46 protein-coding genes (1 of these 46 running past the window's edge) are annotated in these 45,755 nt (G+C 64.8%); 20 read left to right on the forward strand and 26 right to left on the reverse strand.

Going from position 1 to position 45,755, the window contains the following annotated elements:
• The 5 genes from HNQ08_RS22170 to HNQ08_RS22190 all read right to left on the reverse strand — a co-directional run.
• Positions 1 to 322: the beginning of a (Fe-S)-binding protein gene (locus HNQ08_RS22170; RefSeq protein ID WP_184136966.1), read on the reverse strand. The gene continues 422 nt to the left of window position 1, outside the view; only the first 322 of its 744 coding nucleotides appear in the window; its start codon is at positions 320 to 322; its stop codon lies off the left edge, out of view.
• Positions 319 to 1,782: a rhamnulokinase gene (locus tag HNQ08_RS22175; protein WP_184136968.1), complete on the reverse strand. Its 1,464-nt coding sequence runs from the start codon at positions 1,780 to 1,782 to the stop codon at positions 319 to 321. The genes HNQ08_RS22170 and HNQ08_RS22175 overlap by 4 nt, the downstream gene beginning before the upstream one ends.
• 12 nt (positions 1,783 to 1,794) lie before the next feature.
• The gene (locus HNQ08_RS22180; RefSeq protein ID WP_184136970.1) at positions 1,795 to 3,897 is read right to left on the reverse strand and encodes a bifunctional aldolase/short-chain dehydrogenase; all 2,103 of its coding nucleotides are present in this window, start codon (positions 3,895 to 3,897) and stop codon (positions 1,795 to 1,797) included.
• 63 nt (positions 3,898 to 3,960) lie between these two features.
• Positions 3,961 to 5,160 carry an L-rhamnose isomerase gene (gene rhaI / locus HNQ08_RS22185; protein ID WP_184136972.1) on the reverse strand — a complete coding sequence of 400 codons (1,200 nt, stop codon included), beginning with the start codon at positions 5,158 to 5,160 and terminating at the stop codon, positions 3,961 to 3,963.
• 23 nt (positions 5,161 to 5,183) lie between these two features.
• The gene (locus HNQ08_RS22190) at positions 5,184 to 5,960 is read right to left on the reverse strand and encodes a DeoR/GlpR family DNA-binding transcription regulator (protein ID WP_184136974.1); all 777 of its coding nucleotides are present in this window, start codon (positions 5,958 to 5,960) and stop codon (positions 5,184 to 5,186) included.
• 130 nt (positions 5,961 to 6,090) lie between these two features.
• On the opposite strand from HNQ08_RS22190, the gene HNQ08_RS22195 reads away from it, so the two are divergent.
• The 6 genes from HNQ08_RS22195 to HNQ08_RS22220 all read left to right on the forward strand — a co-directional run bounded on the left by HNQ08_RS22195 (position 6,091) and on the right by HNQ08_RS22220 (position 12,530).
• Entirely contained in the window at positions 6,091 to 6,426 is a 336-nt protein-coding gene (locus tag HNQ08_RS22195; RefSeq protein ID WP_184136976.1) for an L-rhamnose mutarotase, read from the forward strand.
• Complete coding sequence (locus tag HNQ08_RS22200; protein ID WP_184136977.1) at positions 6,419 to 7,966, forward strand: sugar ABC transporter ATP-binding protein; 1,548 nt, start codon at positions 6,419 to 6,421, stop codon at positions 7,964 to 7,966. Before HNQ08_RS22195 ends, HNQ08_RS22200 begins: the two co-directional genes overlap by 8 nt.
• Positions 7,963 to 8,985 carry an ABC transporter permease gene (locus tag HNQ08_RS22205; protein WP_184136979.1) on the forward strand — a complete coding sequence of 341 codons (1,023 nt, stop codon included), beginning with the start codon at positions 7,963 to 7,965 and terminating at the stop codon, positions 8,983 to 8,985. Before HNQ08_RS22200 ends, HNQ08_RS22205 begins: the two co-directional genes overlap by 4 nt.
• Positions 8,982 to 9,971, forward strand: coding sequence for an ABC transporter permease (locus HNQ08_RS22210; RefSeq protein ID WP_229790203.1), 990 nt, complete (start codon positions 8,982 to 8,984; stop codon positions 9,969 to 9,971). Before HNQ08_RS22205 ends, HNQ08_RS22210 begins: the two co-directional genes overlap by 4 nt.
• Before the next feature lie 56 nt (positions 9,972 to 10,027).
• The gene (gene rhaS / locus HNQ08_RS22215; protein WP_184136981.1) at positions 10,028 to 11,029 is read left to right on the forward strand and encodes a rhamnose ABC transporter substrate-binding protein; all 1,002 of its coding nucleotides are present in this window, start codon (positions 10,028 to 10,030) and stop codon (positions 11,027 to 11,029) included.
• Between the two features lie 73 nt (positions 11,030 to 11,102).
• Positions 11,103 to 12,530, forward strand: coding sequence for an arabinose isomerase (locus HNQ08_RS22220; protein ID WP_184136983.1), 1,428 nt, complete (start codon positions 11,103 to 11,105; stop codon positions 12,528 to 12,530).
• Between the two features lie 25 nt (positions 12,531 to 12,555).
• Here HNQ08_RS22220 and HNQ08_RS22225 read toward each other — a convergent pair whose 3' ends face one another.
• Entirely contained in the window at positions 12,556 to 13,560 is a 1,005-nt protein-coding gene (locus HNQ08_RS22225) for an alpha/beta fold hydrolase (RefSeq protein ID WP_184136985.1), read from the reverse strand.
• Positions 13,557 to 14,900 (reverse strand): O-acetylhomoserine aminocarboxypropyltransferase/cysteine synthase family protein, encoded by a 1,344-nt coding sequence (locus HNQ08_RS22230; protein WP_184136987.1) that lies wholly within the window; start codon positions 14,898 to 14,900, stop codon positions 13,557 to 13,559. The genes HNQ08_RS22225 and HNQ08_RS22230 overlap by 4 nt, the downstream gene beginning before the upstream one ends.
• Positions 14,901 to 15,416: 516 nt before the next feature.
• Between HNQ08_RS22230 and HNQ08_RS22235 the strand changes: the two genes are divergently transcribed.
• Positions 15,417 to 17,474, forward strand: coding sequence for a zinc metalloprotease (locus HNQ08_RS22235; RefSeq protein WP_184136989.1), 2,058 nt, complete (start codon positions 15,417 to 15,419; stop codon positions 17,472 to 17,474).
• Positions 17,475 to 17,703: 229 nt separating this feature from the next.
• A complete protein-coding gene (locus HNQ08_RS22240) occupies positions 17,704 to 18,165 on the forward strand; it encodes a hypothetical protein (RefSeq protein WP_184136991.1) in 462 nt (153 codons plus the stop codon).
• A 23-nt stretch (positions 18,166 to 18,188) separates the two neighbouring features.
• On the opposite strand, the gene HNQ08_RS22245 is transcribed toward HNQ08_RS22240, so the two are convergent.
• The 3 genes from HNQ08_RS22245 to HNQ08_RS22255 all read right to left on the reverse strand — a co-directional run bounded on the left by HNQ08_RS22245 (position 18,189) and on the right by HNQ08_RS22255 (position 20,366).
• On the reverse strand, positions 18,189 to 18,581 hold the full coding sequence (locus HNQ08_RS22245; protein WP_184136993.1) for a Fur family transcriptional regulator: 393 nt from the start codon (positions 18,579 to 18,581) through the stop codon (positions 18,189 to 18,191).
• A gap of 82 nt (positions 18,582 to 18,663) precedes the next feature.
• A complete protein-coding gene (locus HNQ08_RS22250) occupies positions 18,664 to 19,407 on the reverse strand; it encodes a hypothetical protein (protein WP_184136995.1) in 744 nt (247 codons plus the stop codon).
• Positions 19,407 to 20,366 (reverse strand): phage holin family protein, encoded by a 960-nt coding sequence (locus HNQ08_RS22255; RefSeq protein ID WP_184136997.1) that lies wholly within the window; start codon positions 20,364 to 20,366, stop codon positions 19,407 to 19,409. The genes HNQ08_RS22250 and HNQ08_RS22255 overlap by 1 nt, the downstream gene beginning before the upstream one ends.
• Positions 20,367 to 20,434: 68 nt before the next feature.
• On the opposite strand from HNQ08_RS22255, the gene HNQ08_RS22260 reads away from it, so the two are divergent.
• Positions 20,435 to 21,169, forward strand: coding sequence for a class I SAM-dependent methyltransferase (locus tag HNQ08_RS22260; protein ID WP_184137000.1), 735 nt, complete (start codon positions 20,435 to 20,437; stop codon positions 21,167 to 21,169).
• A gap of 111 nt (positions 21,170 to 21,280) precedes the next feature.
• Positions 21,281 to 22,180 carry a phytoene/squalene synthase family protein gene (locus tag HNQ08_RS22265; protein WP_184137002.1) on the forward strand — a complete coding sequence of 300 codons (900 nt, stop codon included), beginning with the start codon at positions 21,281 to 21,283 and terminating at the stop codon, positions 22,178 to 22,180.
• A gap of 70 nt (positions 22,181 to 22,250) precedes the next feature.
• On the opposite strand, the gene HNQ08_RS22270 is transcribed toward HNQ08_RS22265, so the two are convergent.
• On the reverse strand, positions 22,251 to 23,813 hold the full coding sequence (locus tag HNQ08_RS22270) for a bifunctional metallophosphatase/5'-nucleotidase (RefSeq protein ID WP_184137005.1): 1,563 nt from the start codon (positions 23,811 to 23,813) through the stop codon (positions 22,251 to 22,253).
• Between the two features lie 136 nt (positions 23,814 to 23,949).
• Positions 23,950 to 24,333 carry an Hsp20/alpha crystallin family protein gene (locus HNQ08_RS22275; protein ID WP_184137007.1) on the reverse strand — a complete coding sequence of 128 codons (384 nt, stop codon included), beginning with the start codon at positions 24,331 to 24,333 and terminating at the stop codon, positions 23,950 to 23,952.
• Positions 24,334 to 24,387: 54 nt separating this feature from the next.
• Between HNQ08_RS22275 and miaA the strand changes: the two genes are divergently transcribed.
• Both miaA and glgC read left to right on the forward strand, forming a co-directional pair.
• On the forward strand, positions 24,388 to 25,335 hold the full coding sequence (gene miaA, locus HNQ08_RS22280) for a tRNA (adenosine(37)-N6)-dimethylallyltransferase MiaA (RefSeq protein WP_184137009.1): 948 nt from the start codon (positions 24,388 to 24,390) through the stop codon (positions 25,333 to 25,335).
• Positions 25,336 to 25,466: 131 nt separating this feature from the next.
• Positions 25,467 to 26,708, forward strand: a complete 1,242-nt coding sequence (gene glgC, locus HNQ08_RS22285; RefSeq protein ID WP_184137011.1) for a glucose-1-phosphate adenylyltransferase — start codon at positions 25,467 to 25,469, stop codon at positions 26,706 to 26,708.
• Positions 26,709 to 26,773: 65 nt separating this feature from the next.
• Here the strand turns inward: glgC and HNQ08_RS22290 are convergent, their stop codons facing one another.
• From HNQ08_RS22290 to HNQ08_RS22300, 3 genes are all read right to left on the reverse strand, one after another.
• Positions 26,774 to 27,448 carry a thymidine kinase gene (locus tag HNQ08_RS22290; RefSeq protein ID WP_184137013.1) on the reverse strand — a complete coding sequence of 225 codons (675 nt, stop codon included), beginning with the start codon at positions 27,446 to 27,448 and terminating at the stop codon, positions 26,774 to 26,776.
• 91 nt (positions 27,449 to 27,539) lie between these two features.
• Positions 27,540 to 27,758 carry a 50S ribosomal protein L31 gene (rpmE, locus tag HNQ08_RS22295; protein ID WP_029483090.1) on the reverse strand — a complete coding sequence of 73 codons (219 nt, stop codon included), beginning with the start codon at positions 27,756 to 27,758 and terminating at the stop codon, positions 27,540 to 27,542.
• Positions 27,759 to 27,921: 163 nt separating this feature from the next.
• On the reverse strand, positions 27,922 to 29,331 hold the full coding sequence (locus tag HNQ08_RS22300; protein ID WP_184137015.1) for a TrkH family potassium uptake protein: 1,410 nt from the start codon (positions 29,329 to 29,331) through the stop codon (positions 27,922 to 27,924).
• A gap of 121 nt (positions 29,332 to 29,452) precedes the next feature.
• Here HNQ08_RS22300 and HNQ08_RS22305 point away from each other — a divergent pair, with 121 nt between their 5' ends.
• Both HNQ08_RS22305 and HNQ08_RS22310 read left to right on the forward strand, forming a co-directional pair.
• Positions 29,453 to 30,547, forward strand: coding sequence for a methyltransferase domain-containing protein (locus tag HNQ08_RS22305; RefSeq protein ID WP_184137018.1), 1,095 nt, complete (start codon positions 29,453 to 29,455; stop codon positions 30,545 to 30,547).
• Between the two features lie 43 nt (positions 30,548 to 30,590).
• Positions 30,591 to 31,604 carry a Gfo/Idh/MocA family protein gene (locus tag HNQ08_RS22310; RefSeq protein WP_184137020.1) on the forward strand — a complete coding sequence of 338 codons (1,014 nt, stop codon included), beginning with the start codon at positions 30,591 to 30,593 and terminating at the stop codon, positions 31,602 to 31,604.
• Here HNQ08_RS22310 and HNQ08_RS22315 read toward each other — a convergent pair.
• From HNQ08_RS22315 to uraD, 6 genes are all read right to left on the reverse strand, one after another.
• The gene (locus HNQ08_RS22315; protein WP_184137022.1) at positions 31,601 to 31,966 is read right to left on the reverse strand and encodes a hypothetical protein; all 366 of its coding nucleotides are present in this window, start codon (positions 31,964 to 31,966) and stop codon (positions 31,601 to 31,603) included. The two genes, HNQ08_RS22310 and HNQ08_RS22315, sit on opposite strands and share 4 nt — an antisense overlap.
• Before the next feature lie 118 nt (positions 31,967 to 32,084).
• Entirely contained in the window at positions 32,085 to 34,238 is a 2,154-nt protein-coding gene (locus HNQ08_RS22320) for a DNA internalization-related competence protein ComEC/Rec2 (RefSeq protein ID WP_184137024.1), read from the reverse strand.
• 77 nt (positions 34,239 to 34,315) lie between these two features.
• Positions 34,316 to 34,714: a ComEA family DNA-binding protein gene (locus HNQ08_RS22325; RefSeq protein WP_184137026.1), complete on the reverse strand. Its 399-nt coding sequence runs from the start codon at positions 34,712 to 34,714 to the stop codon at positions 34,316 to 34,318.
• A 137-nt stretch (positions 34,715 to 34,851) separates the two neighbouring features.
• Positions 34,852 to 35,223, reverse strand: coding sequence for a hydroxyisourate hydrolase (gene uraH, locus HNQ08_RS22330; RefSeq protein ID WP_184137028.1), 372 nt, complete (start codon positions 35,221 to 35,223; stop codon positions 34,852 to 34,854).
• Positions 35,223 to 36,101 carry a factor-independent urate hydroxylase gene (gene pucL, locus HNQ08_RS27620; RefSeq protein WP_229790204.1) on the reverse strand — a complete coding sequence of 293 codons (879 nt, stop codon included), beginning with the start codon at positions 36,099 to 36,101 and terminating at the stop codon, positions 35,223 to 35,225. Before pucL ends, uraH begins: the two co-directional genes overlap by 1 nt.
• 12 nt (positions 36,102 to 36,113) lie before the next feature.
• Positions 36,114 to 36,662, reverse strand: coding sequence for a 2-oxo-4-hydroxy-4-carboxy-5-ureidoimidazoline decarboxylase (uraD, locus tag HNQ08_RS27625; RefSeq protein ID WP_229790205.1), 549 nt, complete (start codon positions 36,660 to 36,662; stop codon positions 36,114 to 36,116).
• Positions 36,663 to 36,953: 291 nt separating this feature from the next.
• On the opposite strand from uraD, the gene dnaJ reads away from it, so the two are divergent.
• Positions 36,954 to 38,075, forward strand: a complete 1,122-nt coding sequence (dnaJ, locus tag HNQ08_RS22340) for a molecular chaperone DnaJ (RefSeq protein ID WP_184137030.1) — start codon at positions 36,954 to 36,956, stop codon at positions 38,073 to 38,075.
• 87 nt (positions 38,076 to 38,162) lie between these two features.
• The gene (locus HNQ08_RS22345) at positions 38,163 to 38,330 is read left to right on the forward strand and encodes a hypothetical protein (protein ID WP_184137032.1); all 168 of its coding nucleotides are present in this window, start codon (positions 38,163 to 38,165) and stop codon (positions 38,328 to 38,330) included.
• A 145-nt stretch (positions 38,331 to 38,475) separates the two neighbouring features.
• On the opposite strand, the gene HNQ08_RS22350 is transcribed toward HNQ08_RS22345, so the two are convergent.
• The 4 genes from HNQ08_RS22350 to HNQ08_RS22365 form a co-directional block, all read right to left on the reverse strand.
• Entirely contained in the window at positions 38,476 to 39,492 is a 1,017-nt protein-coding gene (locus tag HNQ08_RS22350) for a Gfo/Idh/MocA family protein (RefSeq protein WP_184137034.1), read from the reverse strand.
• Positions 39,489 to 40,223, reverse strand: coding sequence for a ThuA domain-containing protein (locus tag HNQ08_RS22355; RefSeq protein ID WP_184137036.1), 735 nt, complete (start codon positions 40,221 to 40,223; stop codon positions 39,489 to 39,491). The genes HNQ08_RS22350 and HNQ08_RS22355 overlap by 4 nt, the downstream gene beginning before the upstream one ends.
• Positions 40,224 to 40,305: 82 nt before the next feature.
• The gene (locus HNQ08_RS22360) at positions 40,306 to 41,406 is read right to left on the reverse strand and encodes an aldose epimerase family protein (RefSeq protein WP_229790206.1); all 1,101 of its coding nucleotides are present in this window, start codon (positions 41,404 to 41,406) and stop codon (positions 40,306 to 40,308) included.
• Positions 41,406 to 41,765: an ArsC/Spx/MgsR family protein gene (locus HNQ08_RS22365; RefSeq protein ID WP_184137040.1), complete on the reverse strand. Its 360-nt coding sequence runs from the start codon at positions 41,763 to 41,765 to the stop codon at positions 41,406 to 41,408. Before HNQ08_RS22365 ends, HNQ08_RS22360 begins: the two co-directional genes overlap by 1 nt.
• A 62-nt stretch (positions 41,766 to 41,827) precedes the next feature.
• Between HNQ08_RS22365 and HNQ08_RS22370 the strand changes: the two genes are divergently transcribed.
• Together HNQ08_RS22370 and HNQ08_RS22375 are read left to right on the forward strand one after the other, a co-directional pair.
• On the forward strand, positions 41,828 to 42,145 hold the full coding sequence (locus tag HNQ08_RS22370; protein WP_184137042.1) for a hypothetical protein: 318 nt from the start codon (positions 41,828 to 41,830) through the stop codon (positions 42,143 to 42,145).
• A gap of 203 nt (positions 42,146 to 42,348) precedes the next feature.
• Positions 42,349 to 42,489, forward strand: a complete 141-nt coding sequence (locus HNQ08_RS22375; protein ID WP_184137044.1) for a hypothetical protein — start codon at positions 42,349 to 42,351, stop codon at positions 42,487 to 42,489.
• Positions 42,490 to 42,507: 18 nt separating this feature from the next.
• On the opposite strand, the gene ruvB is transcribed toward HNQ08_RS22375, so the two are convergent.
• A complete protein-coding gene (gene ruvB, locus HNQ08_RS22380) occupies positions 42,508 to 43,503 on the reverse strand; it encodes a Holliday junction branch migration DNA helicase RuvB (RefSeq protein WP_184137046.1) in 996 nt (331 codons plus the stop codon).
• Between the two features lie 243 nt (positions 43,504 to 43,746).
• Between ruvB and HNQ08_RS22385 the strand changes: the two genes are divergently transcribed.
• Complete coding sequence (locus HNQ08_RS22385) at positions 43,747 to 44,445, forward strand: S4 domain-containing protein (protein ID WP_184137048.1); 699 nt, start codon at positions 43,747 to 43,749, stop codon at positions 44,443 to 44,445.
• A gap of 104 nt (positions 44,446 to 44,549) precedes the next feature.
• Positions 44,550 to 45,563: a cell division protein ZapE gene (gene zapE / locus HNQ08_RS22390; RefSeq protein WP_184137050.1), complete on the forward strand. Its 1,014-nt coding sequence runs from the start codon at positions 44,550 to 44,552 to the stop codon at positions 45,561 to 45,563.
• Positions 45,564 to 45,755: the final 192 nt, after the last annotated feature.

Below are 45,755 nucleotides of genomic sequence, written 5' to 3' on the forward strand. Positions count from 1 at the left end.
GGGCCAGGTCCTCCACCTCGCGTAGCAGCTCCGTGTCGCCGCCCCACCGCGCCGCTTCCGGATACAGTTCGCGCACCATTGCGGCGCAGGAGCCGCTGGGCATCACCACCACCTCGGCGTCGCGGTAATCGTCCACGAATTTGCGGATCAGTTTCAGGGCGCCCTCGCGGTAGCCGGTGTTTAGGTGCATCTGGCCGCAGCAGGTCTGGTTGGCGTTGAAGCGCACCTCATGACCCAGCCGCTCCAGCAGCCGCACGGTGGCCTGCCCGGTGCGCGGAAACATGGCGTCATTAACGCAGGTGATGAAGAGATCGACGTTCAAGCAGACACCTCGGCCTCATTGTGCGTCCTGGTAAGGCTCTGGAAGTGTTGCCGCAGGACGCTCAGGTCTGCTCCGCCCGGTTTGAAGGTCAGCAATTCCACCGAGGCCCGCACCACGCCGCGCAAATCATCCCCGGGCAGATGGCCGCCGGCCCGCGCCTGCACCAGCAGATTGCCCATCAAGGTGGCCTCGACTGGTCCTGCGATCACGGTTTTGCCACTGGCATCGGCAATCAGTTGATTGAGCAGCCCGATCTGCGATCCACCCCCCACCACATGGACCGTGGTGATCGGCTGGCGGCTGACCTCTGCCAGCACGTCCAGAATCTGCGCGGTTTTCAGCGCCAGGCTGTCCAGCACGCAGCGGGTGAGTTCTGCAGGCGTCTGTGGCGGAGTTTGCCCGGTTTCGCGGCAGAAGGCCTGGATGCGCCCGGGCATGTCCGCACCCGGCGGCGAAAAGCGGGCGTCGTCCGGATCGATCAGCGTGCCCCCTGCCTCCCCGGCGGCCCGTGCGTAAAGATCGCCGTAGTCCAGGCCCCAGCCCTCGTTGCACTGCTGGATGATCCACAGGCCCATCACGTTCTTCAGAAGGCGGGTGGTGCCGTCAAGGCCCGCCTCGTTGGTCAGGTTCTCGGCCAGCGTGCGGGGCGTGATAACCGGCTGGGGCGCCTCGATGCCCACCAGACTCCAGGTGCCGCTGGAGACGTAGGCCCACCCCTCGCCCCTGGCCGGCACGGCGGCAACGGCAGAGGCGGTGTCGTGCGTCGCGGGCGCGATCACCTGAAGGCCCTGGAGTCCTGTTTCCTGGGCGACGTCTGTCGACAGTTCGCCCAGAACGGTGCCGGGTTCGACGATGTGCGGTAGCACCCTGCCCGGAAGGTCCAGGGCGTCCAGCAACTCCGTGGCCCACTCCCCGGTCTGGGGATCGAGAAACTGCGTGCTACTGGCGTTTGTCCGCTCCGTGACCGCCTGGCCGCACAGCCAGAAATGCAGCAGGTCGGGCACCATCAGCATCGTCTGCGCGCGGGCCAGCTCTCCGGGCACCTCGGCGGCGAGTTGATACAGCGTGTTGAAGGGCAGGAACTGAATGCCGGTGGCGTCGTAGATCCGCTCGCCCGACAGCTGCGCCCTTACGCGTTCCATGACCCCGTTCAGACGTGGGCTGCGGTAGTGGTGGACCTGCCCCATCAGGTGGCCCTGCGGATCGATCAGGCCGTAGTCGACCGCCCACGAGTTGACGCCCACGCTGGCGATGTCTCCCTGTCGCGCCGCCAGTTTCAGGCCGTGCAGGACCTCGCGCCACAGGCCCAGGATGTCCCAGTACAGGCCGCCGCGCACCGGGACGCCGCCGTTGGGAAAACGGTGGAGGACTTCGACATGCAGTTTGCCGTTCTCCAGCGTGCCCAGGGCGACGCGCCCACTGGACGCTCCAAGATCAACTGCGATGTGGCGGGAGGTCACGAGGGGTCCGTCCTACCGCACATACGCCGTCGGCACCCCGCCGTCCACCGTGATCACGCCGCCCGTCGTCTTTGCGGCGGCAGGGGAGGTCAGCCAGTACGTCGCCTCGGCGATGTCCTCGGGGAAGACGTTGACCTTGAGGGTGGTGCGGTTGCGGTAGAACTCCTCGAGCTGATTGGGTTCCAGCCCGTAGGTGGCGGCGCGTTCGGCCCGCCACTTGCCGTCCCAGATGCTGCTGCCGGCCAGGATGCCGTCGGGCAGCACCGAGTTGACGCGGATGCCCGCCGCGCCCCCCTCCTCGGCCAGGCAGCGGGCCAGGTGCAGTTCCGCCGCTTTCGCCGCGCTGTAGGCCGCCGCGTTCTTGCCCGCCGCCACGCTGTTCTTGCTGCCGATAAAGACGAGGTTGCCGCCCGTGCCCTGCGCCCGCATCAGCTTGAAGGCCTCGCGCGCCACCAGGAAATAGCCGGTGGAGAGGATGCTCTGGTTGCGGTTCCACATCTCCAGGCTGGTGTTCTCAATGGGAGCACTGGACGCAATACCGGCGTTGTTGACGGCAATGTCCACGCCGCCGTAGGTCAGCACGGCGTGCTGATAAGCGCCGGTTACCTGCTCCTCCTCGGTCACGTTCATGGGAACGGCCGTGGCCCGGCGGTGGCCGCGCCCTTTCGTAACTTCCTCGGCCACCGTCTGCCCGCCGTCCGCGTTCAGATCAGCGATGACGATGTGCGCGCCGTCCGCCGCCAGACGGTGGGCAATGGCCCGCCCAATACCACTGGCCGCGCCCGTCACCAGTGCCACATGGCCTTCCAGCGCCCTGGGCGCGGGCTTGAGACTCAGCTTGTACAGCTCCAGCGGCCAGTATTCGATGGCGTAACTCTCGGCGGCGCTCAGGCTCACGAAGCCGCCCAGGCTGCTGGCCGATTTCATGACCTGAATGGCGCGGGTGTACAGCTGGCGCGACACGTCGGCACCCTGCGCGTCCGGGCCGCTGCTGACCATGCCCAGCCCCGGAATCAGCACGACGCGCGGCGCGGGGGTGAACATAGTGTCGCCCTCACTCCTGTTCTCCTCGAAATAGGCCGCGTACTCGTCCTTGAAGCGGGTCACGCCCTCCTGCGCGGCGGCCTTCAGAGCGTCCAGACCCTGGTCCGGCGTCCAGTCCAGGTACAGCGGCGTCCGCTTGGTATGCACCAGATGATCCGGGCAGGCCGCGCCCACCTGCGACAGTTCGGCGGCGGCGTTGGAGTTGACGAACTCCATGACATCCGGCGAACGGTCCACTTCCAGAATCACGGGCCGCGCTCCCTTCATCGCGCCGCGCAGGATCGGCAGCACGGCCGTGAGCAGGGTGTCGCGCTCCCCGTCCGGAACGCTGCTCACCCGGGCGCCCCCAAAAGGCTCGGCCTCGGCGTGGGCGTCCAGATACGCCTGCGCTTCGCCGATGATCCTGAGGGTGGACTCGTAACTTTCCTTAGACGTCTCGCCCCAGGTCACCAGCCCGTGTTTGCCCATCACCACGGCCTCCAGCTTCGGATTGTCCCGTACCGCCGCGCCGATCTGCTGGCTCAGCGTGAAGCCGGGGCGGATGTAGTCGACCCATGCGGCCCGCTCCCCGTAGATCTCGCGCATGATGTCCGGGCCGTTCGGGGTGCAGGCAATCGCGATAATGGCGTCTGGATGCGTGTGATCCACGTGCTTGGCGGGAACGAAAGCGTGAAGCAGCGTCTCGATGCTCTGGCGTGGGCGGCCCACCTCAAAGGCCGTGCGGTCCAGGTAAGCCGTCATTTCCTCGTCGCTCATCTCGTGCCGGTCGAACAGCGGCAAGACCTCGTCGAGCTTGAGGCCCGCAAACCCCTTCTCGGTGATGCTGGCAATGTCCGATCCCGAACCCTTGACCCACAACACCGTCACGTCGCGGCCCAGGTGGTCTTTTTCCACGCTCTTGGTACTCGTGTTGCCGCCGTAGATATTGACCAGCGTACGGTCCGCGCCCAGCAGGTTGGAGCGGTAGGTCAGCGAGGCGAGGCCGTCGGAGTTCGGTGCGTCGGCGTCGTTCCAGCGGTTCTTGGGCAGGTCAGTGTGGGTGGAGGCGGTGCGGGTCTGGGTGTCGGTCATAAAGCTCCTTGCGGTCGCGCGGATGGCGTGTGGCCCGTGGCTTCTGAAGGGGACGAGGAAGGACTAGCTTCTGACTTTCTCCCGGACCGGGTAGCCGCCGCCGCCCGTCTGGGTGCCACGTTCGCGGGCCACCTTTTCCTCATAGGCGCTCTCCCGGTGTGCCCGAATCGGGTCCAGGGGCAGGCCCAGCTCGCCGCGCAGTTCACGCAGCAGCGGACGCACGTCGGTTTTGAAGGCCTCGGTCAGCACGCGGTGGGCCGCGAGCACATCGCCCCTCTCCTGCGCCTCGCGCAGCAGGTCGCGGTCAACCAGCAGCGCGGCGGCGTACGCTTCCTGGCAATTCAGCACCGACTGCAGCATGGCCTCCACCTTCGGCTCGATGTTGTGGCTCTGATCGATCATGTAGGCGACGTTCTGCGCCGTGCGGCGGGTCAGGTCGTCCGCCGAGTTCGCGCCGGACACCAGTTCGGCGTAGATGCAGAACAGCTCGAAGGGGTTGGTGGTGCCCACGATCAGATCGTCGTCGGCGTAGCGGCGGGCGTTGAAGTGAAAGCCGCCCAGCCGTCCCTCATCCAGCAAGAAGGCCACGATCTGCTCGATGTTTACACCCTGGGCGTGGTGGCCCAGGTCCACCAGCACCTGCGCCTTTTCCCCAACCGCCAGGCAATGTGAGTACGCCGCGCCCCAGTCGAACAGATCGGTGGCGTAGAAGGCGGGCTCGAACAGCTTGTACTCCACCAGCATCCTGGAACCGTCAGGCAGGGCGCCGTGCACACGCTTCAGGGCCGCGCGCATCCGCCGTTTGCGGGCCCGCAGATCGTCCTGCCCGGCGTAGTTGGTGCCGTCGGCAAACCACAGTGAGAGGTCACGGCTGCCGGTCTGCCGCATGATCTCCACGCAGTCCAGCAGGTGCGCCGTGGCCTGTTCCCGCACGTCCTCGTCCGGGTGGGTGACACTGCCCAGCCGGTACTCCTCGTCCTGAAACACGTTCGGATTGATGGCCCCGATGTGCAGGCCCCGTTCGGAGGCGTATTTTTTCAGCTCCGCGTAGTCTTCGACCTCGTCCCAGGGAATGTGCAGCGCCACGCCAGGGGCGATCCCGGTCAGGCGCTGCACCTCGGCGGCGTCGTCCAGCTTCTCCCAGATGTCGCGTGCCGCGCCGGGAGCAGCGAAGGTCTTGAAGCGTGTGCCGGAGTTGCCGTAGCCCCACGACGGCGTTTCGATTCGCTGGGCTTGAAGGGCAGAGAGCAGATCGGCGTTCATATGTTCCTCCGGAGGAGTTGGGATCAGGGAGCCACGATCAGTTGGATGTCGTCATCGTCCAGTCGGGTTTTCAGTTCGCTGCCGGGGTCGGCGTCGGTGATCAGGGTGTTAATGTCGGCGTGATCGGCAATGGTCGCTAGCGCGGTCCGGCCAAATTTGCTGCTGTCCACCAGCGCCACCACGCTGCTGCCGCTGCGGACCAGCGCCCGTTTGGCCCCCACTTCAGGCAGGTGCGGGTCGGTGAAGCCAGCGTCCGGCGTGTATCCCTTGGCGGAAAAGAACACCAGATCGGGATGCAGCCGCTCGATGGTGTCGGTGAAGAACGCGCCCACGAACGAACGGGCCGGGGCGTGAAAGTTGCCGCCCGCCATCAGGAACGGCACGCCCCCGGCGGCCAGGACGTTGGCGGCGTCCAGGCTGCAGGTGATCGCCTGAACCTGCCTGGCGGGCAGCAGCCGGGCCAGGGCCAGACTGGTCGTGCTGGCGTCCAGCGCCACCGTGTCGCCGTCCTGAATCAGGTTCAGGGCGGCGCGGGCAATGCGTTCCTTGGCGTCCACGTTCTGAGAAGCGCGCATGGACTGTGATAGTTCCTCGGCGGTGCGCTCCAGCAACTGCGCGCCGCCGTGGACGCGCAGCAGTTTGCCCTGTTCACACAGCGCGTCGATGTCGCGGCGCACGGTCATCTCGTGGACGCCGAAGTCGGCGGCCAGATCCTTGATCCGCACCACTTTGTCGCTCAGGGCGCGGCGCAAGATGTCCTGCTGACGCCCCGGCAGGGGAGCCATGATCTCTGAAGGCATGGCCGCATCCTAACATCAAAGTCACAAAATACAACAAGATCTTGCAATCCTGTGTTCGCTTGTGCTTAGATGTTTTCCGTACCCCAATTCAGCCGGACCACCGGGCCACCCTTCCTTCTCAGGAGCTTTAATGTCTGATCCTGCTCACCCACAACGGGTCTGTTTTCTGCTCCAGGTCCGCCCAGAACGTCTTGCGGAGTACCGGGAACGCCACCGCGCCGTGTGGCCGGAAATGCTCGCCGCCCTCAGCGAAACCGGCTGGCACAACTACTCGTTGTTCCTGAAAGACGACGGTCTGCTGGTGGGTTATTTCGAGACTCCGGATCTTGAGGCCGCCCGTGAGGGGATGGCCCGGCGCGACGTGAACGCCCGCTGGCAGGCCGACATGGCCCCCTTCTTTGCCGAACTGGAAGGCAATCCGGACGAGGGTTTCTTGCCACTGGAAGAGGTGTTTCACCTTGACTGATTTTCAAACGGCGCCGCCCCTCCTGACCCTCAGCCACGCCAGCAAGTCGTTCGGGCCGGTTCAGGCGCTGTCCGATGTGAGCATCGACCTCTTTCCCGGCGAGGCACACGCGCTGCTGGGCGAGAACGGCGCGGGCAAATCCACCTTCGTCAAGATTCTGGCCGGGGTCCACCGCCGCGAGGGAGGCACGCTGATGGTCTCGGGCCGCCCGGCCGATTTCCACTCGCCCGGCGAGGCGACGGCGGCGGGCATTGCCATCATCTACCAGGAACCCACCCTGTTTCCCGATCTGTCGGTGGCCGAGAACGTGCTGATGGGCCGGCAGCCGCGCGCGGGGCTGGGCCGCATTGACGTCCGCGCCATGAACGAGCGTGTGTCCGGGCTGCTGAGCGACCTGGGCGTGACGCTCGATCCCACCCGGCCCGTGCGCGGCCTGAGCATCGCCGACCAGCAACTGGTGGAGATCGCCAAAGCCCTGTCGCTGAACGCCAACGTGCTGATCATGGACGAGCCGACGGCGGCGCTGACGCTCTCCGAGACGGACCGGCTGTTCCGGGTGGTGCGCGCCCTGCGGGAACGCGGCGCGGCGGTGCTGTTCATCACCCACCGGCTGGAAGAGGTCTTTGCCGAGTGCCAGCGCGTCACCGTCATGCGCGATGGAACGTGGGTTAGTACCGGGCCGATTACCGACTACGACACCGATAAGGTGGTGCGGCAGATGGTGGGGCGTGAGCTGGGGGAGCTGTACCCGCGCGGCGACGCGCACCTGGGCGAAGTGGCGCTGTCCGTCCGCAACCTGAGCCAGCCGAAGATGTTCTCCGACATCTCCTTCGACGTCCGGCGGGGCGAGATCGTCGCGCTGGCCGGACTGGTGGGGGCTGGACGCAGCGAGGTGGCCCGCGCCATCTTCGGCATCGATCCGCGCAGTGGGGGAGAGGTGCGTATCGGCAATACCCCTGTGGCGCCGAACAGCACCCGCGCCGCCATGCGTGCGGGCCTGGGGCTGGTGCCCGAAGACCGCCGCCAGCAGGGGCTGGTGATGGACCTGAGTATCGAGCGCAATGCCAATCTCGCCGTCCTCGGTCGCCTCACGGGCGGCCTCCTGATGAACCGCAAGGCCGAGGCCGAGAACGCCCAGAACTGGACGAGCAAGCTCCAGCTCAAGGCACACCGCCTCCAGGACCCGGTCAGCAGCCTGTCGGGCGGCAACCAGCAGAAAGTGGTGCTGGCCAAATGGCTCTCCACAGGTCCCAGCGTGCTGATCGTGGACGAACCCACGCGCGGCGTGGACGTGGGCGCGAAAGCGGAAGTCCACCGGACCCTGGCTGAACTGGCCGCGTCGGGCCTGGCCGTGCTGATGATCTCCAGCGATCTGCCCGAAGTGCTGGGCATGGCCGACCGCGTTCTGGTGATGCGCGAGGGCGCCTTGGTGGGCGAGTTGAGCCGCGAACAGGCCAGCGAGGAGGCGGTGATGTACCTGGCGACGGGGCAGCGGGCCGGGACGAGCCGGACAGGAACACCCCGCGGAGACGCGGCATGACCGAGCGTTCCGCGCCTGCCTCCAGCCCGTCCTCGTCCGGCTGGCTGAGCCGCCTGCTGATGGCCCGCGAGGTCAGTCTGGTGGGCCTGCTGGTGCTGGTCACGCTGGGCACCGCCGCCATCAATCCGCTGTTCCTCAGCTTTGGCAGCGTGCGCGACCTGCTGCTCAATGTCTCGATCATCGCCCTGCTGGTGGTGGGACAGACGCTGGTGCTGCTGATGAAGCACGTTGATCTGAGCGTGAGCAGCACGGTGGGCCTCAGCGCTTTTCTGACCGGCTCGTTGTTCGTGGCCTATCCGGGGCTGCCCGTCCCGCTGGCGCTGCTGTTCGGTCTGGGGCTCGGTGCGCTGCTGGGAATCGTCAACGGTCTGCTCGTCGCCTACGGCAAGGTGCCGGCCCTCGTCGCCACCCTGGGGACGCTGTACGTATTCCGGGGCGTGACCTACGCGGTGGTCAGCGGCGGGCAGATCAACGCCTCCAATCTGCCCCCCTCCTTCCTGGGCTTCGGCACCGGCAGCGTGCTGGGCATTCCAAATCTGGTGCTGCTGGCGCTGGCCGTGCTTGTCGGCTTCGCGTACTACCTGCGCTCGTACCGTGGTGGGCGCGAGTATTACGCCGTCGGTTCCAACAGCGAGGCCGCCGTGCTGGCCGGGATCAACGTCACGAGGCGCACCATGACCGGCTTTGTCCTCAGCGGCGCGATCGCCGGACTGGCGGGTGTGCTGTATCTGGCCCGCTTCGGCACGGTAGACGCCACTGCCGGAACGGGGCTGGAACTGCAGGTCATTGCAGCGGCGGTGGTGGGCGGCGTGAGCATCAATGGCGGCGTCGGCACGCTGGCGGGCGCGGGTCTGGGGGCGCTGTTGCTGGGCGTGATGGGCAGCGCCCTGGTCACCCTGCGGGCCCCCGGCTTCTACCAGCAGGCCATTCAGGGCGCGCTGTTGCTGGCCGCCATCAGCATCGACATGCTGGTGTCACGCCGTGCGGCACGCCGCCTGCAAGAGGAGCGCAAATCGTGAACCGCTTCAAGGGCTTATTGGGCTGGGAGTTCTCCTTGATCGTCCTCGTCGGCGCGGCGCTGCTGATCGGCGGCCTGCTGTCGCCGGATTTCCTGACCGGTTCCAACCTCTCCTTCCTGACCGCCAATTTCAGCGAGGTGGCCCTGATGTCACTGAGCATGACCCTGCTGATCATCGTGGGTGAGATCGACCTGTCGGTGGCGTCCATCCTGGGCCTGTGCAGCGCGGTGATCGGCGTGCTGTTCGCCGCCGGAGTGCCAATGCCGCTGGCGCTGCCCGCGGCATTCGTGACCGGGGGGCTGGCCGGGCTGTTCAACGGCCTGCTGGTCACGCGGCTGGGGTTGCCGTCGCTGGCGGTCACGATTGGCACGCTGGCGCTGTACCGGGGGCTGGCCTACGTGCTGCTGGGCGACCGGGCCATCGCGGAGTTCCCGGCCTTCTACACCAATCTGGGCTTCGGCAATGTCCCCGGCACCCTGATCCCGCTGCCGATGGCCCTGTTCGCCGTGCTAGCTATTCTCACCGTCATCGTCCTGCACGCCACGCCGTTTGGCCGCGCGCTGTATGCCATCGGGGCCAACGGGGTTGCTGCGCGGTTCGCGGGGCTTCAGGTCGAACGGGTCAAGCTCTCGCTGTTCGTGCTGTCGGGACTGATGGCTGCCCTGGCCTCGGCGGTCTACACCTTCCGCTTTGCCAGCGCCCGCGCCGACAACGCCAGCGGCTTTGAACTGAGCGTGATTGCCGCTGTGCTGCTGGGTGGGGTCAGCATCTTTGGCGGGCGCGGCAGCGTGGTGGGCACGGTGGCCGCCGTCTTCCTGATCGGCATCATCAACGGCGCCCTGACCATTCTGGACGTCTCCAACGAGATTCTGACCATCGTGACCGGGCTGCTCCTGATCGGCTCGGTGCTCCTGCCCAACCTGCTGACCCATTTCCGGACCTACCAGCAACGCCGCCGGATCCAGGGCGACTCCGTGATCCAGTGAGCCACGTCGTCCAGCCACCCATTCACCCGTCCCATCTTCTCTTCTGGAGGTTTGTTATGAAAAAGCGAGTTCTGCTGTTGTCCGCCCTGGCCCTTGGCCTGTCGACCCTGTCGTTCGCCCAGGCACCTGCCAGCATCAAGAAGGGCCTGAAGATCACGCTGCTGCCCAAGAACATCAACAACCCCTACAACGTCATCGAGACGAGCGGCGGGCTGGAGGCCGCCAAGGAGATCGGGGCCACCGCCAAAGTCGTGGGACCGTCCGACGCTGGGGCCAGCAGTCAGGTCAGCTACATCAACACGGCCATCGCGCAGCGCCAGGACGCGCTGATTCTGGCGGCCAACGATGCCAACGCACTGTTGCCGTACCTGAACCGGGCCAAGCAGGCCGGGGTCAAGATCGTGACGATGGATTCCGACACCGCCGTGTCGGGGCGCACCCTCTTCATCAATCAGGCCAACAGCGAGGGCATTGGCCGCGCACAGGTGCAACTGCTGGGCAAACTGATCAACTACAAGGGCGACATCGCGGTCCTGAGCGCCACGCCCAACGCCACCAACCAGAACACCTGGATCAAGTGGATGCAAGAAGAGCTGAAACTGCCCAAGTACAAGGACATGAAACTGGTCAAGATCGCCTACGGCAACGACGATGACCAGAAGTCCTTCACGGAGATGCAGGGCCTGATCCAGGCATATCCCAACCTGAAAGGAGTGATCTCGCCCACCACCGTCGGCATCTCGGCCGGAGCGCGTTACCTATCCACCAGCCCCAGCAAGGGCAAGGTGGCCCTGACCGGTCTGGGCACGCCCAACCAGATGCGCGCCTTCGTCAAGGACGGCACCGTGACCGCCTTCCAGCTGTGGAACCCGGCCGACGTGGGCTACCTCGCCACCTATGCGGCGGGCGCGCTTGCCAGCGGCATGATCACCGGCAAGCAGGGCGAGACCTTCATGGCCGGCAAGCTGGGCAAGTACACCGTGGGCAAGAATGGGGAGGTGGTGCTGGGACCGCCCTACACCTTCGATAAAGCCAACATCGACAAGTTCGATTTCTGATCTGACCGTCCGGCGCCGCCCACATCCATCCCCGGAGTGGGCGGCCGCCTCATCCACTCCCAGCGAGGTCAACATGCCCCACCATTCATTCAAAATCGGCCTCTTTGGCATTGGGCTGGACACCTACTGGCCGCAGTTCGAGGGGCTGGAAGACCGCCTGAAAGGGTATGTGGCGCAGGTCGCCGCCAGACTGGAGCGTCCCGGCGTGGAAGTCGTCAACCTGGGCCTGATCGACTCTCCGCCCAAGGCGCGTGAGGCCGGGCATCAGCTGCGGCAGGCCGACGTGGACATCGTTTTTCTGTACGCCACCACCTACGCGCTGTCATCTACGGTGCTGCCCGCCGTGCAGCGGGCCGGGGTGCCCGTGGTCATCCTGAACCTGCAACCCACCGCCAGCATCGACTACGCGAGTTTTAACGCCCTGGGCGACAGAACAAGGATGACCGGCGAGTGGCTGGCCTACTGCGCCGCCTGCCCGGTGCCGGAAATCGCCAACGTGTTTACCCGCGCGGGCCTCCCCTTCCATCAGGTGACGGGCGTCCTGGAGGGTGATCCGCACGTGTGGCAGGAGGTAGACGGCTGGCTGGCGGCGGCCCGCGTGGCGCACGCTCTGGAGCATGGCCGCCTGGGCGTGATGGGCCGCTACTACAACGGCATGCTCGATATCTACAGCGATCTCACCGCGCAGGCCATCGCTTTCGGGACCCACATTCAGGTGGTGGAACTCGATGAGCTGGCCACCATCCGCCAGGGGGTTGGGGAGGCCGAGACGGCTGGGCGCGTTCAGGAGTTCGGGGAGGAATTTGAAATCCAGCCCGACTGTGCCCCCGAAGAACTGATCCGCGCGGCCCGCACCAGCGTGGCCCTGGACCGCTTCGTGGAACAGCATGCGCTGACCTCGCTGGCCTACTATGCCGAGAGCACGCCCGGCAGTGACAACGAGGACGTGATCAGTTCGGTGATTCTGGGGTGCTCACTGCTCACGGCACGCGGCATTCCAGTGGCCGGGGAATACGAGGTCAAGAACGCCCAGGCCATGAAAATCATGGACAGCTTCGGCGTGGGCGGTTCCTTCACCGAGTTCTACGGGATAGATTTTGCCGACGACGTGGTCCTAATGGGCCATGACGGTCCCGGTCACGTCGGCATCGCGCAGGGCAAAACCAAGGTGCGTCCGCTGGCGGTCTATCACGGCAAGGTGGGCAGCGGCCTCAGCGTGGAAATGTCCGTGCAACATGGTCCTGTGACCCTGCTCTCGGTGGTGGAAGACGGCGGCAGCCTCAAACTGCTGGTGGCCCAAGGAGAGTCGGTGCCTGGCCCTATTCTGGAAATCGGCAATACCAACAGCCGTTATCGGTTTTCCCTGGGGGCTCGCGGTTTTGTTGAGGCCTGGAACGCCCAGGGGCCGGCGCACCATTGCGCGGTGGGCGTGGGGCACATCGCAGACCGCATCCACAAGCTGGGGGCCCTGAAGGGGCTCCGGGTGATTCAGGTGTGTTGACCTCGCTGTCCCCTTCAGGCTCGGTTCAGCCCTGGTGTAGAAACGCCCCCACCCGCACCGGCAGGTCGCCGGAGTCCATTAGAAATGCGTCGTGACCGTGAATGCTGTCCAGTTCCCAGTAGGTGGCGTTCGGAACCGCAGCGGCTCCGGCGCGGACCTCGGCTGCCGGGTACAACACGTCGCTGGAGATGCCGACGGCCAGTACCGGCACCCGGATGGCGGCCAGTTCGGCGTCGTTCGGCTGAAAGCCATCCATTGCGGCGGTCAGGGTCAGGTAGCTGCGCTCGCAGAAGCGGGCCAGCAGTTTCTCGCCCTGGTATTCCAGGTAGGACGTTACGGCGTGAACCCCCGGTCTGCGCTGTCCCACCTGCGTCTGAGCCAGACTTTGCGGGCTGCGGTACGACAGCATGGCGACCATCCGTGCGACTTTCAGCCCCTCGCCGCCGGGGGCCGCGCGGATGGCCGCGCGGGCAGCGCTGTTCAGCCCGACGGCCCACGGTGAGTGGCGCACCGGTGCACCGATCACCACCGCGCGCGCGACCAGATCGGGGCATTCCAACAGCCAGGCATAGGCCAGCAGTCCGCCCATGCTCGCGCCGATCACGCGGACCCGCCGCACGCCCAGGTGTTCCAGCAGTGCCCGGCCCACGCGGGCCATGTCGCGCAGGGAGATGGGCAGGTCGCCCAGTTCCGACGGACCATCGGTGCCTGCGCAGCCGCCAAGCACGTTGGCGCAGACGATGTAAGCCTGGGTGGGGTCGAGGGGCCGCCCCGCGCCCAGAAAATCTGGCCACCACTCATGGACGGCGCTGTTGCCGGTCAGGGCATGCAGCACCAGCGTGGCTTCCTCCCGCGCCTCGCCGTAGGTGTGGTAGGCCACCCGCACGTCCAGCAGGGGCTGTCCACAGTCCAGTAGCAGCGGCGAGGTGCGGAACAGCGTGACCGTCCTGCGCTTCCGGTCATCGGCTGAACATCGCTCGTCTTCCTGGGGCAATGGCAGGGGAGACGGGGTGCGGGACAGGGCGGTCATGCTTCCTCCTTCTCGGCGCCCTCCTGCGGCGCTTCCACCAGTGCGGCGGCCAGCGCCTGCGCGAAATCCTCGCGGATGTCGTCGATGTGCTCGATGCCCAGCGATACGCGGACCAGACCCGGCGTGACCCCAGCGGCGGTCTGCGCCTCCACGTCCAGCTGACTGTGGGTGGTGCTGGCCGGGTGGATGACCAGCGTGCGGGTATCGCCCACGTTGGCGACGTGCTGCGCGAGTTGCACGCTGCGGATAAAAGCCTCGCCCGCCTCACGTCCGCCGGCCAGCTCGAAGGTCAGGACGCCGCCTGCGCCGCGCGGCAGATAGTGCTGGGCCCGGTCAAAGTGCTTGTGATTGCTCAGGCCGGGGTACGTGACGCGGGTCACGTCGGGGTGGCCCGAGAGCCACTGCGCCAGCGCCAGCGCGTTGTGCGCCTGCCGCTCGGCCCGCAAGGAAAGCGTTTCCAGTCCCTGAATGAACTGCCACGCCTGCTGCGGGGCCAGCGTGGTGCCCAGATCGCGCAGCCCCTCGGTGCGGGCGCGGGTAATGAAAGCGACGTTGGGCAGCCCTAGCGGGTTGCCCTCGCCGAACGTCTCCCAGAAATTCAGGCCGTGATAGCTGGGGCTGGGCTCTGTCATCAGCGGATAGCGCCCGTTGCCCCAGTCGAAGTTGCCCCCGTCCACGATGATCCCGCCAATGCCGTTGCCATGCCCACCGATCCATTTGCTGGCCGATTCCACGATCACGTTCGCGCCGTGCTTCAGGGGTTGGCAGTAGTACCCGCCCGCGCCGAAGGTATTGTCCACGAACACCGCCACGCCGTGCGCGTGCGCGGCGGCCGCAATGGCCTCAAAATCGGGGATGTTCAGCGCCGGGTTGCCGACGGTTTCAAAGTACACGGCGCGGGTCCTGTCGTCGATCAGGGCGGCGAACTCCTCGGGGCGTTCGTCCTTCCCGGTAAACCTGACTTCTATTCCCAGCCGCTTGAGGGTCACGCGAAACTGATTGACCGTGCCGCCGTAAAGGTTGGGTGAGGAGACGATGTTGTCCCCGGCCTGCGCCACGTTCAGGAGCGCCACAAGCTGTGCGGCGTGTCCGCTGGCCACCGAGAGCGCTCCCACACCGCCCTCGAGCGCCGCAATCCGTTCTTCCAGCACGGCGTTGGTGGGGTTCATGATCCGGCTGTAGATGTTACCGAATGCCCGCAGGCCAAACAGATCGGCGGCGTGCTGCGGCGACTCGAATACGTAGCTGTTGGTGGGGTAGATCGGCACGGCCTGCGCGCCCGTGGCAGGGTCCGGTTTCTGTCCAGCGTGAACTTGCAGGGTCTCGAATTTCTGTGGCATGGGGTGGCCTCCCGTTGGGGACAGGTGGGGGCCGCTGCTGAAAAAAAGCGCGACGCCCCTCTCGTGTGGTGATGAGAAGGGGCGAATATCGTCATCCGCGTGACCTTCCCGCTTGGTCCCGCCCGGCGGCAGCGCTCATCGTTGAGCTGCGGATCCGGGGGGGCTGGCCTTGGCACCGTGACGCGATGGGGTCCGGTTGCCGCGCCGTCGACGAGCCAGGTCTCTCGGGCGCTCTGAAGTGGGTGGCTCCACGCGGGAGCTGGGCAAAGGTTAGCGACCCGCCCGGGGCAGAGTCAAGGTAGGTCAGTAGACAGGATGAGGGCGCACCTTCCCGTCCTAATTCAGATGAAAGATGCCTAAAGAGATGAGAAAAGGCTTCTCAGCCTGTTCGTTGCCGGACGAAGATTACACTTTCATCTGTCTACGCTCGACAACGTTTGCTGATGCTTGCCGCCTGGCACGGCATCTCCGTCCCTTCCTGTCTACAGCGTGAAGGTCCATTGCCCAAGGAGTCCTATGAAGAAAAGAACGCTCGGTGCCTTTGCCCTCAGCCTGTCCCTGCTGGCCGCCTGTGGGGAGAACTCTCCTGCCCCTCAGCCTGGGCCACAACCGGGCACGCCCACCGGTTTTGACAGCCTCAAGCTCCTGAAACCCGGACAGCAGGCCACCATCCGCACCAAGCTCAAGGTCAATATCGTCTTCGTGGGTTACCGCCAGACCGGGCCAGGACAGGTTGCCACGGCGCGCCAGGTAAATACGGGCGACTTCAACGAGATCCTGCCCAAAACATACGAGGCGATTGCGCGCATTCCCAGTGCCTATGGTCGTGTTGAACCCACCGGCAATGCCTTCGATTACCAGTACAACTATGTCTTCGCCGACAAGGCGTTTGAAGACAGCTTTTTTGACTATCTGGGTAAGAACGGCAAGGACGCGCCCGTCACGGTATATCAGCAACTGTACAACTGCCAGAATGACGTGGACCCGGAGACTGGCAATCCTACCTGCACGACGCCCGCACCCAATATCAACCGCGTCATCGACAGTAACTATGAGATCGATGCCTTGAAGACCGAAAACTGGCTGGCTGACAATGTGGCGCGGGTCGGCGTTAAACCTGGCGAGTACACCATCTTCATGGTGAACTGGTTTGACCGTCCCGACTTCAAGCTCCACAGCTACACCCGGACGGATGCTGCCGACACTGACACGGGCGCAAAATTTGGCGAAAGGGCCAGCCGCCGCCTGATCGCCTGGGGCGGCAGCGTGGTTCCACAGAAGCCGGCGCAGCGCGTGTGGTTCTATGACCTGTCAGCCAATCCCGATGTCTGGACCAATGGCTACGACGTGACCAATCCTGACGTGGACGGCGACGGCGAGGCCGACTACCGCATGCCGCCCATCTGGGAATACGGCACCCGCAAGGCCAGTCTGGGCTACGGCCGCAAGGTCAGCCCTGATCTGGCGCTGGTGACGCGTTACGTTGCGTTGAACCTGCTCTTTACCCCCAGTCCGATTTACCGCGCGGCCCTCACGCCGCCGCAAATGCCTGAAGAAATCGATTTGGACGTACATGTCGAGCAGGGCGCGGGGGCCGTTGGGCAGGACAAAGTTTTCAAGGCTGACCTGGCCCAGAGTCGGATTGCGCCGCTCCAGCCGTTCACCAAATTTACTAACAAAGTCAAGCCGACTCCCCTGGACGGCAGTCTGGCCGACGTGTACAAGTGCTTCTTTGCCGATCCCAGCAAGCCCGACGACATCTGCTCCCCGGAGTATGCGGACGCGACGGGTGAGAAGCTCTTCCAATTCAGCGTGAAGGAACTGCGCCAGGCGTATGCCACCACCCCGGCCAACAAGTATCTGTTGCCCATCTATCTCTTTAACGACCAGGCCAACACCCAGCCGGGCCTGCTGGGAATCGCTTACGACGACGGCGAGACCGGCACCCAGAGCTTCGTGTATTCCTTCCTGACCCCGGCCCTGAATAAGGCGGGTTACGGCTTTACCGACACCAGTGTCCATGAAACCGGTCACCACCTGAGCCTGTCCCACCCGCACGACGGCTATGACAGCGAGCAGAATCTCTCTTACGGCCCCGGCGGCGATTTCCTGTTCGTCAACGTGGGGGACGAGAGCGCCACCATCATGTCCTACAACGATCTGTCGCGCGATTTTGGGCAATTTAATTTGGACAGCCAGTACCGTTACCTGAGCGCCGCGTACCTGAACAACGCTAATGCCATTCTGGAACTGGGCCGCCGGGCGGACAAGGAAGGGGCCATGACCGCCGCCGCCGTCAGTGCTGACGCCCTGTTTGCCCAGGCACAGAGCAGCTACGACGCCCTGAACTATCTGGACGCGGCGAGTAAGGCTCACGCGGGCTACCGTGCTGTGCTGGACGCCGCCAAGGCGTCAGGTGTGGCAGTGCAGCCTTACAAGTGGTACCAGAACCTCAACGGTCTGTCCGTGGGCCAGGGCAAGGCTGCCTACAGCCGCACTTTCCTGCCCCAGAAGGGTGCTGTTGTCTTCCCGGAAGAGAACACATTCCAGCGCAGCAAGCGTCTGGGTCGCTGAATCTCGGGAACGTCTAAACACCGCGCGAAAAGTGGGGGACACGCCGTTCAGGCTGTCCCCCACTTTTCGCGTTCAGGGGCGCGTCATGCAGGGCCGTTAAGGTAGGACCATGAATCGCCTGACCGCGCGCCTGGCACTTGCACTTTTGCTATTGAGCAGTCTGGCCGTCGTCGGGGAAGCGGGCGCCAGACCGCCAGTGCCCCAGCAGCGTGCGGGGGGAGGGAGCAGCATGAATGCCAGAGTCGTCCAGGACGTGCGGCCCACGCTGGACGTGATGATCACGGTGCGGCTCCTTGCAGAGTTGCTGGACCGGCATCAGATTGTGTTGGACGCCACGGCCAGCCGGGAACTGAGTGACCTATTGCGCCCGCTGATCACCGCAAAGGCCTTGCGCCCCACCGAGGCCGCTGCGCTGGATAGCGCCGTACGGCTAGCTCTGGCTCCCTCGCAGCTCCTAGCTTTGACACAGGCTCGCGCGGCGCTGGAAGCCAGGGCGCAGGCATTCATGGCCCGTGCCCGCTTTGCTGCGCCGGATGGGCCTCTCAATCGCACCCTGATCCGTTATGGGCTGATGGTTCCTGGCGGTCAGGCCACGGTCAATCTGTTGCTGGGAACACAGCTTAACCCGTTTACTCAGGCCGGAGGAAATGCCGATCTGCTGGTCCAGCTCCTGTCGCTGCTGGATACCTGAGCCCAAGGCCAGACTGCTGTGGTTCAGTCGCCCCGGTTGCCCGCGCACTCCGGGCACTGTCCGTACAGCGTCACCTCATGTGCCTCCACCACGAAACCGCCCGGGTAGACGGTGCCGCTGGGGAGCGCGACGGGACAGGTGTGCAGCGTGAACACGCGCCCGCAATGGGTGCAGGAAAAATGGTGGTGGTGGCCCTTGCCACTCGCCTCGTAGCGGGTCTCGCCGTCGAGCGTGACCGGGTGGATGCGGCCCTGTTCAGTTAACAGTTTCAGCGTACGGTACACGGTGGCAATGCCCAGTCCCGGCAGATCGTCCTGCGCCCGCTCGAAGACCTCAGTGACCGCCAGCGGTCCCGGCGCACGGCCGAGTACCTGGGCGATCACATCGCGCTGACGGGTACTGCGGGTGCCGGTCATGGCACCGAGGCTAGCAGAAGCGGTCAGCCCAGATCAAAAAACAGCCCACCATTGTGCGGTGGGCTGTGAACTGCAGATAAGCTCAGCGCAGGTTGGGGTTGTTCTTCTCGTCCGGGGCGATCACGCTGCCCTGGGCCTTGGCCTCTACCACGCTCTTGGGGGTGGGCACGACGCCGGGATGTTCGTGGCTGGCCGCGATGGGCGGCGCGCTGCCCACGGCGCTGGCCTGATCGTTGTAGCTCTCGGCCTGTCCAGTGGGCATAGGCTTCAGGAACGAGGCCGTCGCGCTGGCATTTGTAGACGCCGTGCCCATCGGCTTCGGGCCGCTGCCAGACATGGCGGTCGGAGCACTGCTCTTGCCCAGCGACGGACCAGCCGACGAACGGTCCTTTGCCCCGGATGGTGCAGTTTTGGACTTGGGCTCTTCCCCGGCCTTCTCCAGCAGGTTATTGGCCATCTCCTCAAGCTTGGGGGCCAGGACGCGGTCCGAGAGGGTTCTGATCGCCAGGGTGCCCAGAGTGGCGAGCAGGGCGCCGCCCACGTTCCCCCCGCCCTTCTGGGATTTCTGGGCCTTGACGAGTTCCTTCTGGTACTTGACGGGACTTCCCGCATCCACGTAAACCTTTTTCGTGCGCTTGAACTGTGTGCCGATCAGCAGGCCGAGCACCGCACCCACAGCGGAGGCACCGCCGAGCATCTTGACCGGCTCCTTCTGCATCTGTACCTGCAGGTTTGCGCGCTCGGCCAGCACGTCCAGGCTTTCTTTCAACCGCTCACGCGCCACCTCGCGTTCGGTCAGGTTGGACTTGAAGTTGGAGTCGGCCATCAGGACTCACCTCCGCCCTTCTTGATGTCTTCCTGGTAGGTGGGCGTGGTGCTGACACTGATGCCGGGAGCGTCGTTCAGCACCACAGGCCCTTGCAGGTGGGGGTCATGGTGCTTATCGGTCCGCACGCCTGGCTCAGCGTGATTGGCACTGGGCACCTCGCCCTTGTCCAGCTTCTGGTTCAGAGACCCACCGTACATTCTGGGGGAGCCGTCCGATTCACTCTCGTAGACCGGGACGGTGGAGGTGCCGCCCTCAACGCGCACGGTGGCCTGCCGGCCATCATCGCTGACGTAGCGGTTTTCGCCGCTGGCGTATTGGCCTGGATCACGGGGCACTTCCACCGAGGTCCGGCTGGCCGGCTGGCGAGAATCCTGCTCCCTGGTCTGCTGCCCCGACACGCCCGTGCCGGCGCTGGCCCCAACTGCCGCCAAACCGGCGGTGCCGCGCGGTTTGGCGCTGGATGAGACGACCACGGTGCTGGTCGGGGTGCCTGTGGGAACGTGACTCTGTGCCGACGCTGCCTGGGCGGCGCGGCGTTCGCGGGCGGCCTTCTCGGCCTGCTCCGCCTGATACTGGGCCTCAAGGCGCTCGTCCTCGCTCATGGCTTCAAAGCTCTTGGCGCGGGGTTCATCGGTCTCTACCTCGGCCCCCAGCTTGCGAATGCCCAGCAGGATCATCACGCCCGTTACCACGAAGCTGAACAGCGCGATCAGCAGCGCGGCGGCCCAGGCCCCCAGGCCCAGGCGGATCAGACCGTAGAACACGAACAGAATCAGGAAGATCAGCGCCAGCACCAGCGGTCCGGTGGCGGCCAGCAGCAGCACCACGCCAAGGCCCTTGGCTTTGGCGATGTCGCTGAACTTCTTGACCAGCGCGTTGATCTCAGATTTAACGAGGGTCACGCCGGCATCGAACACGTCGACGATGGCCCCTCCCATACTCTTGCGTTCTTCCATCATTCCCTCCGGGGAGCGGCCCCACGCCCAGGCAGCGTGAACAGACAGGCCAGATATCGCCCAGCATAATGACTTCTGTGACCCGAAAGCCCCAGATGCAAGGAAATCTGAACCCTGCCCCGCCACAGGGGCCGACGCTGAGCCTTGCCCAGCACAGCAATATGCTGGAGCTGACCGCGCGTGCGTATGCGCTGTGGCGTGCACGATCTCTGGGCGTGCTCAGCGGCGGGCCCTTCAGTCTGGAGCGCGAGGCCCGGCTGTTCCGGGCGCTGTGTCAGCCGCAGGCCGACGAGACGTGGCTGGACGCCGGCACCAGCGCGGGCTTTTACGCTGGTGTGCTGGCAGAGGCGGGGTGCCGGGTGCTGGCCGCCGACCTGAGCCCCCCGATGTTGCGCGAGGGCCAGCGGCGCGAGCAAAGTCCCCGGATCGACTGGGCACTGTTAAATCTGGAGGACAGTGGCCTGCCGTCGGGGGGGTTCAACGGCGTGACTGTGGGCGCGACCCTGAACGAGACGCAGGACCCGGCCCGCTTTCTGCATGAGCTGGCCCGGGTCCTGCGGCCTGGCGGTCAGCTGTGGCTGATGTACGTGCCGCGCACTGGCGGACCGCTCCAGGGTCTTCTCTCGAAACCCGCGCTGGGCGGTCTGAACTTTCCAGATCCAGCCTGGGTGGGGCGGCACCTGCCCGGAATGACGCTGACCGACGGCCTGGAGGTCGGCGCGGTGAGATTCGGGCGCTACGTCAAGGACAGCGGCCCGTCCAGCGCTGCGCCGCCCCGCCCCGAGTCAACAAGCGAAGTGTAAAGCCCCACCTTGCCTACGGTGCTCTCATGTGTCTCCGGCGGTCACGAGTCTGTAAGAATGTGGGAGGTCTGCCCCTTCAAGACGCCCTAGACTCCGCCACAAGGATTTTCCATGACCAATGCGTCCCTGCCCTCCTCCCATACCCCCACTGCCCTGGCGCAGGCGGTGGCCCATTGCCGGGAGGTGACGCGGGACCACAGCAAGACCTTTTACCTGGGCTCACGTTTGTTCCCGCTCCGGCAACGGCAGGCGGTCTGGGCGGTGTACGCCGCCTGCCGGAGCGGGGACGATATCGCCGACGAAACGCTGATCGGCAACGCCGCGACGGAATTGGACAGCTGGTGGGGCCGTGTCCAGCAGGCGTTTGCCGGACGGCCTGGACCTGACCCGGTGGACACCGCGCTGGCCTGGGCCACCCGCACCTACCCGATTCCCCTGTCGGCCTTTGAGGAATTGCATGAGGGTCTGCGGATGGATCTGAACGAGCACGTCTACCGCGACATGGACGATCTGACGCTGTACTGTCGCCGGGTGGCGGGCGTGATTGGATTCATGATTGCTCCCGTCAGCGGTTATCACGGTGGCGAGCAGACACTCCACCACGCCTTGATGCTGGGCCAGGCCATGCAACTGACCAACATTCTGCGCGACGTGGGCGAGGACCTGACGCGCGGCCGGGTCTACCTGCCCCAGAGTCTGCTCGACGAATACGGCGTCAGTCGCGCCACCCTGGAACGTGGTCAGGTCACGCCCGAGTACCGCGCCCTGATGGCCCACCTGTGTGGTCTGGCCCGCGACTGGTACGCCGAGGGCCGCGCTGGGATTCCCTGCCTGCACGGCAGCGCCCGCCTGGCCGTCGCTACTGCCGCCCGCGCCTATGAGGGGATCCTGGACGATCTGGAACGCGCCGGATACGATAATTTCCGTCGCCGCGCCTACGTCAGCGGCACCCGCAAGCTGCTGATGTTGCCCCGAGCATGGTGGGAATTGCGGGGCGCAGTGGGTGGATAGACGCGGCTGAGCTCCATATCAGAGGCCCCCTCCGCTGTCTCTGGTGGAAGGGGCCTTGTGAGTTCAGGTCTTACTTGGGTTCGTTCTGCACCACGATGCGGCCTTCCGGCTCGGCGATCAGGTCGGGATTGGCCTTAAGGTAGTTCACCAGGACGTCAATATCGAGCGTGCCGGTGTCCAGACGCGGCGCGCCCTCGAAGGCGGTGAAGCCGTCGCCGCCGCTCGCCGTGAAGTTGTTGGTGGCCACCTTGTAGGTCTTGGCGTCGTCCAGCGGCTGACCGTTCAGGGTCACGGCGGTCACGCGGCTGCCCGCTGGCTTGGACAGGTCGAAGGTGTAGCTCATGCCCTTGGAGACGTGCAGGAACTGGCCCTTGTTCTCGCTCCAGGTGGCGACGCCATGCTCCAGCGCCTGACGGATCTTCGCTCCAGTCAGGTCCACGACGGTCAGGGTGTTGCCGAACGGCTGCACGGTGATGGCCTCGTCGAAGGTGATCGGCCCGGCGTCGATGCTGGCGCGCACGCCCCCGCCGTTGACCAGCGCCAGATCTGCGCCCGCCCGCTGGGCGGCGGCCAGGGCAGCGTCGGCCAGCACGTTCGCCATGCCACTCTCGCGCTTGCGGACCAGTTCACGGCTGCCGTTCAGGCCTTGGGGCGCGTTGCCCACCACCTGACGGCGCAGGGCAGCAATCGGCACAGTCAGGGTATTGACCATGCGCTTGGCGGTGTCGTCCTCGGCGATGTCGGCAGACACCGGAATGGGGTTGCCCTCCCAGGACTGCACGGCCCCGGCGTCGTCGAACTTGACCTGAATGCGGCCCAGCACCTTGCCCCATTCCCAGGAGGCGACCAGTAGGGTTTTGTTGCCGTCCGGGTTGTTGACGACGGTGGGGTATGGTCCCTCGCTGGCTGGGAAATCCTTGTTGTCAAAGGTACCCAGCAGCGTGTGCGAGTGGCCGCCGACGATCACGTCCAGGCCCGACACCTTCGCCGCGACCTCCTGCTCCAGCGTGTAACCCAGGTGCGAGACCAGGAAGATCTTGTTGATGCCCTGGCCCCTCAGCGCGTCCACGCTGGCCTGGATGCTGTTCATCACGTCCAGCATCTTGACGTTCTCGCCGGGGCTGCTGATCAGCGGCAGATCGGGGGTCACGGCGCCCACCACACCGACCTTCTCGCCGCCCACGCTGAGGATGGCGTAGGGCTTGATGCGGTCCTTGAGCAGCGGTTCAGCGCTGACGTCGATGTTTGCTGCCAGAACTGGGAAGGTGGCCTTGTCCACGAACTTCGCCAGGGCCGCCGGGCCATCGTCGAACTCGTGATTGCCCACGGCCATCGCCTGATAGCCCTGGTAGTTCATGAACAGCACGTCGGCCAGACCCTTGTAGACGTTGTAGAACAGCGTTCCCTGGAAGGTATCGCCGCCCGACAGGATCAGCGGATTGGTGTCCTGCGCGGCGAACTGCTTGATCAGCGTGGTCTGCCGGGTGTAACCGCCGTACATACCCTCGCCGATCTTGGTGGGCTCCAGGTGGCCGTGCAGGTCGTCGGTGTGCAGGACGGTAATCGTGACGGGTGCGGCGGACGCCGTCCCCAGCAGGGCGGCGCTCAGGAGAACGGACCGAGTGAATTTCATAAGGCGTCCATTTTACCGCATGGCCCAACCTGTCAGCCCAGCCCGGATATGGGGTGGACAGGGCTGATGCATGGGCAAACGGCCCCTGACTGCGGGTAGCGCCGCTCTGCTTTCCTGGCGTTTTCGTCCGAAATGTCTACCCGGGGCGCACACCGACATCAATGGTGGGGTGCTTTTTCTGAAAACGCACGGTCAAGACACCCCCCGCCAGATGCGCTTCCCCCGTCTGCGGCAGCACCTCGCGCGGGAAGGTCAGTACGCGTCGGAAGATCCCGGAAGCCCGTTCGGCGCTCAACAAGCCTTCCGGAGCGGTGCGCTCCCCGGCCACGGTCAGCATGCCGTCCTCCTCGTGCATCTCCAGCCGCTCCGGAGAGATACCCGGCACGTCCAGATACAGCGTGAGGTGGGCGTCCTCATCAGCCCAGTCGGCGGCGGGAATCCAGGGCCCGGCCCCGAGGGTCTCCACCTCCTCGCGCAGGGTCATCAGGTGTTGCAGGCGGGCCAGCACCGGCTCATTCATGCTGCCCACGCTAGCACCGCGCCGCCTGGGAGACCAGCGCCTAAAGTGGGAGGAATGTCGCCGTCACGCCCCCTTCAGATTCCCCTGCTGATTGCCCCCACCGCTGCCGGGAAGTCGGCGCTGGCCCTGGAACTGGCTGCCGATCCGGCCCTGGGAGCCGCGCTGGAGGTGGTTTCGGCAGACGCCTTCACGGTGTACCGGGGGCTGGATATCGGCACTGCCAAACCCACGGCTGCCGAACGGGAGGCCGTGCCCCACCACCTGCTGGACGTGACAGAGGTGACTGAGAACTACGACGTCGCCCGTTACGTACGGGAGGCCGAGGTCGCCATCGCGGATGTGCTGGAACGCGGGCGCGTGCCGCTGGTGGTGGGCGGCACGACGTTCTACCTCGCGGCCCTGCTGCGGGGTTTGCCGCTGACCCCGCCGGCGGACCCCGTGGAGCGCGCCGCCGTGGAGGCCGATCTGGCCGAGCGCGGGCTGGACGCCCTGCTGGCCGACATCGCTGCCCACGATCCGGCGGAAGCGGTCCGTATGGAGCGCAATCCTCGCCGCGTGGTGCGTGCCACAGAAATTTATCGCCGCACCGGACGGTATCCCGGCTCTTTCGGCACCCGTCCGCCGCAGTTTCAGTATGCCGTGACCGCCTTTACCCGCCCTGGCCCCGAGCTGGAGGCGCGGATGCAGAAGCGTGTGGAGACCATGTTCGCCGCAGGCTGGGCCGAAGAGGCGGCGTGGCTGGCGGCCCGATTGCCTGCGGACACCGTGCCGCGCCCCACTGCCTGGCAGGCCCTGGGGTACCGCGAGGCCTGGGCGGTCCACACCGGGGAGCTGGATGAAGCCCAGGCGACGGCGCGGATTGTGCTGGCCTCGCGGCAGTATGCCAAGCGGCAGCTCACCGCGATGCGCAGTCAGCTGGGCGCGCAGGTGCTCACGCCAAGGGCGGCTGGGGTGCGCTTCGGGGAAGCCGCGAGAGCCGCCCATAAGCTGAGTGTTAATTAGACCGGGGGAGAAGTCGGCGGCCCGGCACAGTTAGAGTGGGAACCGAGATCAAGTTCAATTCCCTAGCCGGGGAAGCTCTTCTGGGAGGAACTGCCCTTCCACAGCACCGCTCATTTCACAGGGGGTAAGATATGAAACCACGCGTACTAGGAATGATTCTGGCTGGCGGGCAGGGCTCACGGTTGGCCCCATTGACGCAGAAGCGCTCCAAGCCTGCCGTGCCCTTCGGCAGCAAGTACCGCATCATCGACTTCGCCATCAACAACTTCATCAACTCCGGGCTGTTCAGCATCTACGTGTTGACCCAGTACAAGGCCCAGAGCCTGACCGAGCACATCCAGCGCGGCTGGCGCTTCGGCACCTTCCTCAGCGACTATTTCATCACCCTGGTCCCGGCGCAGATGTACCGCATTGAGGAACTGGGGCCGGTCTGGTACCGGGGCACGGCGGACGCGGTGTATCAGAATCTGCACCTGCTGGACAACAACAAGGCCGACTATGTGGCGATCTTCTCGGGCGATCACATCTACAAGATGAATGTCGAGCACATGATCCAGACCCATATCGATACCCGCGCCGATATCACCATCGCCGCCTACCCGATGCCGCAGGAGCAGGCGCACCAGTTCGGCATCATGCATGTCGACGAGAAGTGGAAAGTGACGGACTTCCTGGAAAAGCCCAAGAACCCGCCCAGCATCCCTGGGCAGCCGGGCACCAGCCTGACCAGCATGGGCAACTACATCTTCTCGCGCCGCGCCCTGGAAGAGCTGCTGGTGACCAGCATGGGGGACGGCGAGGACGGCTTCGACTTTGGTGGCGACGTGATTCCGCGCGCCCTGTCCGACGGCTACAACGTGATGGCCTACGACTTCCACAAGAACCCCATTCCGGGCCAGAGCGGCCCTAACCTGTACTGGCGCGATGTGGGCACACTGGACGCCTATTTCGACGCCAACATGGATCTGGTCAGTGTGAATCCCGAGTTCGGCCTGTACAACGCCGACTGGCCTTTGCGGACCAGCAGCGAGTTCTCTCCGCCCGCCAAGTTCGTCCACGAGAGCGAGGGCCGCAAGGGGCAGGCCTTCAACTCGATCATGGCCGGCGGCACCATCATCAGCGGCGGCACGGTACGTGACAGCGTGCTGGGGCGCAGCATCCACACGCATTCCTACTCGGTGGTCGAAAGCTGCGTGCTGTTCGACGATGTGGAGGTGGGCCGGCACTCCCACCTGCGCCGGGCCATCGTGGACAAGAACGTCGTGATTCCCCCCGGTACCAAGATCGGCCTGGATATAGAGGAGGACCGCGCACGCGGCTTCACCGTCACCGAGAGTGGTGTGGTGGTGGTGCCGAAGGGCTACACCTTCTAGAGCTCCAGAGCCACGGACAAAAAGGGGAGAGGCCAATCGCTGGCCTCTCCCCTTCGCAACTGCGGTCAGACCCCGACTGCCCGCTCCTCACTCCACGGCTGAGACGCGGACATGGGCTGTTCCAGCACGGTGTGGTGAACCCGGCAGCGGGCCTCATAACTTTCCCGCGCCCCGACCAGCACCACCGGATCGTCGTAGCGCGCCGGCTGACCGCCAATCAGGCGCTGGGAGCGGGTGGCCGGCGCGCCGCAGACGGTGCAGATGGCCGTGAGCTTCTCGACGCTCTCGGCGCGGGCCAGCAGCTGAGGCATGGGGCCGAAAGGCTCAGCCCGGAAGTCCAGATCCAGCCCCGCCAGAATGACCCGCACGCCCGCGTCGGCCAGTTCCAGGGCGAGGGTGACCACTTCTGCGTCGAAGAATTGCACCTCGTCGATGCCCACCACGTCGGGCAGCGGCGGCTTCCCGCTGCCCGCTTCCGCGCCCAGCAGGCGGTCTTCGCCGGACAGATGGGCGCGGATGTCGGCCACGTTCCGCACCGCCAGCGCCTCCACGCTACGCCCGGCGTGGCTGGCGACAGCGGACGCGTGATAGCGGTCATCTAACGCGGGTTTAAACACCAGCACATTCTGTCTGGCGATCAGCGAGCGGGTCACGCGGCGGATCAGCTCCTCGCTCTTGCCGCTGAACATGGGACCGACGATCACTTCGAGGTGGCCGCCGTGAAAGGGAGATCTAAGCACGCTGGAAGTATGCCAAACCCCGCCGCGTTCTGGTACGGGCAAACGAAAAACGCCCTGCCACACAGGCAGGGCGCGTTCAGAAGTGTCGGGCTTACTTCTTCTTGGTGCGGTAGCTGTCGCCGAAGCGCTTGTTGAACTTGTCCACGCGGCCCTCGGTGTCCAGGAAGCGTTCTTCGCCTGTCCAGAAGGGGTGAACGCCGCTCCAGACGTCAACGTGAATCTCGGGGCGGGTGCTCATGGTTTCCATGATGACCTTGCCCTGATAAATGATTTTGGTGGGAACAGCTTTGGGGTGGATATCTTTTTTCATGTGCGTGCCTCCTCCGCCACGTCACTTGTGCGTAGCGGGCAACCCTGGGATTATACACCCGCGTGGGGCGTGATGGGAAGGTGGAGTTCGGAGGGTGCGGGCACTGACGGTAAGATCAGGCTGATCCGTCTGCGATGGCCTGACAGGAACGCTGTGCGCCCGCTCAGCCGATCAGAATGTCTTGCTCCTGTGGGTAGCGCACCAGCGTCCTGGAATCCGGACGGCTGAAGGCCACGGCGAAGGTCAGCGGACCGATACGGCCCAGGAACATCAGGAAGATCAGCACGACCTCTTGATCCGGGTTTAGCAGCGGCGTGGTGTTCATACTCAGGCCCACGGTGGCGAAGGCGCTGATGGTCTCGAAGAACAGCTGTACAAACTTCAGCTCTGGATTGGTGTTCAGCAACAGCATCAGCAGGAAACCCAGATTGACCAGTCCCAGACTCAGCAGCCCCACGGTCATGGCCCGCAGGATCGTGGTGGTGCCGATGCGCCGCCGGAACAGCGTGGTGTCGTGTCGCCCGCGCACCATGCCCCACGCGGAGGCCATCATCACGTAGAAGGTGGTGGTCTTGATGCCACCGCCCGTAGAGCCTGGGTTGGCCCCGATGAACATCAGCAAGATGGTGACGAAGATGGTGCCGTAGTGCATGGTGCTGTAGTCCAGCGTGTTGAAGCCGGCGGTGCGCGGCGTGACGCCGTGAAACCACGCGGCCAGTATTTTGCCGCCCAGGGGCAATGTGCCCAGTGTGGCCGGATTGGTCCATTCCAGCAGCGCGAAACTGAGCGTGCCGACCAGCAGCAGCGCCGCCATCATGACCAGCGACAGTTTGCTGTTGGCGTTGAGGCGGTTGCGGCGGCGGTCTCTGAGGTACGCCAGCACGTTCAGCTGCACCAGAAAGCCCATGCCGCCCAGCACGATCAGCAATGGGATGACCAGATTGATGATCGGGTTGGTCACGAAACCGGTTAGGCCAGTGGCGTACAGGCTGAACCCCGCGTTGTTGAAGGCGCTGACCGAGTGAAACAGCGAGAAATACAATCCTCTGCCCAGCCCTTCTTCGGGCACGAAAACGCTGGAGAGCAACACGGTGCCGACCAGTTCCACCAGCACCGAACTCAGGACAATCGTCCGCACTAGCTTGACCACCCCGCCCAGCTCCAGGGTGTTGACCTGCTGCGCCACCTGAATGCGGTCGGCGATGCCCACCCGTCGCCGCAGCGCAATGGCGAACAGCGTGCCCAGCGTGATCAGTCCCAGGCCACCAATCTGGATCAGCAACAGCATCACCACCTCGCCGAAGGTGGTAAAGGTGGTCCCCACGTCCACCACCCCCAGCCCGGTCACGCACACGGCGCTCGTTGCCATGAACAGCGCCTGAATCGGGCGGATGCTCTGCCCCGGCTCCAGACTGATGGGCAGGGCCAGCAGCCCGGCGCCCACCAGAATGGCCAGCGCAAAGGTCAGGGCAATCAGTTGCGGCGGGCGCAGCCGCGAGAGCCAGGGCTTGCGCCGCATTCCGGCGGCAGACGGATTTGGAAAACGCGGGTCGGGGGCGGGGGGCCGGGTCATAAACGCGGCCCGGATTGTACGCCTGTTGCCGGGCGGCTGTGGCGCAGAGGGGCGGCGGTGTGGGATGGGCGGTCCTCCTCGTGGCCCTGTCCCTGGCCCATCGGGGCTATACTGCCCTGCTATGCCTCGCTCCCCACGTCCAGACCGTTTTCAACCCGCCGGGAAGAGGAAGAGTCGTCCCCACTCCAGAACAGGCCCCGCCGATCACCGTGCCCGCCAGCCCGCCCACGAGTACGAGCTGGAAGTGCTGCCGGGTCTAGAACATGTCGCGGCCACCGAATTGCAGACCGTCCCACTGGCCCGCGACATCCACGGGCTGCGCTTCTGGTTTCCAGGTGACCCCGAACGCCTGACCCGGCTGCGCTCGGCGCTGGCCGTCTATCGGGTCCGCACCTGGGACGTGCCGCGCCCGCGCGGGCTGCTGGGCCACCAGCAACTGGGCGAGCTGACCGACTTTCTGCGCAGCGTACTGGCCGTGGGCGGCCAGACCTCCTTCCGGCTGGGCGCGGCGGGCAAGGAGTCGGGCGTGATGCAGCGCCTGGCCGAGGAACTTGAGAACGCGCTGGAACTGCCCTACCGTCCCGAAGACGGCCAGTTGCTGATCCGCCTGCGTCCCGAAACGGACGGTCCGGGCTGGGATGTGCTGGCCCGCACCACGCCCAGGCCACTCAGCGCGCGGCCCTGGCGGGCGTGCAACATGCACGGCGGTCTGAACGCCACGCTGGCTTACGCCACCCATAAACTGGCCGGGCAGCGCGACGTGGACCGCATCTTCAACCCAATGTGCGGCAGCGGCACCCTGCTGATCGAGCGCGACCTGCTGGGGCCGAGCGACGCTCTGGTGGGCGTGGACATCGACGCGTCGGCGGTGGACTGTGCCAGGACCAACATCCAGGCGGCCGGACGGGAGATCGAGGTGGCGCGTATCGACGCGCTTCAGACCGGCCTTCCGGCCCGCTCCTTCGACCTGATCGTGGCCGACTTGCCGTGGGGCGACGCCATCGGCACGCACGGGGGCAACGCGGCGCTGTACCCAGTCTTCCTGGAAGAAATGCACCGCCTGCTCAGCCGACAGGGCCGCATGGCCGTGATCACCCACGAGATCCGGCTGTTCGAGGGCCTGCTGGAAGGCCAGTCGCGTTGGAACGCACGCGAAATACTGCAGGTTTCCAGTGGCGGCCATCATCCGAAGGTCTACCTGCTGAACAGGCGGTAACCGAAGAACCCCATCCTTCTGCGCCGCCGTGTCATCCTCAACCATGTCAATTTCTGGGGTAAGGGCTGTTCGGTCCGCTGCGGGCCTTCGCTGGGGTCTGCTGGGGGCGGCGCGCATTGCGCGGGCATTGATTCCGGCCATCCGGGCGGTTGGGGGAGAGGTGGTGGCGCTGGGCGTGCGCGATCCCGACTCTGAGCGGGCGCAGGCTTTTTCCGAGGAATGGGGCGTGCCGCTGGTGGGCGGCTATCAGGACGTGTTGGACGCCGATCTGGACGCCGTCTACAATCCTTTGCCCAATGACCTGCACCTGCCGTGGTCCCTGGCCACGATGCGGGCGGGCAAGCACGTCCTGACCGAGAAGCCCCTGGTCCTGAACGCCGAAGAGGCACAGGAACTGGCAGACACGGCAGCAGGGACGGAGCGCGTGTTGCTCGAAGCCTTCGCCTACCGCTTCCATCCCCATATTGTGCGCTTGCGGCAACTCGTGCAAAGCGGCGAACTGGGCGAGATCCGGGCGGTGCGGGCGGCCTTCGGCTTCACCCTGACCAATCCTGACGACTTCCGCTGGCATGCGGACAAGGGGGGCGGCGCCCTTTTCGACGTGGGAACCTACGCCATCAATCTGGTGCGGCTGCTGCTGGGCGAACCTACCGCCGCCGTCGCCCGCGCCCGCTGGACCGGGGGCGGTGTGGATATGGGCCTCAGCGGCGTCTTGGAGTACCCACAGGCCCTGGCGAGTGTGGACTGTGCCTTCGACTGGGGCGACGCGGCCACCCAGCGCCTGACCATCCTGGGCACGCGCGGCACGCTGGACATGAACGGCGTCTTCCACAGCAATACCCATTCTCCTGTGTCGTTCACCGTCACCAGTGGCGGAGGACGCAGCGAGGAGGAGTTCCCGCCCTTCAACGCTTACGCCGCAATGGTGGAACACTTCCAGCGCGTCGCGCTGGGCGAGGAGGAGGCCCTGTATCCCCCTGACGATAGCGTGCGCCATGCGCGAGTGCTGGACGCGCTGTTCGCCTCGGCGCGGACCGGGAAGCGGGTGGAGCTTTAGACTGGACCCTGCGCGCCGCTTGCGACAATGAAATTGAGATGGTGAATTAGGTCGTCGACGTGATCGCCCCAATGCGCGTCCGCTGTGAAACGCAGCCACGACAGCCCTCCGGGCAGATCGGTTGAGGCCAGCTGAACCGCTTCGCTCAAGTTCTTGACGAGATCAGCGAGGTCATCCATATCGTCGCCCACCTCCACAGTGTCTGGCGTGATTGCGGCAGACAGACTCGTCGCATCGTAAAAGCCCAGTTCAGGCCACTGAGGTTGAATGGCCGCTCTCAGCGCATGATCACGATGCGGACTCTCGAAGGGGTCTGGAAAGTCGTCCGGCCAGCACCAGTTCATCGGAGGCAGGGAAACCATCCCCCGGAGTTGTGTGAGCTGGTCGCGCAGAGCTGCCAGGGGTGCCCTCCACAGTTCAGGATGAGATTGATCGTCTGTCCGGCACTGCTGAAAGCGGGGGTGATAGGTGGTGACAGTTTCAATCCCTCCCGTTTCGCGGGATCGGCCAGCGAATCGTCCCCATCCGGTCGGTTCTCCAGATCCTGACGCCAGCTGCTCCCAGCCGTTCCAGCATCTCCGGATTCGGGTGGCCGTAGGTGTTGCGCCCCACGCTGATGATCGCGTCGGTGGGTGCTGTTTCCTTCAGCAGTGCCGCGTCGGTACTGAAGCGGCTGCCGTGGTGTGCGACCTTCAGAACGTTCAGGTGGCCCAGTCCCAGATAATGCTCGGTGGGATCGGGCAGATCCCCTAAAATTGCAGTTCGCCATGTGCCGGACTCAAGGCGCACGGCCACACTGTTCTCGTTGTCCTCGCTGCTCCAGACCTGCCCGGTGGGCCACAGCACCGTCATGGTCGCACCGTCTGCGGCGATCTGATCGCCTCGCCGGACTTCGCGGATGGGCACGCCTTCCTCTTTCGCCGTGGTCAGCAGGGTGGTCATCACCGGGTCATCGGTCTTGCGCTGCCCGATCCACAGTTCGCCCACCGGCAGGGCGCGCAGCACACCGCTGATGCCCTCAAGGTGGTCCGTGTCGGCGTGGGTGCCGATCACTATATCCAGTTTGCGGACGCCCAGCGCACGCAGGGCGGGAACGACAGTACGTCCTCCTACATCGAAATCACTGTTCACTGAGCCGCCCGCGTCGATCAGCACAGTCAAATGGGGCAGCCGGATCAGGGTGCAGTCTCCTTGACCGATGTCTATAAATACCAGCTCACGTGGTGGATGCAGGCGTCCCGGCAACAGGGTCAGCAGAGTGCAGACCAGGAGCGTAGCCAGCACCGCCCGGAAACGCACACGGCCCCACAGCCACGCTGCGCCGGCCACCGCGCACACCGCGTAGGAGACAAAACCGGCAGGCGACACCTGTCCCCAGGTCAACACCGGGGCCTGCCCGAAGGTCTCGACGATGCCCAGCAGCAGTGCCGCCAGCGGTCCCACCAGCGGGTTGACAATGATGGCGCCCGGCCCCAGCAACCCGGCTAGGAAGCCCAGCGGCACCAGCGCAGTCATCACCAGCCCTGCCACCAGATTGGCCGGCAGGCCCACCAGTGGCAACTGGCCGAAGGTCCCCGCGATCACCGGAAGCGTACCCAGTTCGGCCAGCACGGTGGCCACCAGCGCCAGTCTCAGCCACAGGGGCCAGCGTTCCGGCAGCTTCCCAGCGGCCTTCAATGACAGGGTCAGGGCCAGCACCGCCAGAAACGACAGCTGAAAGCCGACGTCCAGCAGCCACAGCGGAAACAGCAGCAGACAGACCAGAGCAGTCAGCGCCATCAGGCCGTAGGGATCGGGCCGCCCGCGTCCCAATGCCAGGGCGGCCAGCACTGTGAAGCCCATGATCACCGCGCGAGTGATGCTGGGGGACACGCCAACCAGGGCCAGGTAGGGCAGCAGCAACAGGGCCGGCACGCCGAAGCGCAGGAGTGGAGGCCACCTCAGCCAGCCGAAGATCCAGATCAGCACCACCGTGATCAGCGCGACGTTCTGCCCCGAGAGGGCCATCAGGTGGGCCAGGCCGGAGCGGTTGAAGCCATCCCGGATTCCATAGCCCGCCGTAAATTCCTCGCGGCCTATGTCGTTCCGGTCTTCCAGCTCGATGGCAGTCATCAGCGCGGCCTCACGTGCCGGGAGGCCCACCGTCAGGCCGCGCCGGAACCAGCCGCGCAGCCCCCTTTCCACCTGACTGCTGCGGACTTTCGCGGCCACCAGTACCGCGCTGGGGGTGGGGAGAAAGACCCCGCCCTGGGCGCGCAGCCACGCTGCCTGATTGAAGCCGCCAGGGGTCCGCTGGCCTTCGGGGGCCACCAGCCGTCCGCTGACCACCAGCTGGCCAGGTTTCGAGGTGGGTTTGGGGGCGACTGCCAGCCGCGCGTGCGGTTCCCTGAGAGTCAGAAACTGTCCGTCCCATTCTCCGGTCAGCGTGACCTGCGCGCCCAGCCACGGGGCCAGCGGATCGGCCCGCCCGGTGACCAGCCGTTCGGAGCCCAGCCCCAGCGCCGCACCTAGCAAGGCCAGCGCGGCCAGGGGCAGGCGGGCATCGCGCAGGGCCAGAATGATGCCCGACAGCAGCGTCAGCACGCCCCACCACACGCCCAGCCCCAGTTGAATCCCTCCGATGACGCCCAGCACAGCGGGAATGGACCACGCCAGTCGTCCTGACGGATTCTGGGGCGTGAGGAGAGTCGGGGAGCGCGCAGCCTCCTGCACTAGTAGCTGACCAGCGGGATCAGGACTTTCAGCGTCGCCTCGCCCATACCCTTGATGGCGTCCAGATCCGCCTGTGACCGCAGAGGCCGGGCGGCGATGATCTTGGCCGCCATTGACGGGCCAACTTTGGGCAGCGCCTCCAACTGCTCCTGAGTCGCGGTGTTCAGGTTGACCCGTCCCGAGATCAGGGGCTGAATGCTGGCCGTGGTGGGATAGGTGGGCGGCTCCCTATCCGTCGTCAGTGTGTTGGCCATCGGTGTGGCCGGTGCGGGCAGGGCCACACGCGTTACGGTTGGAACCTGCGGACGCGGCAGTACCAGAGGGGCTAGAGCCAGCACTCCCACCAGCAGCACGCCTACGCCCAGTCCCAGATTCCATCCGCGCCTGTCACTGGCCATACCAGGGCATTCTAGGGATCAGAGGCCCAGGATGTGCACGAAAATGCCGCGAACAGGCATCCCTAAAAACCGAAAGGCCCGAGGATGGGCTTCCGCCCTGTCTTTGGCTTGCATGAACTTTTGAGAGGGGTTGACCCTCAGCTGCCCCGGTAGGTGCTGTAGGACCACGGCGTCATTACCAGGGGAACGTGGTAATGGGCGTCCGGGTGGCCCACCGTGAAGCGCAGGGTCACCACGTCCAGAAAGGGTGGATCGGCGGCAGCATCGAAATTTGCGAAATAGTCGGCGACGTGGAAGGTCAGCTCGTAGGTGCCGGCCTGCAGGCTGCCACGTTCGATCAGCGGAGCGTCGGTGCGCCCGTCAGCGTTGGTGACGGCGGCAGTGAGTTTCTTGCGCTCCTCACTCTCGACGTGACGCTCGATGTGCCACAGCTCCACCCGGACGCCCTGGGCAGGACGGCCCCGCGCGGTGTCCAGCACGTGCGTGCTCAGTCCGGCATGGGCGGCCATTAAGCGCGCTCCACCCAGCCTTCCATCAGGCCATAGGGTTCGGGATCAACATGCATGATCTCCAGATTGTTCTCCAGGCCGAAGCGCTGCAGGTTGTACTGCAGGTGGTGTTTGTTGGGCATGCGGAACCAGATCCGCGAGATCTCGGGGCAGGCCGACAGCACGGCCTCACCCATCAGGTACAGCGTGTTCTGGAGGCTGGGTGAGTAGTGATCGGTCAGGGTCTCCTGAAGCTGCCTGAAGACCCTGGCCCACACGGCGTCGTAGTCGGCACTGTCGGTGTTGTACTCCCACCTGGCGGTGATAAAAGTCGCCATCACGCGTTCGTGCGTCTCCGGCAGTGTGGTGAAACGCTCGTCGAGTCGGTAGTTCTCCCAGCCGCTCTCGGTGGTTTTCAGGACGTACAGCTCCTCGATGCCGGAAGTGACCTTGAAGGTCTCGCCGTCCTCGCTCTCCACGCGTCCGGTGCGCTTGGGCATCTGGCGGACGAAGGAATGATCATGGCCCTGGCCGTTCACCTGCACGCGGTCCCAGAGGTGCTCAGTGAACTCCACAAAGCCGCCCGACACCCTGGCCCCGGTGTGGACGAAGTGAGCCACGAGTTCCTTGCCGAACTCCTCAGGGCTGCTCCCAAAGCCTTCCTTGGCCAGCCCGTAGATGGTGTTGCGGACCGTGTCGGTGGCGATCAAGTCGGTGTTGTCGCCCCGGCTATGCGCAGCGTCGAAGTCGCCGGTCATCGCCACGCGCACCTGCAATTCACGGATCTCGTGACGCTTGCTGTCGCGGTTGATCTTCATCAGGTTAACTTCGGCCTTGCCGTAGTTGTTCTCGCCCAGCTTCACTTTGACCCTGGGTTTCTTGTTCTCGGTCTGAGTCATAGGCCTTCCCCCTCACTTCCCGTTGCCGTCGGCGATCAGGTCCAGAATGCGCAGCCGGGCAATCCGGCTGATCTCATGCAGGGCGGCGGCCCGCTCCTGCTCTGGCGTGTTGGCCAGCCGTCGCCTGGCCCCCTCGAAGATGCTGTCCTTGTCATTCTCGCGCACGCACACCACGTAGGGCAGATCGAACTTCTCATGGTAGGCCTCGTTCAGCCGCCCGAACTCGGCGAACTCGTCTGGACTCAGGCGGTCCAGCCCCGCCGAAGCCTGCTCATGGGCGCTTTCAGCGGTCAATTCTCCGGCCAGCGCCGCCTTGCCCGCCAGATCCGGATGGGCGCGGATCAATTTCAACTGCGCAGCCTTAGAGTCGTCCTGTACAGCGGTCCTGAAGGCATCGGCTATCTCTTCAACATGCTTGAAGGGACGCTGTGCAGCGGCGGCCTCGGCATATTGCGGCGAATGCTCCAACACCCCGGCGAAATAGTGGGTAAAGGCGTCGGTGCTCAGAGCGTTCACGTCTTCGAGGCTCAGGCGGTCAACATGGGCGGGACTACGGGTCAAAAGACACCTCCGGCGGAATGGGCAGCGGCTGAGCTAAAACTACTTAGATGACTAACTATTGGACTCCCGTATCTTACGGATTCGTAGCGGGGGTGTCAAGCCGGAGCCTTCTTGAGAGGTTTAGAGCGGACGTGCGGCGCGCCTGGGCTGAAGGGAAGCCACCCACGCCGCTGCTTCTCATCATGCGACTGTCCTCGGCCTACTTTTCTTGAGTGTGGTCATGTTAACCTGTAGAGCGGAGGCCCGGCACCTGCTGCCCTGAAATAAAAGGTGCCCGGCGGAATACGACACATGGATTATTACGAACTGCTGGGCGTGACCAGGACTTCAAGCGCCGACGAAATCAAATCTGCCTACCGCAAACTGGCCCTCAAGTACCACCCGGATCGCAACAAGGAAGACGGCGCGCACGAGAAATTCGCGCAGATCAGTGAGGCCTACTCGGTGCTGTCTGACACCGAGAAACGCGCGCACTACGACCGCTTCGGCTCGGCCCCCGGTGCGGGGATGCCCGGCGGCGATCCGTTCGGTGGCATGGGCGGTGCGGGCTTTGACCCGATGGACATCTTCGAGCAGCTCTTCGGCGGGATGGCCGGTGGGCGTGGGCGGCGTGGCCCGGCCCGCGGCGATGACCTGGAAACCGAAGTTCAGGTCACGCTGCTGCAGGCGCGTGCGGGCGAGGAGGTCGAGGTGGTCGTAGACCGCCTGACCGAGTGTGAACACTGCCACGGCAGCAAGACCGAACCCGGCGGCAAGCCTCCCAAGGCCTGCCCCACCTGCTCTGGTGTTGGAGCGGTGCGGGCCCAGGCCCGCACGATCTTCGGCGTGGTGGAGACCCAGCAGCCCTGCCCCACTTGCCGGGGCGAGGGCCAGATCATCCAGGACCCCTGCACCGTCTGCAAGGGACGCGGGCGTACCCTCAAGGCAGAAAAGGTAGGCGTCAAGCTGCCGCGCGGCATCGATGAGGGCTACCGCATCCGGGTCTCGGGCATGGGCAACGAGGGGCCGGGGGGCAACGGTGATCTTTACGTGCACATTGAGATGGAAAGTCATCCTGAATTGCGCCGCGAGCAGGAACACCTGATCTACGCGGCCAGAATCGGGTTTGCTAAGGCGGCTCTGGGCGGCCACGTCACAGTGCCCACACTGGACGGTGAGCAGGTGGTGGAGGTCAAGCCCGGCACCCAGCATGGCGAGTTGCACCGCCTGACCGGTCAGGGCATGCCCCGCTTGCAGGGACGCGGCAGCGGTGACCTGATTGTGGAATATGACGTGACTGTGCCGAAGCCTAAGGAGCTGACTCCCGAAGCCCGCGAGGCGTTGCTGGCCTACGCCCGCGCGGTGGGCGATGAGGTCAACGAGAAACACGAAGGCTTTTTCGACAAGGTAGGTAAGATTTTCCGGGGCGACTGAACGTCTGACTTTTCGGTCCCGACCCTGGGCATTGGCCTGGGGTCTTTTTGCTGATTGTGGGGCTATCGGCATGCTCCCCGAGTCCACATGAGGAGGCCCGTTATCCATCCGTCAGTCGCGGGCGGCAACCTGCCGGGTCTGGGCGCGCACCACTCCAGCAGCCTGGCCTCTGCCTTCCAGAGCAAGGTGGACAACCTGACCGATGCCATTGACTTCACGCCCGCACAGCGTCAGCTCTTGGATGCATTCAGCTGAGTAGACCTTCGATCCGGCCCAGAACAACATGCAGGTGTTCAGGCTGAATGGAGTTCAGTCAAGCATCCTGTTTCCCAATGACTATCGCTACAGTTTCTGGCCGCCGCTGGACTTGTAGAGCGGGCAATGGGGGGGCAGAACGGAATTACCAGCGAACGGGGAGCCCCGTCCGCGCGCTCTCGTAGCCGCCCAGCACCAGCCTCACACTTTCTCGGCCATCCTCGCCGGTACACACCACAGGCGTGCCCTGCTGAATGCTCTGCACAAAGGCCACGACGCCGCGCATATGGGCGTTGTCTGACGTGGCGAAGTCATACCACGTCTCGTCGGTCTGGCCCCACTGGCTGTAGCCGAATTCGCGGTTGACAAAGCGCAGGCGCGGTTTGCCCAGGCGGTTGCTGCATTCCAACGCGCCCTCGGTGCCGTAGACGGCGAAACTTTCCTCCCAGCCCGTCGCCGTCCACGCGTTCTCCACACTGGCGAACGCGCCGCTGCGAAATTCCAGGTTGGACACGCTGGTGTCCTCCACCTCAATGTCGAACTTCAGCGTGCCCATGCGGGCGTAGATACTGCTCACGTCGCCGCCGAGGTGCCGCGCTAGATCCATCATGTGACAGCCGTTGTCCAGCAGTGTGCCGCCGCCCGACGCCGCCAGACTGCCGAAAGCCCCCCGCACCTCTGGGGCACCGCCCCAATCGTGGGCCTGCCGCAGGCGCATAAAGGTCACTCGCCCGATACGGCCCTCGTCAATCAGGCGCTTGGCCGTCTGCACAGGCGGACTGGAACGCAGGTGGTGTCCGGTCTGGAGGATGGCCCCGCCTTCCCGCGCCGCAGCGATCATCTCGTCGCAGGCAGCCAGATCCAGGGACAGCGGTTTCTCGCACAGGACGTGAATGCCGCGCCGCAGAGCCGCCAGGGCCGCAGGCGCATGGAAGGCGTTGGGCGTGCAGATACTTACCGCCTGCACCTCCCCACCCTCCAGCATCGCCATAAAATCGGCGTAGCCGCGCGCGTTCCACTCGGTTTCGCGTCGGGAGCGGGTCTCGGGATGTGGCTCGGCGAAGGCCGCCAGGTGCGCCCCCGCGTGCCGGTAGCCCTCGAAGTGCCGCTGCGAGATGGCCCCCGCGCCGATGATACCGACATTCAAAGGAGCGTCTGTCACAGCTTTTCCAGGGGCTGTGGCCGGTGCCCGAACGAGCGTGGCGCGCTGGCTGTGGGGGCGGCCCAGCGGGCGGCGTTGGCGATCACCTGCTGAATTTGCGCGTGGTGGTACGTCGGGAAGGTTTCGTGGCCGGGCCGGAAGTAGAAGATCTTGCCGCTGCCGCGCGTGAACGTGCAGCCGCTCCTGAAAACCTCGCCGCCCGCGAACCAGCTCACGAAGACCAGCTCTTCGGGCACCGGGATGTCAAAGTGCTCACCGTACATCTCCTCGTGCTCCAGCTCGATCATTTCGCCCACGCCCTGTGCAACGGGATGGGCAGGGTTGACCACCCACAGCCGCTCCTTCTCGCCCACCTCGCGCCACTTCAGGTCACAGCCGGTGCCCATCAGCGTCTTGAAGGGCTTGCTGAAATGCCCCGAGTGCAACACGATCAGTCCCATCCCGTCCAGCACGCGGGCCACCACTTTCGCGGCGACATCGTCCGACACGTCGCCGTGCGCCTTATGGCCCCACCACAGCAGGACATCGGTGCTGGCCAGAACCTCGTCATTCAGGCCGTGTTCCGGCTGATCCAGGGTGGCTGTCCGAACCCCCTCAAAGCCGTGTGCCCGTAACCCGTCGGCGATCACGGTGTGAATGCCGTTCGGATAGTGAACACTGACCTTGGGGTTTTCCAGCTCGTGGCGGTACTCGTTCCAGACGGTCAGGCGCGGTGAGGAGGATAGGGTCATAGCAACACTGACTGTAGCGCGCGCTGGGAGTGGACTGCGGCCTCTGGTCTTTCCATTAATGTCCGGATCCTGCGCATTGACCCTACTCAGGTTGGGCTGAAAAACGCAGCTGGGTTTGCGTGTGGTAACGCTGGGTGGGCTGCACGATGCTTGATCCCGTTCCGAGACGGTCGAGCAGGGGCTGATTCACCGCGTCGGGGGCCTGCTGTGTTTCCAGGCAGACGGCTGACCGCCAGCCGTAGCGCGCCCCGTCCCAGCCGACCATCTGTCCGCTCAGGAAGTTGCCGCTGTAGAGCTGCACCCCGTTCTCCGTGGTCCAGATCTCCATCTGGCGTCCGCTCACGGGATCGTGAAGCGTCCCGGCGTGGCGCAACTCGCCCCCGACATCGGGAAGGACGAAGTGATGATCGTAGCCTCCTGTCCGCTGAAACTGCTGATCCTCGACCTCAATATCCTGACCCAGCGGTTTGGCCGTGCGGAAGTCGAAGGGCGTTCCCGCCACGGTCCTCAGTGCCTCTGGAATCGCGGTATCGTCCACTGCCAGAAACTGCTCAGCGGCCAGGGTCAGGGTTTGTCCCAGAACACTCCCCGCGCCCCCGTCGGCCAGATTCCAGTACGCGTGATTGGTCATGCTGATCGGGGTGGGCGCGTCGGGTTCGGCCCAGCAGTCCAGCGTCAGCACCCCGTCGTCGCTCAGGGTGTAACGGGCGGTCACGTCCACAGCCCCTGGATAGCCCTCCTCACCGTCCGGGCTGCGGTAACGGAAGACCACACCGCGCACACCGCCCTCCTCGTCGGGCAGTGCCTCTCCCTGCCAGCGCACGGCATGGAAGCCGCCAGGCCCACCGTGCAGATGGTTGGGTGCGTTGTTGATCGCCAGTTGGTACGCCTCGCCTTCCAGCTCAAAGCGTCCGCGCGCGATCCGGTTGGCGACCCGGCCAATCGTCGCGCCGAAGTACAGGGCGTCGTCCTGCTCCAGGTAGGCCTCCAGATCGGGGTGGCCCAGGAGCACGTCGCCCGGCCGGCCGTGGCGATCCGGCACCTGCACCCGCAGCAGCCGCGCGCCGTACTCACCCAGCGTGACAGTCAGGCCGTTCGCGGCGCGCAGCACGAAAAGCTGAACGTCCTGGCCGTCCGGCAGCGTTCCCCAATGCCGCGTCTCAAGGTCAGTGATGGAGGACATCATTCCACCTCCAGCATGGCTTTCCAAAGGTCCAGGTCCTCGCCCACGCTCAGCACCTTGCCGCCGCGCACCAGCGGTAGCCGCAGCAACTCGGGTGTCTCGATGACCTTGGCAATAATGCCGTCTTCAGTGGTTCTCAGGTAGGCCAGATTGCTGCGCTCATAGGCTTTGCCTTCCAGATCCAGCAGGGCGTTCAGGCCGAATTTCTGCACAAAACGCGTCAGTTCTCCCTTTGCCAGAGGGCGCTGCGTCAAATCCACAAAATGAATCTTGATCTTGCGCTCCTTGAAAAACCGCTCGGCGGAGCGGGTTTCCTTGCTTTTCCGGGTGCCGAAGACCTGAACCTGGGGAGCATTCATAGGAGAAAGTGTAGACGTAAAATTCGCGCCTGCGTCTTCCGGTCGCGTTCTATTCTGACAACGTGAAGGCCCGTCTCTTTGTCCCATTCATCATTGCCGCCCTCTTCTGTCCGGTTTCGGGAGCGCAAACGCTGCCGCCCGAGGCGTCCAGCCTCACGTTGACCTCGGAAGGACTGCTGAGACTGACCACATCTATCGACAGGGCGGTGCCGCTGTACTGGCGTGACTGGATACAGCGCTTCGCTATCGGAAAGGTCAAGCCGGATGGCACCCTGGATCTCCGAATCGAATCGCTGGTCAGGGCCAGGGTACGTATGGGCTCGCTGATAGACTGGAAGGCCACCCATGGGCGCAACTGCGATGTGCAGTGCAGGACCTGAACGTTGAGCAAGATGCCAGGGTGCAGTCGCTGGGTGCGCCGGAATACGACGTGCCGGGCCAGCGATATCTCGTGCGTCCGGAAATGGCTGTCAGGAATCCGGACGGCACCATTATGCTTAAGTACCTGCTCTTTGTGTATGCCGAGAGTGCCGGGCGGCTATCCGGAACCTTAGGGTGCGGGGGAGAGATCACCCCCTAGGACATGACCCTGCACCCTGGATGGAACGCGGTGGACGAAACTCAGAGCCTGGGCACCGATGATCAGTTCGGCCCCACGAGGTATGACAACGCGCGCCCCCTTCTGAACTACACCGGTCCCTGGACTTCCTTCAAACAGAAGTAGAGCGGAGACGAGGGCAAATCAGTTGGTGTAAAACCCCATCTCTCCGTCTGGGCCGCCCATCGGCAGCCCCAGATGGTCATAGGCGTGCGCTGTCGCCACACGTCCGCGCGGCGTGCGTTTGATAAAGCCCAGCTGGATCAGGTAAGGCTCGTATACATCTTCCAGGGTCAGTGCATCTTCCGAAATAGCGGTGGCCAGGGTGTCCACCCCGACTGGCCCACCTGCAAAGCGGTGAATCAGCGTTTCCAGATACTTCTTGTCGCGGTCGTCCAGCCCCGCCGCGTCCAGCCCCAGTTTGTCCAGGGCGCTGTAAGAGCGCTCCAGCTCAATGGTGCTTTCCCCGGCCACCTCGGCATAATCGCGGACCCGGCGCAGCAGTCGTTTGGCAATTCGCATAGTCCCCCGCGAACGTGCGCCGATTTCCAGTGCGGCTTCCTCCTGCAACCCGAACCCCAGCAGCCGGGCGTCACGCAGCAGGTTGGTGGCGATTTCCTCCGAGGTGTAATACTCCAGGTGTTCAATGATGCCGAAGCGCGAACGCATAGGCGCACTGATCAGGCCGGGGCGCGTCGTGGCACCTACCAGCGTGAAACGTGGCAGCGGTAATTCGATGGTGCGCGCCGCCGGTCCCTGCCCCAGCACGATGTCCAGCTTGAAATCTTCCATTGCCGGGTACAGGTGTTCTTCAGCGACGCGTCCCAGACGATGGATCTCGTCGATGAACAGCACGTCGCCCTCCTCCAGACTGTTGGTGAGGATGGCTGCCAGATCGCCTGGTTTTTCAATCGCTGGCCCGGAGGTCACGCGGATGTTCACTCCCAGTTCGGCGGCGATAATGTGCGCCAGCGTGGTCTTACCCAGCCCCGGAGGTCCAAACAGTAACGTATGGTCTAGCGCCTCCTTCCGACCTCTGGCAGCTTGAAGGTACACGGTCAACTTGTCCTTCAGTTTCTCCTGGCCCACGTATTCAGTCAGCGATTTGGGACGCAGGGCGGCGTCGAGCGGTTCGGTCATGCCGATAGTTTAACCTAATTTCGTTCTGAGCGAAACGGGGTAGGATGTTTCGGGTTCGGCAGAATGCAATGGGGATCGCCTCTCGCTGTCTAAGGGGATATTTTCCACGCTGCGCTGGCCCCATAGGTCGTGTCAGTGCGTTCCTGGCAGAGATAGGCCGGTTGGCCTGCTTGGCGGCAAGCCTTAAGACTGATCGGTCCTGTTGCTCCCCTGAGCCCTGGCCCACGCACTATTCTGCCGGGCATGAAGCAGAAACTGTCCACATTGGTGGCCCAGGCGCGCGGAGGCCGGGTGGTCCGCACCGGATTCATGGATGGCGACGAGATTGACCGCCGCCTATTGAACGACGAGGAGGTGCGCCACCGCATCGCTGGGGGCTTCGCTGATGCGCGTCGCGTGGTGCTCACCCTGCATCCGGCCCACATCCCAGAGGTCGACGCGGGCGTGACGGTGCTGCGCCTGACCCCCGCCCAGGCTGCCCCGGCCTGGGACGAGCAGGATTTTCTGGTGCAACTGCGCCGTCTAGAACTTAACGAGGAACAACTGGGCGACGTGCGCGAGGAACGCGGCAGCTTCTTGATCGCCGCCACCGGCAAGGCCGCCCAGACCCTGGAAGCCCTGACGACGCTGGGCGGCCGCGACATTGAGGTAGAGGAGGTCGGCGAGACGGCGGGCCGGGGCAGCAAGACCCGCGAAGTCGTGGTTCCGTCCATGAGGGTCGATGTGGTGGGGGCCAAAGGTTTCGGCGTCAGCCGGGCCTATTTTCAGCAGGGTATTGACGGCGGAAAGGTCCGGCTTAACGGCGGCCCCGCCCGAGCCAGCAGTGACATCCGCGAGGGTGACAGCCTGAGTGCCGATGGCCTGGGCCGCATTGATTTCAAGCGTGTGGTCAATGAAACGCGGCGCGGCAACTACAAGGTGGAACTTGAAGTCCACAAGTAATAGCGTGCGGGGTTTCCCCTCTAAGTGCTGTCTCTTGTGGCGGAGGCTTTCGATCAACCAACTGACGGCGCGGGCGTGCAAGCAAGAGCGGAGACGGCCCTGTCATGATTGACCTGCTCGCCCGCAACCCTGCCCCCGACCCTGCGACGCTGACCGCCGAACTCATGCCCAGTGCCCGCTTTGAGGATGTTCGTTTTGGGACGTATCGGCCCAATGCCGAATATCCCAGTCAGGCTGCAGCGCGTGACAGCCTTCAGACTTTCGTTGACGTGGCGCAACCCAGGTCCGGCGGCCTGCGGTTCTTCCGTCGCCGCCGTCCTGAGGGTAGAGGTGTTTATCTGGACGGCGGCTTCGGCGTGGGTAAGACGCACCTGCTCGCTAGCGCCTACCACGCTTCGGACGGCACACGCGCCATCATGAGCTTCCAGGATTTGATGTATCTGATTGGCGCGCTGGGGATGAACCGCGCAGTAGACGCCTTCCGGAACCATGACCTGCTGCTGATTGACGAGTTCGAGCTGGACGATCCCGGCAATACCCATATGGCCAACACCTTTTTAGGTCAATTGATGCCGGGTGGAACGTCCGTGATCGCTACAAGCAACACCGAACCCGGCGCGCTGGGTCAGGGCCGATTCAATGCGGGAGACTTCCAGCGCCAGATTCAGGGCATCGCCGAGCGGTTTGAGACGCGCCGGCTGGATGGCCCCGACTACCGCCAGCGAGGCACGCGGCCTGAGGATGTGTTTACAGCTGCGGAATACATAGGCTGGCAGGCCGCCCAGGACCCGGACACACTGGCCGTCCTGAGTCATCGTGACCTCAACCGTCACCTGCTGAAAATACATCCCAGCCGTTTCGCCGGGCTTCTGTCAGGCGTCAGCGCCGTGGGGGTGCTCGATCTGGTGCCAATGACGGATCAGAATGTCGCTCTGCGGTTCGTCCATTTCATCGACAAGCTCTACGACCTGGGTTTACCTGCCGTCTTTACAGGCGCGTCGCTCGGAACGCTTTTCAACGACACGTACCGCTATGGGGCCTACGCCAAGAAGTACAGTCGTTGCCTGTCACGCCTCTCCGAACTGTTGCGCGAGTCACGCCAGTCCACCGCATCTTAAAAATTGGGCGTGTGGGGAATTTGTTGTCTGAGCGCATCTTTCTGCTTGTCCTCCCATCAACTCGTGGGCGTCTCAGCGAGGATTGACGAAAGGTGAGTTGGGAGGTGTTGACAGAAAGGCGAATGGCCTGTATCTTTTCTGAGCCTCAAGCGAGGCGGGCAGCATGACAGACCAAGCAGTGCGAGAGTAGGA

It is taken from the genome of Deinococcus humi (assembly GCF_014201875.1).
GTDB lineage: Bacteria > Deinococcota > Deinococci > Deinococcales > Deinococcaceae > Deinococcus > Deinococcus humi.

Bases quoted from the DNA above. Each gene is read 5' to 3' on its own strand.
- HNQ08_RS22275 (WP_184137007.1), bottom strand. From the start codon at position 24,333: ATGAATGAGCCGGTGCTGGCCCGCCTGCAACACCTGATGACCCTGCGC.
- HNQ08_RS22355 (WP_184137036.1), bottom strand. From the start codon at position 40,223: ATGACCCTATCCTCCTCACCGCGCCTGACCGTCTGGAACGAGTACCGC.
- HNQ08_RS22315 (WP_184137022.1), bottom strand. From the start codon at position 31,966: ATGGTTTCCCTGCCTCCGATGAACTGGTGCTGGCCGGACGACTTTCCA.
- HNQ08_RS22245 (WP_184136993.1), bottom strand. From the start codon at position 18,581: ATGACCGGCACCCGCAGTACCCGTCAGCGCGATGTGATCGCCCAGGTA.
- HNQ08_RS22220 (WP_184136983.1), top strand. From the start codon at position 11,103: ATGCCCCACCATTCATTCAAAATCGGCCTCTTTGGCATTGGGCTGGAC.
- HNQ08_RS22260 (WP_184137000.1), top strand. From the start codon at position 20,435: ATGACTTCTGTGACCCGAAAGCCCCAGATGCAAGGAAATCTGAACCCT.
- HNQ08_RS22240 (WP_184136991.1), top strand. From the start codon at position 17,704: ATGAATGCCAGAGTCGTCCAGGACGTGCGGCCCACGCTGGACGTGATG.
- HNQ08_RS22225 (WP_184136985.1), bottom strand. From the start codon at position 13,560: ATGACCGCCCTGTCCCGCACCCCGTCTCCCCTGCCATTGCCCCAGGAA.
- HNQ08_RS22235 (WP_184136989.1), top strand. From the start codon at position 15,417: ATGAAGAAAAGAACGCTCGGTGCCTTTGCCCTCAGCCTGTCCCTGCTG.
- glgC (WP_184137011.1), top strand. From the start codon at position 25,467: ATGAAACCACGCGTACTAGGAATGATTCTGGCTGGCGGGCAGGGCTCA.
- rhaS (WP_184136981.1), top strand. From the start codon at position 10,028: ATGAAAAAGCGAGTTCTGCTGTTGTCCGCCCTGGCCCTTGGCCTGTCG.
- HNQ08_RS22385 (WP_184137048.1), top strand. From the start codon at position 43,747: ATGAAGCAGAAACTGTCCACATTGGTGGCCCAGGCGCGCGGAGGCCGG.
- uraH (WP_184137028.1), bottom strand. From the start codon at position 35,223: ATGGCCGCCCATGCCGGACTGAGCACGCACGTGCTGGACACCGCGCGG.
- HNQ08_RS22375 (WP_184137044.1), top strand. From the start codon at position 42,349: ATGACCCTGCACCCTGGATGGAACGCGGTGGACGAAACTCAGAGCCTG.
- pucL (WP_229790204.1), bottom strand. From the start codon at position 36,101: ATGACTCAGACCGAGAACAAGAAACCCAGGGTCAAAGTGAAGCTGGGC.
- rpmE (WP_029483090.1), bottom strand. From the start codon at position 27,758: ATGAAAAAAGATATCCACCCCAAAGCTGTTCCCACCAAAATCATTTAT.
- HNQ08_RS22310 (WP_184137020.1), top strand. From the start codon at position 30,591: ATGTCAATTTCTGGGGTAAGGGCTGTTCGGTCCGCTGCGGGCCTTCGC.
- HNQ08_RS22195 (WP_184136976.1), top strand. From the start codon at position 6,091: ATGTCTGATCCTGCTCACCCACAACGGGTCTGTTTTCTGCTCCAGGTC.
- HNQ08_RS22300 (WP_184137015.1), bottom strand. From the start codon at position 29,331: ATGACCCGGCCCCCCGCCCCCGACCCGCGTTTTCCAAATCCGTCTGCC.
- HNQ08_RS22270 (WP_184137005.1), bottom strand. From the start codon at position 23,813: ATGAAATTCACTCGGTCCGTTCTCCTGAGCGCCGCCCTGCTGGGGACG.
- rhaI (WP_184136972.1), bottom strand. From the start codon at position 5,160: ATGAACGCCGATCTGCTCTCTGCCCTTCAAGCCCAGCGAATCGAAACG.
- HNQ08_RS22305 (WP_184137018.1), top strand. From the start codon at position 29,453: ATGCCTCGCTCCCCACGTCCAGACCGTTTTCAACCCGCCGGGAAGAGG.
- zapE (WP_184137050.1), top strand. From the start codon at position 44,550: ATGATTGACCTGCTCGCCCGCAACCCTGCCCCCGACCCTGCGACGCTG.
- miaA (WP_184137009.1), top strand. From the start codon at position 24,388: ATGTCGCCGTCACGCCCCCTTCAGATTCCCCTGCTGATTGCCCCCACC.
- HNQ08_RS22365 (WP_184137040.1), bottom strand. From the start codon at position 41,765: ATGAATGCTCCCCAGGTTCAGGTCTTCGGCACCCGGAAAAGCAAGGAA.
- dnaJ (WP_184137030.1), top strand. From the start codon at position 36,954: ATGGATTATTACGAACTGCTGGGCGTGACCAGGACTTCAAGCGCCGAC.
- HNQ08_RS22360 (WP_229790206.1), bottom strand. From the start codon at position 41,406: ATGTCCTCCATCACTGACCTTGAGACGCGGCATTGGGGAACGCTGCCG.
- HNQ08_RS22250 (WP_184136995.1), bottom strand. From the start codon at position 19,407: ATGGCCGACTCCAACTTCAAGTCCAACCTGACCGAACGCGAGGTGGCG.
- HNQ08_RS22265 (WP_184137002.1), top strand. From the start codon at position 21,281: ATGACCAATGCGTCCCTGCCCTCCTCCCATACCCCCACTGCCCTGGCG.
- HNQ08_RS22325 (WP_184137026.1), bottom strand. From the start codon at position 34,714: ATGGCCAGTGACAGGCGCGGATGGAATCTGGGACTGGGCGTAGGCGTG.
- HNQ08_RS22255 (WP_184136997.1), bottom strand. From the start codon at position 20,366: ATGGAAGAACGCAAGAGTATGGGAGGGGCCATCGTCGACGTGTTCGAT.
- HNQ08_RS22180 (WP_184136970.1), bottom strand. From the start codon at position 3,897: ATGACCGACACCCAGACCCGCACCGCCTCCACCCACACTGACCTGCCC.
- HNQ08_RS22205 (WP_184136979.1), top strand. From the start codon at position 7,963: ATGACCGAGCGTTCCGCGCCTGCCTCCAGCCCGTCCTCGTCCGGCTGG.
- HNQ08_RS22345 (WP_184137032.1), top strand. From the start codon at position 38,163: ATGAGGAGGCCCGTTATCCATCCGTCAGTCGCGGGCGGCAACCTGCCG.
- HNQ08_RS22230 (WP_184136987.1), bottom strand. From the start codon at position 14,900: ATGCCACAGAAATTCGAGACCCTGCAAGTTCACGCTGGACAGAAACCG.
- ruvB (WP_184137046.1), bottom strand. From the start codon at position 43,503: ATGACCGAACCGCTCGACGCCGCCCTGCGTCCCAAATCGCTGACTGAA.
- HNQ08_RS22190 (WP_184136974.1), bottom strand. From the start codon at position 5,960: ATGCCTTCAGAGATCATGGCTCCCCTGCCGGGGCGTCAGCAGGACATC.